This is a genomic window from Affinirhizobium lemnae (assembly GCF_022968395.1).
GTDB lineage: Bacteria > Pseudomonadota > Alphaproteobacteria > Rhizobiales > Rhizobiaceae > Neorhizobium > Neorhizobium lemnae.
This window is the reverse complement of record NZ_JALJQZ010000028.1, coordinates 1-54100: the sequence shown is the minus strand read 5'-3', so window position 1 is coordinate 54100 and position 54100 is coordinate 1. Positions and strand designations below refer to the sequence as shown.

The window sequence follows — 54100 nt, the reverse complement described above, 5'->3', positions numbered from 1 at the left end:
GAGAAGACTGATCCCGACCAATTTGACCTGGCGCTGGAAGACCTGGAGACGGCTATGGCCGTGATCCATGCCGAGGACGGCGTCAAACGCATTCGCGAACTCTATCGGATCGAGGCCGAGCTACGGGGCCTTGATCTGGAGACTCGTCTTAACGGGCGACAGGAGCGGTCAACACCACTGGTCGCCGACATGCAGACCTGGCTCGTCCATCACCGTGCCCGTGTCGCAACAAAGTCGCCGCTCGGCGAGGCACTGGCCTACATCGCCAAATACTGGGATGGACGGAAGCTCTTCCTGACCGACAGCCGCATCGAGATCGACACGGATGTTGTTGAACAGCCCCTTTCTCAGCTTTTTTGTGGTTTAGCTGGCCTATCTCTCCAGGCTACGACCTTGGCCGCGTAGGCTGCCTCCGCCTGTGCAACGAGCTCCATCTCTCGATGTCGGATTTTCTTGATCCAAAAATCGCGGGCGGGCCCAACCGCCCCATGTGCTTTGGCAGCGCCGGCACGCAATTCAAGCTTGCGCATCTTCATGGCAACAAAGGCGGGCCGAGCCCATCTGTAGGGAGCCTCCTTGGTCAGCAACTGCCAGATCAGATTTGCGATCTTGCGCGCCGTGGCGACCGCCGCGACGTTGAGGCCTTTGCGGTCCTTGATCCGGAGAAAGAAGGCACGCAGCGGCCCCGGAACCGACGCCACCGACCAGGCAGCTTCAATCAGCATCGTTCTGGCAATCGCGTTTCCCTGTTTCGAGATGCAGCCATGGATTGCGCCGCGATCGCCGGACTGGCGCACCCGTGGGGTCAAGCCGAAGTAGCTCGCAAGCCGGTCAGGCGTCGGGAACCGAGAGATGTCACCAATGGCGGCTATCACCGCCGTGGCAACCACGGAATTTATTCCGGCGATTGTCATCAGTTTACGCGTGCGACTGTCGTCAAGCGCAATTCGAGCCATGGAACCATCCAGCTTTTCAAGCTTGCCCTTCAGCCAGTCCAGTTCATCGAGATGGCGGGCGAGGAGGTCGCGCTCTGCCTTGGGCAACGGGGCCGTCGAAGCTTCTGCCCAAAGGCCACCACAGCGTCGTAATCCAGTTCCACCCGAATTCTTCGCTGACCTTGCCCTGGTCAAGAACCGCGACCTGCGCAAAACTTCGATGCACATCCATTCCGATCGACCGCATTCCAAATCCTCCATGTTGTTGATGGGGGAGTGCGCGGGCTGTGCGACATCTACCGATACGCGCTCACAGCGCAGACGGGATAGTCGCAGGGGCGGCCAGATAACAACGCGAGCTCGCAGCTCAAAGTCAATTCGGCCTGCCCGCTTCTTCGCACTCCGACGCCCCTGTCCCGACAAGACAATTCTAACATGACAGGATAGAATCTGCCGAGCGTTCCTGGGACGCCGATGGCAACATGCCCGTAATAGTGTCGAGCGGACAATCCGGCCGATTGCGCTGAACCGGAAGAACGCGCTCTTTGCGGGCCACGATGCTGGAGCGGAGAACTGGGCCACCATCGCCTCGCTCATTGAGATTTGCTTATGCCGCGCGCGGCATAAGCAGGTTTATGCCGACCGGCGAACTATACCGATTAATTACTTTTGCCAACGTTTCCGGCACCATAGCGGCCGTCTAATCGGCATAGCTTAGGGTCTCTCCGTCGTAATTGACGCGAAGGAGAGGACATATGAATGCAACTGACTATTAGAATCGCAGCACCCTATACCGGAAGCTGGTCTACGGCCCGTATCGGGAGTTTGCACGCGTTTACGCCGCCAAAATGTCGAACGAAGGTTCGGGTCGGCACTGCACGTGGCGCTCGCTAAGCCTGTTTCGGGATCTGATGGACTGGCATGTTGGTAATGGACCTGCTCCGCAGGATTTAAGCGAGATTCACGTCGACAGCTTTCTTGAGGATCGTTTCAAACACTGGAAGCCCGACTCGGGCGATGGATCGGTGCTCCGCCGCTTGCTTTCGGCGTTACGGGAGAAAGGTTTAATAACAGCCGCACTTCCGATTCTGCGCAGTGAACACGAGAAGATCGTCGAAGTATTCGGGCAATATCTCTCGACGGAGAGAGGATTCGCTGCTGCGACAGTGGGGCACCACAAGCTTCGGTTCCTGCGATTTCTCCGGGAAGTATGTCCTGCCGGCGCAGACGGGTTTGCAACGCTCACCCCGGAGATCGTCATCGGTTATGTCGAGCGACATGCGCTTGACGGTTCGGCCGACAGTGGCAAAGCCATGTGCGGGGTTGTGCGCGCCTTTCTGCGTTACTTGCATCTGAAGGGCTTCATTTCGACGGCGTTGGCCGATTGCGTGCCGTCCATCCGCCGCTGGCGACTTACCGGCCTTCCAACATTCCTGCCGCCAGAGAAGGTCCAGAAGGTTCTCGATGCCTGTGATCGGACGACGGCAATTGCCAATCGGAACTATGCGGTTCTGATGATCCTGGCCAAGCTCGGTTTGCGCGCCAGCGAAGTTGCCACCCTCAATCTTGACGACATCGACTGGCACTCGGGTACGATCCTCGTACACGGAAAGGGGCGGCGGCAAGCGACTATGCCGCTACGTCACGATGTCGGAACAGCTATCGTGGCCTATATCCGGCATGGGCGACCCGCTTCGTCGTGTCGGCGGGTCTTCTTGCGAACTCTTGCGCCGCACGTCGGTTTTGCCTCCGGCTGCGCCAGCTCGCGGATTGCAAAGCAAGCACTCGAACGGGCAGGCATTGACGGCTATGCGCATCACGGTGCCCATCTTTTCCACCACAGCCTCGCGACGATCTTTTGCGGTCAGGCGCCAGCTTTGCGGAGATCGGCCAATTTCTCCGCCATCGAAGCATCGACAGTACAAGAATCTATGCCAAGCTCGATATCGAGAAGCTGCGTGAACTGAGCCTGCCCTGGCCGGGAGGTGTCCAATGAGCCAGCTTCGCACCGCGCTTGAGCGCTACATCGGCATACGCCAAGGGCTGGGATACAAATATGAAGGTCCGGCAAAACGATTGTCAGAGTTCGTCGCTTTCATGGAAGCCCGCAGCGCCGAGACCGTCACGACGGACCTTGCAATGGAGTGGGTCACCTCAATGGGCCGGCAGCCGAGTTGGTCCATCCGCCTGGTTGACGTGCGCTGCTTTGCCCAGCACTTGGCTCATTTCGATCCTCTGACAGAAGTACTACCAAGTGACGTTGTACCGTCGGCACGGCGCTCTAGCTTTGGAGGCTCAACACGTTGTCCCTGCTTAGCCCGATGCGACTGATTGGTGTTTTTGATTTTAGGCTGCCGTGTGGACGATACCAATTGTACATGTGTGTCCATTCTGGGAGGTGGGCTTTGCGGTGTTCTGACGAAGGATAGGCACAGGCATAGGCCCATTCGCCTCGGTCAGGCAGGCGTCGACAAAGCAAGCCATAGCGGTTTTCCATCCCCCCGAATCCTGTCGAACCAAGTGGATCATCAGCAGACAAATCTGGCGAGAGGCTTTTTCATCAGCCTGCTAAAAACGGCTTGATCAAATCGGATATTCTAACGGACGGTCTCACCCGCTCAAAGGAGCAGCAACATCATATAGGGGATGTGAGCGTCTGGATCTCTATCCTGAGCGCAGACCCTGAGCCGCTTACAGACAGAAGTGTGCTCTCCAGCGGAATTGCGGCGCCGTCGAAGGTGTCCAATTCATAACGCCCTGTTTCAGTTTCGACGGTCACTTGACCGGAAACGCAAAAGATGAACTCAGTGGCCTCGTTGCGCCGCCCGGTGAAGGGAAGCCTCAGGCGCTCGACTCGGTGCGTCCACCTAGTACGTCTGGTCATGACGTTGAGATCGATAACTGTTCCGCCTAGCAATTTTGCCGATGTTGCGACATCCGCCGGAAAGTGGTGGGGCTTGGAAGCATGAGTGAGAGCTAGCCTTTCCCCGGCAATCTCAAGCTCCATGCCCTCGCCGGATAGAATGGTCAGCGTCCGGTCGATATCGGCGAATGACGAAAAGGGGCCATCGCTGGCAACCGTTGCCATACTGATACGCCATTTGAAATCGGCCAGACTTGCATCTTTGGGAAAGACGGCGATTTCCGCCGTCTCCCCGCCACCATTCTTCCAGGGCATGCGCTTGTAGTCGGCAGCCTTGAAGATCTTCATCTCAGTTGCCCAGAATGCCGGGCAGGCGCAAACCCTTCTCAGTCGCGCAGTCGAGCGCGATGTCGTAGCCTGCATCCGCATGACGCATGACGCCGGTTGCCGGATCGTTCCACAGCACGCGCTTCAGCCGGCGGGCGGCATCATCCGTGCCGTCAGCGCAGATTACCATGCCGGAATGCTGGCTGAAGCCCATGCCTACGCCGCCGCCATGGTGCAGCGATACCCAGGTCGCACCGGATGCGCAGTTCAGCAGAGCGTTCAGCAGCGGCCAGTCCGAGACAGCGTCAGACCCGTCCTTCATCGCTTCGGTCTCACGGTTTGGCGAAGAGACCGAACCTGAATCGAGATGGTCGCGACCGATGACGACCGGCGCCTTCAACTCGCCATTGCGCACCATTTCGTTGAAGGCAAGGCCCAGCTTGTGGCGGTCGCCAAGGCCGACCCAGCATATGCGAGCCGGCAGGCCCTGGAAGGCAATGCGCTCGCGCGCCATGTCCAGCCAGTTGTGCAGGTGCTTGTTGTCGGGAAGCAACTCCTTCACCTTGGCATCGGTCTTGTAGATATCTTCCGGATTGCCGGAAAGGGCGGCCCAACGGAACGGGCCAATGCCGCGGCAGAACAGCGGGCGGATATAGGCAGGAACGAAGCCGGGGAAGGCAAAGGCGTTCTCGAAACCTTCTTCCTTCGCAACCTGACGGATGTTGTTGCCATAATCCAGTGTCGGGATGCCCATGTTCCAGAAGTCGACCATGGCCTGTACATGCACCTTCATCGAAGCGCGGGCGGCTGCCTCGACAGCCTTCGGATCACTCTCCTGTTTGGCGCGCCATTCGGCAACCGTCCAGCCAGCTGGGAGATAGCCGTGGATCGGGTCATGCGCTGATGTCTGGTCGGTCACGATGTCCGGCTTAACACCACGACGCACCAGTTCCGGGAAAATGTCCGCGGCGTTGCCGAGGAGACCGACGGACTTTGCCTCGCCTGCCTTTGTCCACTGATCGATCAGGGCCAGCGCTTCATCCAGCGTGCGCGCCTTGGCGTCGACATAGCGGGTGCGCAGGCGAAAATCGATGCGGGTTTCATCGCACTCCACCGCAAGGCAGCAGGCACCGGCCATGACGGCTGCGAGAGGCTGTGCGCCCCCCATTCCGCCGAGGCCGCCGGTGAGGATCCACTTGCCCTTCAGGTTGCCGTTGTAGTGCTGGCGACCGGCCTCCACAAAGGTCTCGTATGTGCCCTGCACGATCCCCTGCGTGCCGATGTAGATCCACGAGCCAGCGGTCATCTGGCCGTACATGGCAAGACCTCGTCTATCCAGCTCGTTGAAATGGTCCCAGGTGGCCCAGTGTGGTACGAGGTTGGAGTTCGCAATGAGAACCCGGGGCGCATCCTTATGGGTGCGGAATACACCGACCGGCTTGCCGGACTGAACAATCAGTGTTTCTTCTTCCGTCAGCGTCTTCAATGTCTCGACGATCTTGTCGAAATCGTTCCAGGTGCGGGCCGCACGGCCAATGCCGCCGTAGACGACCAGATCATGCGGGCGCTCCGCGACATCCGGATCCAGGTTGTTCATGAGCATGCGAAGCGGCGCCTCTGTCATCCAGCTCTTGGCGGACAGTTCAGTTCCGGTGGCGGCGCGCACGTCGCGAATGTTATGACGCGGATTTGTCATGATCGTGTTCCCTCAGTTCTTGAGATCGAGCGCGATGGCTTCGATTGTGGTGAGAATAGTCTTCAGATGCACACGTAACCGTTCGGCCTTCTGCTGGTCATAGGCAAAGGGTGGCGCTTCCCTTTGCAGATGCGTGATCTGCGCCAGTTCCATCTGGATGGCGTGCACGCCGTGCTCCGGTTTTCCGTAATGCCGCGTCGTCCAGCCGCCCTTGAAACGGCCGTTCAAGACATGGGTGTAGCCTTCTGCGCCTGCCGAAACATCCTTGGCGGCCGCTTCAATGCGTGCATCGCAGGTACGACCTGAATCCGTGCCGATATTGAAGTCAGGTAGATTGCCATCGAACAGGAAGGGAATGAGCGAGCGTATGGAGTGGCAATCATAAAGCACTGCAACGCCGTGGATTGCCTTCACGCGCTCGATCTCTGCCGCAAGGGCAGCGTGGTAGGGCGCGTGAAAATCTGCCAGAGCAAGACGGATATCTGCCTCGGTAGGCTCTTCGCCTTGCCTCCAGATCGCCTTGCCGTCAAAATCCGTGCTGGGCACCAGATCCGTCGTGTTCTGGCCCGGATAAAGGCTGTGGCCCGATGGGTCACGGTTCGCATCGATCACGTATCGATGGAAGGTGGTCCGCACCGTGGTCGCATCGGGCAACAGTCCGGCATAGAGCTCATGAATGTGCCAGTCGGTGTCCGCCAACAGCTTTCCGTTGTCATTCAATCTGTCCCAAATGTTCGAGGGAACATCCGTGCCCGTATGAGGAAAGGCCAGAACGACGGGCGATGTGCCTTGCCTGACTTCGAAGACTTCGCTCATCTCAACCCTCCAGACCAGGGAGCAGCCCGTTCGAAACGCTGGCAGTCAAAGCACCGCTGGCGACAAGCCGTCCGGCAGCGTCCAGATCCGGCGCCATGTAACGGTCTTCCTCCAGCGTCGGAACGACAGCGCGCAGGGCGAAAATTGCCTTTGTGAGTTCTGGGCTCGTGATGAGCGGAGCGCGGAACTCGACCCCTTGGGCTGCCGTCAATGCCTCAATGCCGATGATGGAGAAAAGATTGTCCGTCATCTGCAGCAGTCGGCGCGCACCATGGCAGGCCATGGAGACGTGATCTTCCTGATTGGCAGAGGTTGGTGTGGAATCGACCGATGCCGGATGAGACATCTGCTTGTTTTCGCTCATCAGGGCGGCAGAGGTGACTTCCGCAATCATGAGACCCGAATTCAGGCCGGGCTTCTTTGCCAGGAATGCCGGAAGACCGTAAGACAGAGCAGGATCGACCAGCAGAGCGATACGGCGCTGGGCAATCGCGCCGATTTCGCAGATGGCAATTGCGATCTGATCGGCTGCGAAGGCAACCGGCTCCGCATGAAAATTACCGCCCGAAACAACACTGTCGTCAGACAGGACAAGTGGGTTGTCGGTTACGGCGTTGGCCTCGATTTCCAGAGTGCGGCCAGCCATGCGCAGAAGATCCAGGCAAGCGCCATCGACCTGAGGCTGGCACCGAATGCAATAGGGGTCCTGAACGCGCTCATCGCCCTCGAGGTGGCTCTGGCGAATAACCGAGCCGTCGAGCAGACCGCGAAGGGCCGCCGCCGTGTCGATCTGCCCCTTGTGGCCCCGCAGCGTATGAATATCTTCCGTGAAGGGTGCGGAGGAGCCCATGGCCGCATCGGTCGAGAGGGCGCCTGTGATCAGCGCCGCCTGTGCCGCGCGGTGCGCACGGAACAGGCCGGTAAGCGCCAGCGCCGTCGAAGCCTGCGTACCGTTGATCAGCGCCAGACCTTCCTTGGCAGCAAGCACCACCGGCGTCAGACCGGCGCGTTTCAGGGCTTCCGCGCCGGAAAGGCGCTCACCCTGGAAGAAGGCTTCCGCTTCCCCCATCATCACCGCTGCCATATGGGCAAGCGGAGCGAGATCACCGGAGGCGCCGACGGAGCCCTTTTCCGGAATCAATGGCGTAACGCCTTTCTCCAGCATGCCTTCGATCAGGCGTACCAGTTCCAGCCGCACGCCGGACGCGCCGCGCCCCAACGAAATCAGCTTCAGCGCCATGATCAGGCGGACGATGTTTTCCGGCAGGGCAGCGCCAACGCCGCAGCAATGCGAGAGGATGAGGTTGCGCTGAAGCGTGGCCGTATCGGCTGCGTCAATCTTGATAGATGCCAGTTTGCCGAAACCGGTATTGATGCCGTAGACTGGCTCATTGCCGGCCGCGATTGCCGCAATGCGTGCGGCAGCCTTCGCAATACGAGCATCGAAACTACGATCCAGCACAGCGCTCTCGCCATTCCAGTAAATGCGTGAAAGATCCGCAAGGCTAACATTGCCAGGGTGAAGAGTAATCGTCATCAGAATGCTCCTGTCGGCGATGAAGCGAATGTCTCGCCTTTGAAAATGCGTGCGTGAATTGGATTGAAGCCCATGCGATAGACCAGCTCGGCCGGTCGCTCGACGGACCAGATCGTAAAGTCAGCCGACTTCCCGACAGCGAGCGTGCCGGTTTTATCGGTAAGGCCAAGCGCCTTTGCTGCCTCGCGCGTGACACCGGCCAAGCATTCCTCGACGGTCATGCCGAAAAGCGTCGCGCCCATATTCATGGTCATCAGCAATGAGGTGAGGGGGGAAGTTCCGGGGTTGCTGTCGGTTGCGAGCGCTATAGAGGCACCTGCGCGTCTCAGAGCATCAACCGGCGGCAACTGCTTTTCTCGCAATGTGTAGAAGGCTCCGGGCAACAGGACGGCAACAGTGCCAGCTCGGGCGAGAGCCGCAGCATCCTCATCCGCGAGATATTCCAGATGATCTGCCGACAGCGCCCCGTATGAAGCGGCCAGCCTCGCACCCTTCAGATCGGAAAGTTGCTCGGCATGCAGCTTGACGGCTAAGCCCAGACGCTTTGCCTCATCAAACACAAGCGCAATTTCATCCGGCGAGAAGGCAATGCCTTCGCAGAAGCCATCCACCGCATCCACCAGACCTTCCGCATGGGCAGCACGAAGTCCTGGGATAACGACGTCCTTAATGTAATCTGCCTTGCGGTCCTTGTATTCCGGCGGCGTTGCGTGCGCAGCAAGCCATGTTGTGAGAATGCGGACGGGACGAAGCTCTGCCAGCCGCCGCGCCGCGCGCAACATGTTCAACTCACCCTCGATCGTGAGAGCGTAGCCGGACTTGATCTCAACAGTCGAAACGCCTTCTGCGATCAGCGTATCTAGCCTCGGCAGAGCCTGATCAGCCAGCTGTTCTACGCTCAGGGCGCGGGTAGCCTTGACGGATGAAATGATCCCACCGCCAGCCTTGGCAATGTCCTCGTAGCTTGCGCCCGCCAGTCGCATTTCGAATTCCATGGCGCGGTTGCCGCCATAGATGAGGTGGGTATGGCAATCGATGAAAGAGGGGAGGATCCAGCGACCGCCGCAGTCTACGGCATTGGTCCTGTCAAATGCAGGGGCGTTTTCGCGTGAGCCGACATAGTCGATGACGCCATTTCGAACGATGATGACACCGTCATCGATCGTGTCGGCCTGCGGGACCATGCTGGAGAGCCGGGCATTCACCCAGATTTTATTATCCGTCGCCGACCCTGATGTCTCGTTTCTCGTCATGGCTCCACCTTCCCGATTGCCTATAATGTATATACATGATAATTCTCTTCGCAAGAGACAAAATTGAAAAACCTGATCCGGAGGAATTGAAGATGCGCACTGCCATTCACGCGAAAAGGGCGCTCTTGCCGCAGGGCTGGGCCAGCGATGTGCGCATCGAAGTGGCGTATGGCCAGATACATTCAGTCGCGTCCGGCGTGACTGCCCAGACGGATGATGAGACATGCAATCTGCTTTTGCCTGCGGTTCCAAACCTGCACAGTCATGCGTTTCAGCGCGCCATGGCCGGGCTTGCAGAGGTGAGGGGCCCAGGAGACGATTCGTTCTGGAGCTGGCGCACCCTGATGTACCGGTTCGCGCTCTCGATGAGCCCGGATCAGGTCGAGGCGGTGGCTGCGCAGCTCTACATGGAAATGCTTGAAGCGGGCTTCAGTCGTGTCGGTGAATTTCACTATCTGCATCACGACAAAGACGGCCAGCACTATGCGAATATCGCCGAAATGGCCGAGCGGGTTGCCGCTGCAAGCGCGGATGCTGGGATATCACTAACCTTGCTGCCCGTATTTTATGCGCATTCCGGTTTCGGTGGCGCAGCGCCGAGCGAAGGTCAGCGCCGTTTCATTCATGATCTGGAGGCATTCAACCGGCAGATGGAGGCGTGCCGGACGCTTATCGAAAGCCTGCCGAACGGACAACTCGGCATAGCGCCCCATAGTCTGCGCGCTGCAACTCCAGATGAACTCACAGCTCTTGTGCCCCTTGCAAAGCAGGGTCCAATCCACATTCATGTGTCGGAGCAGGTGAAGGAAGTCGAAGACTGCAAGGAGTCACTCGGTGCCCGGCCGGTGGAATGGCTGCTGCATAATATGCCGGTTGACGAGCGCTGGTGCCTCATTCACGCAACACATATGCTGGAGGCGGAAACCGTCGAGATGGCGAAGCGAGGCGCGATTGCCGGTCTCTGCCCGATCACCGAGGCAAATCTGGGTGACGGCATTTTCGATGGCGTCCGGTTCCGCTCTGCTGGAGGCAGATGGGGGGTAGGCTCGGATTCAAACGTTCTCATCTCGGTCGCTCAGGAACTTCGCCAGCTTGAATATTCTCAGCGCCTTGGGCTTCGCTCCCGCAACGCGCTGACGGATCCTGGTCGTTCCACCGGCAGGGCGCTCTTTGAAGAAGCGGCGCGCGGCGGTGCACGCGCATTGAACGCAGCGGCCTCGATACAGGCTGGCTCAGACGCTGACTTTATCTCTTTGGATGTATCTTCTGTTCCTCATTTGTCAGATGACCAAATTCTCGATAGTTGGATATTTGCTGAAACTGTTACCGTGGATTGTGTCTGGTCCGCCGGTCGAAAAATGGTCGAGCAGGGGCGCCATATTCATCGCGACCGGATCGATAATCGCTTCCGTCGGGCAATGCAGGAACTGATGAGCCAATGAAGACCGAAAAGGACGGAACGCTCCACAATCGTATCCTTGGCGATATCGAACGTCGCATTCTGTCCGGAGAGTGGCCGCCGGGCCACCGTCTGCCATTCGAGGTGGATCTGGCGGAGCAGTACGGCTGCTCGCGTATGACCGCGAACAAGGTGCTGACGCAGCTTGCGCGTGCCGGAATGATCGAGCGTCGAAAGAAGTCCGGCAGCTTCGTGTCGCAGCCTGTGGCTCAGGCGGCTGTCTTGCAGATTCACGACATCGAGGCCGAAGTTAAATCGCTGCGACAACACTACAGCTATCGTCTGCTCGCTCGCAGCAGAAGAGCGGCGACGGAGGCGGATCGTCAACGTATCGACGTCGAACCTGGGACAGAGCTTCTGGATCTTACCTGCCTTCATGAGGCGGATGGCAAGCCCTTCTGTCTTGAGCAGCGGTTGATCAACCTCAATTGCGTTCCGGAAGCCGCCGATGAAGATTTCTCCCGATCGGCAGCAGGCCCCTGGCTGGTCAGCCGAGTTCCGTGGAATGCGGCGGAGCATCGAATTGAAGCCGTCTCCGCCAATGCGGAACTGGCCAAGATGTTGCAAATTGCGAGACAGACAGCATGCCTTGTCATTTGCCGACGTACCTGGGGCTCTGATGGTCCGGTCACGGCCGTCAGGCTGACCTATCCGGGCGAGCGTCACACGCTGGTCGCCCGATTTGAACCGGGCGAAGCCGAGCGAGGTTAAATCGCCGGTATGGAAAACGTTTTCTCAAGTCGGTCCTGATTTCCCTATGATTTTGACAGTATTATTTCTCGGCTGACGATGCGCTCGCAATTGGCGCGAAAATCGTCGTCTAGCATCTTCCCGAGTAGACCGCAGCCTGCGACAGAACAGTTACAGTGCGCGCTCCCAGGAATCCGAGGAGGCCGTCTTGCCCCCGCGTCGGCAAACACCGTTACTCATCATGGCTGAAACGCTTTCGACGATCACAAGCCGCCACAAATGTGTCATAAGAACGTGGCCAGGGCTTGTTTCCGCATGTTTGCAACGATCTGAAGTGATGAGATCCACCAAAAAGACCCCAAAACTGCGGGAAAGCAAAGCACCATCATTGCTGAGGCAGCTTGCAGGCGTGCCGGACAAATTGTTCTCCGGCTCTTTTCGCCAGCAATATGCCGCTCTCTGTTTTCGCCGCACCGCTGATGGGAAGAGCGTCGAGATCGTCGTTGTGACGACACGTGACAGCGGTCGCTGGGTCATCCCCAAGGGCTGGCCGATGAAGAAAAAGAAGCCGCATGAGGCTGCAGCCATCGAAGCATGGGAAGAGGCGGGCGTTCGGGGCGATGTCAGGAAGAAGCCGATAGGGCGCTATACCTATCTGAAGCTTCTCGATGACGGAAATGTCGTACCCTGTGTCGTGGATGTCTTCCAGATAGAAGTGACGGAGATGCGCGAGCAATTCAAGGAAAAGGGCGAGCGCCACATTGCCTGGGTTAGCCCGGATGAAGCGGCGCGGCGCATTCGCGAGATCGAGTTGAAATCGCTTCTGGTCGAGTTTCAGCCCAAGCGATCAAAGCCCAGGAAGCCCGTTTCTGATTGATCGGCTCAGATCTTTGCCGTCTTTCTGAATTCTTCCACGCTCGTACGTGCCGCCGCAGCGAGAAGCCGCACGTCGTTGCTGACGGTCAGCAGATCGAACTTCCAACCGGTCGCCTGGGCGGCATAGGATGCTGAGCCGCAATGCAAGGCGGCGCGAATTCCGGCCGCATGTGCGGCCTCCCGGATTTTCACGATGGCGTCGATCAATTGCGGCTCGGTTCTATCGAAACCGGTGCGATAGGTCCGCCCCGTCAGAGCGAGCGCAAGGTCGGCCGGACCGATGTACAGCCCATCCAGTCCCGGCGTTGATGCGATTTCTTCCATATTGTCAAAACCCTTGCGGGTTTCGATCATGGCGAAGCACAATACTTCCTCGTCTGCCCGCTCGCCATAATCGGCGCCTGCCGAAAAGACTGCGCGTGAAGGGCCGAAGCTGCGCACGCCTGTCGGGGGATAGCGAACGTAGGAAACCAATCTCTCGGCATCCTCTCGCGTTTCGATCATGGGGCAGATGATGCCATAGGCGCCAGCATCGAGAATACGCATGATTTCGACAGGATCGAGCCAGGCTACTCTGGCCATGGGCACGACGCCAGAGGCACTCATAGCCTGCATCATTCCAAGGCTGGTCATGAAGTCTACCATGCCGTGTTGCATATCTATCGTCAGGCTGTCATAGCCCTGCGCCGCCATGACTTCGGCCGTGAACGGACACGCGAACGAAAGCCACCCGTTGAGCACCGGTTGACCTGCCGCCCACAATTGCCTGATCCGGTTCGCGCGCATGTTACGCCTTCCTAACTCTCATGAATCCGCATTTTTAGATGGAACGTGCCTGTCCTGTTCGGCCTCGTCCACAATATAATCTGGAAATCGCGTGCGTATTTCGTGCACGATTGATAGCGTCCCAGACAGATGTTCACGCAAGGCACTGACCGCTCCCTCGACGTCGGAACGCCTGACAGCCTGAGCAATTGCTTTGTGATCGCCGATCAGAGACTGCAGTTTTCCAGGCATAGGAAGGTTCAAACGCCGCAGACGATCGAGGTGGACCGATTGCGCCCTCACAACATCCCACAGGCGGTCGATCCCGGTTTGCAGGTAAAGTACGCGGTGAAAAGCACGATCCAGGTCTTCGAACCGGCCATAGGTCTCAGGTTCGGCAAATCGCTCCTGAAGCGCAATGAGTTCATCCAGTTGATCGGCGGTTGCCGTTGAGTTTTTGACTGTCAAACGCCGCAATGCTTCGGCTTCGATCGATAGTCTCAGAAACTGGGCCTGCCGCGCGTGGCCGATATCGATTCGCGAAACACGCGTCGCATATTGCGGGAAGATGTCGATCAATCCCTCTTCCTTCAGGTGCAGCAACGCGTCTCGAACAGGTGTCTGGCTGACCGCGAACTCGTTCTGGAGAGTATGTCTGGACACAGGCTGTCCCGGTTCCAGTTCCAGAGACAGAATGCGTTCCCGCAAGATATCGAGGATCTGCACCGCCACTTGGCGGGATCTGTCCAGCACCGGTTCTCGCGTTTTTGCCATACACCCTCCTGCCGCCCACCGGACTATAGATCGAAACAGAATTTGATGCACTGATGTTTTAGTGTATTAGTGTAGAGACGGGCGAGGTGGAGGATCCTTCCCGTGCGCAATCAGGAGAATTTGCCATGCGGGAACGGAAGAAGCCGGAAGATTTGAGGTCTGCACGCTGGTTTACGCCAGATGATTTACGCAGCTTCGGCCACCGCTCGCGCATGATGCAGCTTGGCTACGGGGAAGAAGACTTCGCCAATCGACCTATCATTGGCGTTCTGAACACCTGGTCTGAACTCAACACCTGCCACGCACACTTTCGCGAGCGTGTTCAGGATGTGAAGCGCGGTGTCCTCCAAGCTGGTGCATTTGCCGTCGAACTGCCATCGCTTTCGGTCGATGAAAGCTTCATCAAGCCGACTTCCATGCTCTATCGTAATCTGCTCGCCATAGAGACCGAGGAGATGATCCGCTGTCATCCGCTGGATGGCGTCGTGCTGATGGGTGGTTGCGACAAGACCACGCCGGGTCTGGTCATGGGCGCGATTTCTGCTGGCGTTCCAATGATCTATCTTCCGGCGGGCCCAATGCTGCGTGGCAACTATGCGGGTAAACCGCTTGGGTCCGGTTCCGATGCGTGGAAATATTGGGACGAGCGCCGTGCAGGCAATATTTCTGATGCGGAATGGCTCGGTATTCAGGGCGGTATCGCTCGCTCCGCCGGAACCTGCATGACGATGGGGACCGCTTCCACGATGACGGCCATAGCCGATGCCATGGGGCTTACACTGCCCGGCGCCTCCTCGATTCCAGCGGTCGATTCTGAGCATCAGCGCATGTCGGCAGCCTGTGGGCGCCGGATCGTGGAAATGGTATGGGAGGATCTGACGCCGGATCAAATCATAACCGAGGCCGCTTGCCGCAACGCCGCCGTCGTCGCCATGGCAACCGGCTGTTCCACCAATGCCGTCGTCCATCTCATCGCTATGGCGAGACGTGCAGGCATCAATCTGACGCTGGATGATCTGGACGCTCTGGGACGCATAACCCCGCTCATCGCCAATGTGAGGCCATCCGGCAAGGATTACCTGATGGAGGATTTCTACTATGCGGGCGGGCTGAGGGCGCTCATGAAGCAGATGGAAGATCGCCTCGATTTATCGGCACTCACCGTTACCGGCAAGACGATGGGGGAGAACCTGCAAGGTGCGAAGGTCTATAATGCGGATGTGATCCGGCCGCTCTCCAATCCTGTCTACGAGGAAGGGTCGCTCGCCGTGCTGCGGGGCAATTTGTGCCCGGATGGCGCAGTCATCAAGCCTGCTGCATGTGATCCCAAATTCCATGTGCACCAGGGTCCGGCCCTGGTTTTCGATAGCTATCCTGAGATGAAGAAGGCGGTGGACAACGAGAACCTGGAGATAACGCCGGACCATGTAATGGTGCTGCGAAATGCCGGTCCGCATGGTGGTCCCGGCTTCCCGGAATGGGGCATGCTGCCGATACCAAAGGCCCTAATCAAACAGGGCCATCGCGACATGCTTAGAATTTCGGATGCCAGAATGTCTGGCACATCCTATGGCGCTTGTGTGCTCCATGTTGCCCCGGAAAGCTATATCGGCGGCCCGCTCGCGCTGTTGAAGACAGGAGATATTGTCCGGCTCGATCTCCCCAATCGCCGTCTTGATATGCTGGTCGACGAGGGTGAACTTGCGAAAAGAAAGGCGGCCTGGGTCGCGCCTGCGCCCCGGTTCGAGAGAGGCTACGGCCATATCTTTCTCCAGCATGTCACTCAGGCCGATAAAGGCTGCGATTTCGATTTTCTGGAAACCGATTTTGGACGTTCGGCAGGCGAACCTGAGATTTACTGAAAAGGGTCTGGCCGTTGTGGTTCCCGTCAGCATGTTGAGCAATGGATTAAGCTTGTTGGTCATTGGTCTGCGGTGATTATGTCGGGCGGGGCAATGGGTTGGCCTATCGCATTGAAGCGATAGGAACCTTCGGTCTGCGGCAAAGGATGTTCGCGATGGAAAGCCTCAAGATACGGCATCAGTTGAGCGACCATTGTCCGCGCCGTCAACTCTTTATCACTTTCGGATGCAGCCAGCCTCTCGCAGATTTCGGCAAGGACCGCCTCTCTATCGATCAATGTGACTTTGCCGCCATCCACCACACGTCTGCCATCAATGAACACCTGATCGACTGCATCCTTCGTGGCACGATGCAGCACTGCTTCGCTGATTGGCGTTTGCGCATCAATGAAGGGGCGCGCCACCCGGCTGCGGCGTAAGAGCACAATGTCTGCCCGTTGGCCGGGTTCCAGCCGCCCGACACTGCCGCCGTAACCAGCCGTTTTTGCACCATGTTCACTGGCCATTTGCAGCACCGCTGCTGCATCGGGCCGGTCGTTCCAAAGACTTGTGTCGCGGTGCAAGGCCCAGACCAGTTTCATCTCCAGCAGCATGTCGCGATCATCGGTTATGTTGGATTGATCGATGCCGAGAGCTACGGCAATCTTGCGTTGGCGCATGGCATTGACGGGTGCAATGCCGCTTCCTAGCCGCAAGCCCGAGCTGGCATTGTGGCAAATGCAGCAGCCGTGGTCTGCTATCAGGTCCAGGTCCCGCGGCGTGGTCCAGTTACCATGGCCAATGGTGAGTTCCGGCCCCAGACAACCAATATCGTGCAGGTGTTCTACGGCTGAGCAGCCATATTGCGAGCGGGCAAAAGCCGCCTGCCGCTCTGTTTCCAAAAGATGCATGTGAATGTTGCAGCCAGCCTCGCGGGCGGTGGCAAAAATCGTTTGCAGGCTTTCATCGCTGCACCAGTGTAGGTTGGCCGGTGCCAGATGATGGCGCACGAAGGCCCCGTTGCGACCTTGCCATTTACTGCGGCTGGCCTTGAAGAAATCCATATAGTCCGCGGTCGGCACATTTGCGGCCGCCAACTGCGGCTCTAGCCAGTAGCGGATGTCGGCGGGCAATGTTGCCAGCACCTCGGCATCCGAACGGTAGGTCAGGATATTGCGGTCGCGCATCATGAAGGAATAACCAACCCGCATGCCGATCTCTTGATAGGCACCTAGCACGGCGTCCGTCGCACGATCCCAATCGTCTGGCATGCCGCTCAACCCACTGGCAATGTGATGCACGGTGGTAGTGCCGCTTTCCAGCATTTCAATGGCGGAGTAAAGCGTATCGAGGCGCGCACCAACGGATCGCATCGCCCGAAAACGCGGCAGCCATAGCTCCAGCGGCGCAAAGCCCACGCCCATCATCAGCGGTGTCACACCAAAATGATGATGGCTATTGACCAGACCGGGCATTGCAATCATCTCAGACGAGCCAAACCTCGGCAGGCTGTCACGGCCATACCCCACAGCGGCCAATGGGCCAATCTGGGCAATCATGCCGTTTTCAACACGAATACCCACATCATGGCGCAGATGCATGTTCCCGTTGCCATCCAGCCCGCACAAGACGGTGCCTGCTTCAACAATGCAATCTGTTTGCGCAAGATCTGCCGTCATGCCGTGTAATCTCCAATCAATCCCAGCCTGCGTGCGCAAGCGACGCGGTAGAGCGGATCGCCATAGAGCGCCATTTCCTGATGGGCAGAAAAGGCAATACTGATATCATGCTCATCAAAGCTTTGGCGCGCCGCCGCGTGGATATCCACCCATTCGGGCGCGGCAATTGCGCGCCAGCGCTCAACTACCTCGTCTCTTGGCAAAGTGGGAAAACCCAATTCCGGCAGAAGTGCTGCAATTGCCTGCCAGAATACCCGAAGCATCGTGTTCAGCACCGTCTGGTCGCAATAAGGGGCAATCAGCCGGATCCAGTGCAGGCCGGTGACCACATGGAGAGCGGCGAAATGCTGGGTTGCGGCAAACAGTCGAATGGCCACGTCGGCCATCCTCCCCATGGTGTCTGGCCCTATCTCCAGCCAATCCACAACCGGTGCGAATTCCGCAAGCGCGGTAGAGTCACGAATATTTTGCCAGAGAAGTTCATGCAGCTGCAAATCGTGCAATGGCGCTATGGCTGCCGTTAACGCCAGCACCTGGGCCGGGTCATCTGTCACTGGCTTTGCGCCGCGGCTGGGCGGAAGCGGCAGATAGGTGGCGGCCCAATAGGCCAGAGCAATGCCCACATCCTGCTTGTTGTCTCTCAACACACCATAGGCAGTGCGCATCAACGCATGAAAGGCGCTGGCGGCTATTCCCGGAGCCAACACCGGCAGAGTGATGCGCAAGGCTTGCGCTATGCCAAGGGCTTCCACCTCAGCCATGAAAAACGCGCGCAAGTCTGGTTCGCGGGCGCGAATGCCAAGGGCAGTTTGCCATGTCTGCGCATTCAGCGGGACCTGCGTAGAACCTGCGGGCAAGAGCTTTTTGGACCGGCGATAATGATCGAAGAAGCGACGCATCTCTCGGGGTGTACCACCAATGCGCTGAAGCGCTGCCAGTACCATGGGCGCGTGATTGGCAAAGGTGTGCTCAAACTCCGAGCCCCAAAGCGGCATTTCGGCCAGCAGCGTATCAGCCTCTGATGAGGGAATAGCAATCGCCATTAATGAATCTCCTGCGCCGTTCGACCCTGTGGTGAGGGCGTGTCTTGAGTCAGTTGAAGCTGTGCCGCATCCAGCAGAGGCAACCTGATCCGGCAATGACCTGCCTGGCTTGTGCGTATAGAGAGTGTTGTGACCAGCGCATCGGAAATCCCGGCCTGCTGAGGCGGCAGTCCGGTGCCGGGATTGATCGGAAAGGCCGGAAAGGCGGACGCCTGCAAAGACAGCCGTAGTCTGAAGCCTGCGGGTATCGTCATTGTGGTGAACCGAAGCGCCACCTTGATATTCGCCTCTGCTCCATCTGGCTGATGCCAGTGGCCGCTTGCGAGTGCAATGACCTCGAAGTCCGGCGTCACCATGGACAGCACGAGATGAAGATCAAAACTTAGCTGGTCGCAACTGAGATCAAGGCTGATCTCAGTTGCGCCGCACAGCATCACTGTAGAGATCAGCGGCGGTGACGTGTAGACGGCGACATCGCCGCGATCATCCACCGCGCTACGCTTGGCATAGCCGTAAGGTGCACCGAGGTGCAGGCCACAGGCTGGAGCTGGCCGCCATGGATCATGGACGATGTAATCCACAGCCGCATGTCCGGGCCTATCTGCCAGAATACCGTCTTCACTGGTGGGGCAAGCCCTGCCCCCAGAGCCAAGATACAGTGTGGCGAACTGGGCCTCTGGCAGAGCGGAAAAGTTGCGCCAGTCCCTGATGCCGCAATCATACAGGCGTACGGGCGCAAGCGGGTTTTCATGACCCTTCAAAACCGAATCGAAGAAACCGACAATCTCTTGATCCACACCCTGCGCGGCTTTGGCACCACAATCCAGAGCGCCAGACCTGCGGCCCCAGGGGATATGCGCCCATGGTCCGATCATCAGCCGTTGCTGCGTGCTGTTCTCTGAAAAAGCCCGATAGGCCGCCAGCGTTCCTTCCAGCATGATGTCATGCCAGCCTCCAATATGGAGCACCGGCAAGTCGGGGATGATGCCGTCCAACGCAGCGTTGGGAGAGAGACGCAGCCAGTAGGCCGGATCATCGGCAACCCAGTCACGATAGTGGCTGTACGCGGCGCCGCGTTCCAGCAGTGGCGGTGTCACAAGCCGTTCTTCCTTTGGCGCAAAGCCCGCCAGCAATGCGGCGGCCATATCGTACGCGCCATCTCGCGTCGCATTCTCAACCGCCATCTGCCGCGCCCATTCACGCGCGTCAGCAAGACGAAATGCATTGCCCTCATAGGCCCAATGATTGCGGACATTCCAGGCCGCCATTACTGTTACCATGGCATCCGGGCGGCGGGTGCCAGCGCGAATGGCACCTGCCAGGCCGAGAAACTGGTTCATCGCGTGGTAGCTGAAGCCATAGGTTGCTACCTGCCCATTGCCACAATCAAGATCAGCGGCAAACGTCAGCGTGGCCGCGCCATCGGCTGCCTCATCTTCGAGTACACGAAAACGCCCGCCAGACGTACCGCGCCCGCGAACATCCTGTACCACCACAATGTAACCTTGTGCGGCATACCAAGCCGGATGCGCCAGCACCACGGTGGAGGCAACCCTACGACCATAGGGCAGGCGCAGCACCAGCACCGGAAAGCGACCTGGACCAACCGGGCGATAGACATCCGCGACGAGACCAACGCCATCCGCCATGGTCATCGTGATCGTTTGGGGCGCTTGTACTGACAGCATCAGCTTTTCCTTTGAGAAAAAGCCGAGTGTGGCACCAATCTGCCTAGATCGAAGGCGGCAGTTGCCTCGATAAGCTCCAGAAGCCCTTTGGCTGCCCGCTCCAGCACTGCCTCGCCTTTGGCAGCGGTGGCAGCGCTCGCATTGCCGCAGACACCTGCCGCGTGCAGATCCTGCGCCTGCCAGCCAAAGCCAACCGCACCTTCCGCGGTCAGGGGGCTTCCGGCCTGCTCTATTTCTACCGTCAGCGGTGAGAAATCCTCGGCCTTGCTCATGTCAACCAGTTGCGGGGCAATGGCGAGCATCATGCTGGTTTCAATATCGCCGCCATGAATGCCGTGCTGCATTTCAGCAGCGTTAAACAGATCGTCAACGGGGGTGACCCGAAACCAGCTACAGGCAACCGCGAGTATGCCAAGTTCGATGCGGATATCGCGACAGACAATATCCATCAACGCCATTTGCCCGCCGTGGGAATTGAAAAGCAGGATGCGCTTTGCCCCCGCCCGGGCAACGCTACGGGCCATGTCCAGCCAGACTTGACGCAGCGTTTCCAAGCCTATTGTCAGTGTTCCGGCAAAGGCCAGATGCTCATCCGACTTACCCATGCAAATGGCTGGCAAAATCAGCACATCGGCGTCACGCGGCAATCGGGCGACAAGCCTGTCAAGAATGGCACGATTGATGAAGGAATCGACGCCCACCGGCAAATGAGGCCCGTGCTGTTCCACCGCAGCGACCGGCAAAATGATGACGGTACGAGCAAAGTCCCGCTCCGCGATGGTAGGCGATGAGTAATCTGCCCAATAAAAGGAATGGCTCATGACATCCTCAGCCTACGTTTTGGAGTCTCAAGGTTGGTTTTCAAAAAGCCATCCTCAAAATCATCTGCCACCGGCAGGTCTTGCGATTTGTAGCCAAGAAGAGCAGGCAGCAGCGTCATTTCCGTATCCAGCAGCAAGCGCCGCTCCACACCGCGCACAAGGCGCGGCAAAGCATGACGATGGCCGCTTATGGAGGTGGAATGCGGTCCGTGACTGACGGCACTTGCACTGTTGAAGGCAAAAATGCGCTGCACCCAGTCATCGGCCTGATCCTTGGGCAGGAAGGCATAGTGCCGATCCAGATAGGGCATTTGCGCCAGACGCGCATCGTCCTCACCGTCTGGCGGTGTGAAGCAATCACCCCACAGCCTGACACGATCCGCTATCCTTGAAAGCTCGCGGCGTTTGCTCAAATTCACGGTAAGGCCTGTGGCCAGAAGCAGATGGTCGAACTCCAGGGACCCGTGCGGCGTTTCAACCAGCACGCTTTCAGGCTTCTCGGCGACAGATAACCAAGGCGTAGCCGGTCTGAGGGTGAAGCCGGGCATGACGAGCGCAGTTTGAAAACTGCGCACTGGCGGCGGCTGATCGTTCTTGACGAAATAGCGCGCGATTTGCCAGCGGGTTAGGTCCGACAGATCTGGAAAATGCGTCATCAGTGCCGGGTTTTCCAGAGCCCGGTGCGGGTTTGTACGAGGCAATCTGGACCGGCGGAAACAAAGATCGACGGATGCCGCTCCTGCCTCAAGTGCTTTAATGGCATTGTCAAAAGCAGAGGCACCATGGCCGAGAATGCCAATACGTTTGCCGTTCAGGGCCGCAAAATCCACCGGACCATTGGTGTGGTTATAGCGCGAGGGCGAAAGATGATCCGAAATGAAGGATGGTACATGCCAGCCGCCTGCGCCATCCATGCCGGTTGCCAAAACCACTGTTCTCGCTAACTTTTTCGAAACCTTGTCCTTTTCTAGCAGCGTCAAGGCAATGAAATCGCCGTCTGGTGCGATATCTACCACTTCAATGCCGTTCGAAATCCTGATCTCGAAGACCTGGGCATACCAGTCGAGATAATCTTTCCAATCGGTACGAGGGATCCGTGCCGTTGTCTCCCATGCTTGCGCCCCGTAGCGTGTTTCAAACCAGCGACGTACGGACAGGTTGGGAACGTTAAATTCGGTTCCAATCGTTGTTTTTGGTGTGCGCAATTCTTCCATACGGGCGAAGGTTTTCCACGGACCTTCTTGCCCGGGTGCAGCGGCATCGAGAACTGATACCCTGTCCACCCCGTCCCATTTCAATTGGGCAGCAATGGTTACACCGGATTGGCCGCCGCCAATGATGGCCACATCATCCAGGGTTGGGTCGTCGTGGCCTATTGGAGTAAGCCACCGTGCCGCAGGATAGCCCAGCTGTGATAAATCTTGACGTGCTTTTTCCGTCAATATATCAATCTCTGATTGTGTTTGTACGCAAGATTGGGGCATGACATTTCTCCTCGGGGAATCCTTACTATTGCTCGCGCTGAAAATGTCCGCGCAGCAACCGCTTTCGGCGGTAAAGTTCACTCAGCAGCAAGATGATTGCCGTTAGGCAAAGCACGACCACTTGCATTGCGTTCAGATCGGGCTTCAACTCGCGGCGAAATTGCGAGGCGACAACCAGAGACAGGGGTTGGGTGCGACCGGCCAGAAACATCGAAATGGTAAGATCGGCCAGCGACAGAATTACGCCAATCGAGTAAGCCGCCCCAATTGCACCCTTGATTTGCGGGAGCGTGACCTTGCGAAAACTCTGCCATGGTGTGGCGCCCAGATCGCGTGCGGCCTCTTCTAGCCGACGATCAAGTCTGATGACGACAGCGGCAATAATGGTGGTGGTAAAAGGAATGGCCACAAGTGTTTGTGCGACAATCAAAGTCACGGCATTCCGCCCAAGCCCCGTCCAACTCAGCAACATGGCTTGCGCAATCGACAAAACGGTTTTTGGTACCAGAAAAGGCAGGACAATCAGCACAATGAAGCCGGTACGCCAGCGCAAGGCCGGTGATGCCAACGCAAGTGCCGCCGCAAGCCCAATAAGCGCCGATAGAATACCAACCGGTTGTGAAACGAGAAAGCTGGTGATGAAGGCATCGTGAAAAGCCCCGTTATCCGCCAGCGCTTGATACCATTCGAGAGTGAAGCCACTCAAAGGAAAAGCCATCAGGCTCGATGCATTGAACGAGAATATCGCCAGAACTACAATTGGTAGATAGAAGAAGCTGACGGCCAGTAGCAACGTCGAGCGGGAGAAACTGTTCATTGCAACCCTCTTTGTAACACAGCGCGTGCACCCTTCAGACGCAGTAAAAGCCAAGCCATAGCGCTTGCGCAGCCAAAGAGGACCATTAGGAGACTAAGCGCGAGGGCCGAGGCCAGCGGCCAGTCAAAAGCGGTGCCAAACAGATTGTCGATCAGAGCCATCGGCGTTGAACCTGATGTACCGCCCAGCATGGAGGGCGTGAGCATATCGCCAGCCGCCAGCGCAAATACCGCAAACAGGCCCACCGCAAGCCCAGGCGTGGTGAGCGGCAGAGTCACCTTGAAGAAGGCCTCGATCGGACGGGCACCTAGATCACGCGCTGCTTCAATCAGCCTCCTGTCAACCAGTTCGGCAGAAATCCAGATGGGCAAAACCATGAAGGGTAGAGTATTGTAGACGAGCACCAGATACGTGGTGAACGGCGTAAACAGCAGGAATTTCAAAGGCTCGTCAATCAGGCCAATACCTTTCAGCAGTGCATTGACCAGCCCCTCGGAGCCGAGCAAAACACGCCATGCATAGATGCGTACAATTTCGCCAGTATAAAGCGGTGTCAGCAGAACGACGCCGGCCAGACTTTTTGCGTTTCGTGACAGCGAGGCAATGGCCAGCGCCACCGGATAACCAAGACATGCCGTCAGCACAGCCGTCACCGAACCGTAAAGCACGGCTTTGCCAATCAGTAGGCCAAAAATCGGCTTTGTAGCCATCTGCAGCCAATTGCCGCCGGAAAAATCCGGCACCATCACAAATGCATCCATATCCACAGTGAAAAAACTGAACACCAGTAGCAAGGCAAGCGGAAGCACACAGCCGATAATCAGGAGTAGTGCTACAGGCACAGCAAGCGTTGCGCGGCTCAATACAGGGTTCATGTGTCAACCCTCGTGATGAAGCATGAAGGCTGATTGATCTGCAGCATCACCGCATCACCTGGATTAAGCAGTAGTTTGTCTTCAAAGACCAACAGAATGCCTTCTGCTTCAGCCTCTATGAGATAATGATCGCCTTTGAACACGATGTGGCGCACCGTGGCTTTAAAACTAGGTTGATTATTCCACAGAGATGGTTCCACCACCTGAACATGATCGGGCCGTAGCACGAAAATGGCAGTTTGCCCCACACTCAGCCCCTCGACGCAAGGGGCCTCTAAGATACCCAGCGATGTGCGCAAACTGGCGCTAGTCGCACCTTCCGCCAGCCCAATGACTTCACCAGAAATCAGAGTGGCAGACCCAATGAAATCTGCAACAAAGGCATTGGCCGGGCGGGCGTAGAGAGTGGCAGGATCATCCCTTTGCACAATTCGCCCTCGGTTCATTACCACAATCAGGTCCGAAAGGGCGAAGGCCTCCTCTTGGTCGTGCGTGACACAGACAAACGCAATGCCCAGCCGCCGCTGCAGATCTTTCAGCTCGATTTGCAGATGGCTGCGCATTTTGCGATCAAGGGCAGACAGAGGCTCATCCAGCAACAGCAGGTGTGGCTCAGCAATAATGGCACGGGCCACGGCAACCCGCTGTTGCTGACCGCCGGAAAGCTGATGGGGGTAGCGATCGGCAAAATCAGCCATATGCACGGTTTCAAGAGCGCGTCTCACACGCGGTCCTGGATCTGGCGATCTGCGGCGTAGTGTCAATGAGAAAGCGACATTTTCAAATACAGTGAGATGCGGAAACAGGGCGTAGCTTTGAAACACCGTGTTTACGGGCCGCCTCTCTGGCGGCACATCCAGAAGCGGCTTGCCATCGAGGATGATTGAGCCTGCATCCGGCCTTTCAAAGCCCGCAATTATCCGCAGCATAGTTGTCTTGCCGCATCCAGATGGACCCAGAAAGGTCGTAAACGCCCTTTCTGGAATATCGAGGTCAACCCCATCCACCGCCCGGCTTCGGCCATAATCTTTGACCAGCCCCCTTGCCGATAGCAGCAGCGGCGTGGTTATCTGCGACCGTGCGGATACTCTGCTGTCCATCGGTCAGCTCGCCTTGACTTCGTTCCAGATTTTCAGCCAATCGGAATAATTGTCAGGTGCTACCGGCCACATGAAATTCTTCATCACATCCATATCGTCGATGAAGATTGTTGCCTGCTCTTCCTTTGTTAGCTTGTTGCGAATTACGGATGATGTGGTGGCATAGTGACCAACACGGGCGACCTGGGTGGAGTACTCAGGGCCGAGCAGATAATTCACGAATTTATAGGCAATCTCAGCCTTCTCGGCGGGCAGGTTGGCAGGCATGGCAAAACAATCGCACCAGCCCATGACCCCGGCTTTCGGCTTCGCCATACCGACCGGAAGCTTGCCCTTCAACTCGTCATAGGGCACGCGCCAGGAGAAGGCGCAGGTGACTTCGCCTGTCGCAAACAGATTTGTGAGGTCGCCAATCGTCTGCCAATAGGTCCGAAGATGGGGCTTTTGCGCAACCAGAAGCTTTTTCGCTTCACCCAGCTCCTTGGCGTCCATGGTGAACACTTTGTCACGCGGGACGCCGGCCACAAGACCCGCAATTGCAATGGATTCCAGAGCATAGTCGCGCATAGCTAACTGACCGGAATATTTTGCATCGAACAGCGTATTGTAATCAGGCTCTTTATCAAACTTGTCGGTGCGGTAGATGATCGGGTTGAGACCCCAAAGGTAGGGGATGGCAAAGGTCTTCCCGGCTTCGTTCTGAGCCTTTTTCGTTGTCTTGAATACATCATACATTAGCGATGCATTTGGAATTTTCGAAAGGTCTAGCTCTTTCAAGAGCCCAGCCTTGATGTAGCGCCAGCTGCCATTCAGCGAAGGGTTGATCATGTCCCAGTCCGCAGCAGAGCCGGTCTTGAGGGCGGCGAATTGAGCATCTTCGCTCGACAGGTAGGAGAGCTTGATTTTGGTGCCTGTTTGCTTCTCAAAGTCCACAACATACTCGGGATGTCCATTGGAATCCCATGTCGCCCAAACCAGCTCAGATACAGCGGCCCATGCAGAGGAGGTGCGTGCAACTGTACCTGCTGCCCCAGCTGCAGCCATTACTGCAAGCAATTCCCGTCGTGTCATTCCTGCGCGCATGATCGGAACCCCCGTTTTTGTTGGTATGCGAGCAGTTTAGGATGCAAGCCAGGCAATGCCTATAACGCAGGAGCAATAGGCTATATTGCCCTTCGCGGAGCAAGTGCATCATTCACCTGCAAAGAAGGCACAGTGTACGTTCCAGGCAGGGGCGGAAGTGTTATCCCATCGAGAGACCGCATGCTGGCCGCCACCTTCTTGATCATGTCACGCAACCAGATCTGATCGGAGGAATGGTGATTTCGCTCATGCCACAGCAGATAAAAATGCATTTTTCCCAGCTCTTCCGGCGCATCCAGTACGGCGAATGGAAAGGATTGTGCTACCTGCTCTGCAAAGTGGCGGCCGGTGGTGAACAATAAATTGGACTGTGCGAGGATATAGGGTGCTATGGCATATTCCGGGACCGTGGCGCTGATCTGACGGGTAAGGCCAAGTTCTATCAAGCGACCGTCGATGGGGCTTAGATGCGCATGACGCCGTGATGTGGGCGACAGATGTTTTTCAAGAAGATATTCATCCATCCGGATGCGATCCGTACGTCGCGTAAAGGGATGACTTGGCCGCACAAGACACACAATGTCGGTCGTTAATATCGAGACCATACGCAAATGCTCGGGCGGGCGAGGCCAGTTGCCAATCACTGCATCAATTGAGCCATCTGACAGGCCAGATAGCAAATCCTCATGCTCCGGTATGGGAGAGACATCAAGACTGACCTTTGGCGCCACGCTGCTGATTTGGCCGATCAGTGGCGGCAAAAATACGGTTCCGAGGCAGTTGGTTGTTACAATGTGGAACTCGCGTGTGGAGCTGGCGGGGTTGAAGTTGGTGCGACGTGCCAGATGGGTATCAATGCGCCCCAAAATTTCCTCCATCGCCACGCGAAGATCCATGCCACGTTCCGTTGGTACAAGACTATTGCCGGACCGCACCAGCAACGGATCATCAAAGATTTCGCGCAGGCGCTTTAACGTCAGGCTGATCGTCGGCTGCGCTTGTCCCAGAATATCTGCGGTTTTGGATACACTGCATTCCGTCAACAGGATCAACAATGTGCGCATCAAGCGAACATCAAGATTACCAATAGGATGTGCTGTCATATTCCTACCTCTATTCAGGGCTGTACTTGAATAAAAGCAATTTTCATGCCAACGGCCAGAGCGGAATCCGATCATGTTGCATCGTATCCTGCTTCGGCGAAATAGTTCTGGCATTCGTTTGGCGTGAAGAGTTTGAGCACGCGCCCGATCCTGTACTAAAGGCCGCTGATGGAGCGCTCGGCAGCCTTGCGCCAACGCTTTCGATCATCTCCCGGACCTTTGGCCCTTTGTGGCTCGATAGATTGTCCATCACTACGATGTCGCCAGGTCGAAGTTCGGGCAGCAACACCTTCTCGACATATGTCTCGAAGCTGATTCGGTTGATCGTTCTATCGATGACGAAGGGTGCAATGAAGCCGCGCAGCGTCAGCGCGCCGATGAAGGTCGTGGTTTTCCAATGGCCATGCGGAGCGCTGACCCGCAGGCGTTCGCCTCTTGCACACCGGCCATGGCGGCGGGCCATGTTTGTCGAGGCCTAGGTCTCGTCGATGAAGACGAGGTGTGGATCCGAAAGAAACTTCCCGGAAAAGTTGCTTAGTGCTTGTGGGGGTTCACGCGGCTGACTTGATATGATTCAAGCTTTGTATGGAACGATTAGTATTGACTGATGCCCAATGGGCGAAGATGGATTCTTATTGCCTGGGCAAGTCGAAGGACCCCGGACGCAGCGGAAGGGATAAGCGCCTTTTCTGGAGGCGGCGCTGTGGATCGTGCGGACAGGCAGTCCGCGGCGCGACTTACCTGCGATGTTCGGAAACTGGAGTACTGCCTATCGCAGATTTCGCGATTGGTGCGAAGCCGATGTTTTCAAAGAGATTTTCGATGCATTATCGGACGACCATGACATGGTAGATACTACGACTGCCAAGGCTCATCGATCCGCAGCCGAGGGAACGTATGGCCCGCCCCGTTGCAAGCGACAATTGGATGATGGTTTGAGCAGTCTGCACAAATGTATCCGGCATGTTGGCGCTCTGGCCACTGCCAAGATGGAGATCCGCGCGTCCTGATCCTCATAAGGGGTCGGTCTCGAAGGCCATTTTGCGCCGGAGGTTTTCGGGACGCCGATTGACTGTCAGGCCATCTGCCTTTCACTACTCGCAGTTCATCGCACCCGGCGGCGTTTTCACCACGTGCGCATTCCCATATGTCTTATGCTGTTGTCACCGGGACCGTCTTGTAGCTTCGCTCATGGTGGAGCAAGGCCCACACGGTTCGCTCCATCTTCGCGGCCAATGCGACGACAGCGACATTGGAATGGCTGCGTGCAAGAAGGCCTCGCAGCCACGCCCAGATTGCGGTGTCGCTCTTTGCCAACGAGGGCATGGCGGATCGTGCACCCTGAATCAGCATATTGCGCAGGTATCTGCCACCGCCGCCGATACCCAAGAGCTTGGGTCTTCCGCCGGTGGTAGCTTGACGAGGCACGAGGCCCAACCATGCTGCAAGGTCGCGTTCCTTGGCGAACGTCGCTGCGTCGCCGACCGCAGCAACCAATGCCGTGGCGTTCAGCGCCCCGATGCCGGGAACTCCGTCAAACGCCGACCCCGCACGTCGGCTCGGGCCATGGCCGCGAACTCGGCATCAAAGGAGGCGATGCGCCGATCGAGTTCTTCCCAGCGTGTGCGCATGTCACCCAGTAGGAATGCCATTGCGCGGGCTCAGTGCGATCGCATCGGTATCCAGCAACTCGCCGAGCAAGAATCGTAGTCGAGCATGCCCTTGTGCTACGACATGCCCGCGCTCCAAAAGCAAGCTTCTGATCTGGTTGGTCAGCGAAGTGCGTTCACCGACCAGGCGGTCGCGCACTCGGTGGAGCGTCTGAGCGTCGAGTTGTTCCTCGCTTTTGAGTTCGACAAAACGCATGGTGGGGCGGGTTGCGGCTTCGGCGATCGCTTTTGCATCACAGTCATCGTTTTTCTGGGCCTTTACGTAAGGCCGCACATATTCCGGCGACATGAGTCTAACCTGATGCCCCAGCGCCGCCAGTGACCGCCCCATATGATGGGTACCACAGCAAGCTTCCATCGCCATGATACATGGCGGCAGCTTGGCGGCAAAACCGATAACTCCATCACGCCGCAGCCGCTTTCGAACAACGACCATTCCACTTTAGTCCAGCCCAACAAGGCTGCAGCTATTCTTGCCCAGATCACTGCCAAGAATCATTATAGGCATGGTTCGCTCCTTCCTCCTGAACACTGGCATCATACACTGGTGCCGGCGGGAGGGGCGGGCCATCCATAAATGGGGGCGGACGCGCAGGCGATTGGCAGGTCTCGCGGCGGTCGCACCACCAAATTCCACGTGGTTGCCGATGCCAAGGGGCGACCGCTGGCTTTTGAGATCACGCCCGGTCAACTGTGTGATGTAAGAGCTGCTCTGGCATTGATTGCCCCATTGCCACCAACAGGGAAGATGGCGGCAGATACGGCTTATGACAGCAACGGATCGCCAGTTCCTCACCCAAAGCGGAACCTTGCCGCTTCTGCTTTCGATGTACTGGGATAATGCCTTGCGCTGGTATCCGTCCATTCGTTCGGCATGGTCTCAGACATGGGGACTGGAACGATGACTGGTATGGACGTTTCCTTACGCCTTCGCCTTGAAAACCAGCTGTCCCGGCCAGCAGATCAAGCCAAGCGCGATCTGAACGAGGTACGCCAAACGGCGGAACGGCTTGGACGTACCAAAGCCGGTGAACAGCTTGGCCAAGGTTTGAGGCAGGTTGGAAGCGATGCCGACAAGGCGCGTGAACGCCTTGGACAACTGAAAAAGTCAGCCCACGCCGTTGATAAGGCCACCGGCCAGATTTACGGCGGCTCACTTGCCAAGCTGAAAGTTGATGCTGGTCAGGCCGAATGGGCAATCCGGTCCATAAAGTCGGAAGCAACCGAACTAAAGGCCGCATTGGGCAATGTGGACAATAACGCATTCGCTGGCCTGAAAAGCGATGCAGCGCAAGCAGAAACGGCGATTGGCCGTGTTGCGCAAGCCGTCGCAAACCTGAAGCAGAAACTGACAGGCGTGAATGCCGGTGGACAAGTCGCCCCGCATACCGGTGCTCCCTATCGTCAAGGTGCAAGCGTTGCGCCACGCGCTGGCATCATGTCCGCCATTGAAGGTGCCGCTGATCAGATCGCCGTCCCTTTGGCTGTGACGGCAGGTGGTGCTTACCTTATGGGGGCAGTTCCGGCAGGCGTGGCCGTTGCCGGTGTCGCGACGGTCAAAGCCGCCGCCAACGATGAACAGCGAAGCGATGCCTTGCGCGTGACTGGTGAGTATGACGACAAGGAACAGAAGCGGATTGACGAGATCTTGGGTCGGGCCGGTGCGAAATACGGCGTTGGCACAGCAAGAGCGCAGGAAACATTCGGCACGCTGATTAGCAATGGCGTGGATGCCAAAGATGCCGCGACGATGACGGAAGGCGTGATCAAGGTCGGTAAGGCCACAAACGCCGATCCGGTGGACGTTGCCGGAACAACCGTTTCCATGCGGGAGATCATGGGGCTCAAACCGTCTGACATGCCTGCCGGTTACGAAAGCATCGCGGTCGGCGGCAAAATGGGCAAGTTCGAAGTGAAGGACATGGCACAGCATGGCCCTTCGCTCTTTGCTGCTATGGCCGGACAAGGCTCAACCGGCCTCAGAGGCGTTCGTCTTACATCTGCCATGGGTGCAGTCTATTGCCCGTGAAGCCGGGAGCAACGATCAGGCCAAGACGTCCTATGAAGCCATGTTGACCGATATGGTTTCACCTGATGTGGCTGGCCGCTTCGAAGAGGAGTACGGCCAGAACATTTACCAAATCCGCAAGGATGCTATCGCGGCTGGGAAAGACCCCGTTCTGGAATCCTTGCGCGCCTATCAAAAAGCCGTCCAGGGCGACGAAGAGAAGACGCGCAGCCTCTTCCGGAACTCCGAGGCTTACAGAGGTTACAATGCAGTCTTCAAGGATTTGGACCTCATCGTCAAACGCATGGAGCAGATGGAAAATGCTGGCGGCGTTATCGACGGTGATTATGGGACCAATACCGACAACCTGAACTCTCAGGCAGACAGAGCGACGTCTGCCGCCGCATACAGGCTGAAGAAGATCGCGGAACCGGCTCTTCCTGTACTAACCGAAGGCATGCGCGGATTTGCAGACAATCTGATGCGTGAAGGTGAGCGGCCTAGCGATAAACAGCTCTTCATGGATGAATGGCGCAGGCGCTACCCGAACGGCTCTGATCAAAGCCAGCCAAGCCTTCGGCAACGTTTCCTTTACGGCAAAGGTGCCGAGCAGATTTCAGTCTCCGCGAGCACATGGACCTAAGAACGGGCGGCGGCCCTACCGGGGATGCTTCCGGCGTGGCATTAGGTGCCGCATCCGATGTAAAGCAAAAGCTTGGCATCGACATGAAGCCCGCTGCCGAACAGTCTATGCAGGCTTATCGGGACGGATTGATTGAACAGGGTAAGATTGCGGAAGGCGATGCTCGCGGCATTGTCGTGCGTCTTATGGGCATTTTGAACTTCCACGTTAGCCCGACGATTGTCGATCCCGGCCAGCCGCGACAGGCGCAACCCGCCGCCGATCCGCAGAAGCACACCTCGCTTCAACAGTCATCGAACATCAGGCTTACACAGAACATCACCACGCCGAACCCGAAGCTTGCGGCGCTCAAAGCGCGGCGCGATGAGGCCCGCGCAATTCAAAAGGCGAAAGCGCGGTCTCTGCACGATGTGGGAAGGGGCCTCGCGTGATTAATAAGCCGCTCATATCTTTCGTTGGAGACGAGACAATCAGCCATCAGGCACGCTATCCTTCAAGTCATCCAGTGGACCCTCCAAGGCTGTACGAGGAAGTACAAGCTGCGGTTCGATCAATACAATTCTGGCCGTATCATTCTCGATGTCGAGAAGTTCGAAACCTTTTTCTAACATTTCCGAGATGTTTGGTCGGATCATGTAAACAGGAAATGGCAAGAATGAACCAAAGGGATCATAGTCGAAACATCCCACGACAATATCCTCAAAAGCTTCGCCGTCATGTTTGCCCATGAAGCGTAGTAATCCCTCAAAGTTGATCGAGGAGTTTATAAAGAAGCAGCGCGGTAACGTGCCATGGCGCTTATAAAAACGTTCGAAAGCCATGGCCGTCATGCTTGGGGAGTAACCCGTACTTTCGCTATCGCTTCCTCGGGAGCATCCAACGAGTTCGCTCTTGGCGGAATGAAAGCCAATAATGCGTTCCCGGCTGGCATGGTCATCGCGACCACCGAACATGTAGACATCATCGGGGCTCAGTCGTCCCATCTGTTGCGCGTGACGGATTATGGCGGCTGTCAGAGCACGCGCGCCCTGCCGGTTATCGGAAATTACCGAACTCGCCAGGTTACCTGGCAGATCGATGTTGACATGAGGGATCCTCGCACGCGAACAAATTCCATGAACGCCGTCGGGATCTGTCGCGCCAGCAATGAAAAGCGAATCGATCGAATAAGCCACAAGTGATTCTACAACACGACGTTCTTCCTCAGGACACCGTCGCCCAGAAACTACGACAGGGAGAAGGCCACGATTGCGTGCCTGCACCTCAAAGGTTTGAGCCAAGGAAGAAAAATAGCGTGTATCGTAGACCGGCAGGATAAGGCCAGCAAGACCGGAGCGCGAGCTTCGTAAAGCCCTGGCTTGCTGGTTGGCGGTATATCTGAGTTCCTCGGCCAGAGACGTGATCCGCTTTGCGGTTTTCTCGGAGATCCGACGCTTACGCCAGGAACCGTTTAGCACGGCGCTAACAGTCGATGCCGACGCTCCCGATCTGATCGAGAGATCGTAAATCGTTGCTTTCTTTTGTTCTTTTTCGTTCATGCCGGAATCTCCCTGCGTCTGGCATTTGTAGATCACTCGCCCTATTGACGAAAGGGTGCTTAGTGATAATGTAAATGCACCATCGATTGAGCATGAGAGAAATATCGATTGTGCTGGTGGTTCGCTAGAGGAGCGACGAGGGGAGGAGCCTGCGTCAGGCTCGAGGTATTCAACCGCAGGGCAGTGCTCTCGCGGTAACGCCTTTCCGCGTCAGGGGATAACAAGAGGAGGAGGCCCCATGAAGAAAGTTTTTGCAGTCGCGCTTGGCATTTCGCTGGCGCTTTTCACATCTACTGCAGCATTTGCCGCCGAGACGAAAATCGGCGTCGTCGTGAAGATTGGAGGCATTCCCTGGTTCAACGCCATGGAGGCCGGTATCAAGGAACGTAGTGCAAAGTTGGGCGTCAATGGTTTCATGGTCGGGCCTACCAGCGCCGATCCTGCACTACAGGTTCGCGCGATCGAAGACCTGATCGCCCAAAAAGTTGATTTCATTGGCGTTGTCCCGAATGATGCCAAAGTGCTGGAGCCCGTTTTGAAGAAAGCGCAGGCAGCTGGCATCAAAGTCATCACACACGAATCGCCGAAGCAGGTTGGTGCGGATTGGGATTTCGAACTGGCATCTGCAAAGGGTTTCGGTGAGGCCCATGCCAAGCTCCTCGGTGAGAAGATGGGTGGCAAGGGCTCCTACGCGGTATTCGTAGGTTCTTTGACCGTGCCTCTGCATAATGCTTGGGCAGATGCTGCGATCGCCTATATCAAGGCTAATTATCCGAACATGAAGCTTGTCGGGGACCGTTATGGCGTTGCCGAAGACCTCGACAAGAGCCGCTCCACCGCGCTTGATTTGATGTCCGCCAATCCTGATCTCGCCGGTTTCCTGGCATTTGGTTCCCAGGGGCCGATTGGCGCCGGTCGCGCCGTGGAAGAGCGCCGAAAGGACGGCAAGGTCTTCGTAACTGGTCCATTTTCTCCAGGGCAGGGAGCTAAGCTTATCAAGAGCGGCGCCTTGACCGGAGGCTTCATGTGGAATCCGAAGCAGGCAGGCGAGGTCTTCGTGACGCTTGCTGACCGCATTGCCAAAGGCCAGACACCGAAAGCCGGGGACAACATTGAAGGTCTTGGCACAATCACGCCCGATGGCAATACTATTGTTGTCGATCAGCTTTTGAAGATCGACAAGGAAAGTATCGATAAGCTCGTCTCCATGGGTCTCTGAACCTCTAGGAGACCTGGGGCTGCGTCAACGTTAGGAATGCGCGGCCCCTTCGACTTCCAAGGCATGCGAATGACCACGGGATGCGTGGCCAGACGGAGTATACGCGATGGCTGGCGTCAGTCCGCTTCTTTCCCTGAAAAACATCAACGTTACGTTTGGCGGCGTCCGTGCTCTCAAAGGGGTATCGTTCGAGGTCAACCCCGGCGAGGTTCATTGCCTGGCTGGCGAAAACGGTTGCGGCAAAAGTACGCTGATCAAGGTGATCACTGGTGTTTATAGACCACAACTTGGAGCCCAATTTACTTTCGACGGTAAGCTGATTGCGACGATGACGCCAAACCTTGCGCAATCGCTCGGGATACAGGTCATCTGGCAGGATCTTGCGCTTTTCGGCGAAATGTCAGTGGCGGAGAACATCAGCTTCCAGCTTGCGGTCAAAGGCAAGTATGGTCTAGTCGATAAGCGTGCCATTGAGGAGGCGGCTAGGAAGGCCTTGGCGCGCCTTGGTGTAAGTCTGGACCTCCACCTTCCACTGAAGGAGTTGCCGATTGCGCAGCGACAGATTGTAGCAATCGCCCGCGCCCTTGTTGGCGAAGCGCGGCTGGTGTTCATGGATGAACCAACGGCTTCGTTGACGCAATCGGAAGCGGATTACCTGATTGGGATTGTCCGTAATCTTTCGGATTCGGGGGTGGCGGTCGTTTTCGTCTCCCATCGATTGGCAGAGGTTCTAGAGATCTCCCATCGCATAACCGTGCTGCGGGATGGTTCTATGGTGGGTGTCTATCCAGTCGAGGGCATGACTCAGTCGCGGGTGACCGAATTGATGACCGGTCGCAATTTCGATAGCGCTGTGATCGCCGCCGATCATGTGGATGCGCCGGTGGTTCTTTCTGTTCGAAACCTCACGCGCGACGGCGAATTCTCAAATGTGTCTTTCGATATTCGGCAAGGCGAAACACTAGGCATCACAGGCCTTTTGGGGGCTGGACGTACGGAGTTGGCCCTGACCCTGTTCGGAATGCGCCGCCCTCACTCGGGGGAGATCATTGTGGAAGGGCAGAGGGTGAGTTTTGCCTCCAATCGAGACGCGATCCGGGCTGGCATTGCCTATCTTTCCGAAGACCGACTTTCGCTTGGTCTCAACCAGCCTCAGTCCATCGCTGATAATCTCGTTATGGCTTCACTTGATCGAATTCTTGTCGGCGGTCTCATCTCGTCGAGGCGTAAGGCAGAGGTCGTTTCCCGCTGGATCTCAGAGTTGGCCGTAAAGATCGGCAAACCTCATGATCCGATCCGTACCTTGTCAGGCGGCAATCAGCAACGGGTGGCCATCGCCAAATGGCTGGCCATCGGTCCGAAAATATTGATCCTGGATGCGCCAACCGTCGGTGTGGATGTCGGAGCAAGAGCAGGCATTTTCGAAATTGTTCGCAAACTTGCAGCAGAGGGTCTGTCCATCGTCATCATCTCCGACGAACCTCCGGAGGTCTATTTCAACGCCGACCGTGTAGTGCACATGGCGGATGGCTGTTTTAAGTCAGTCTACGATCCGCGTCAGATATCACTTACAGAACTGGAGTCCGCCGTCTATGCGTAGACTCATCCAAAGTAAACCAACCGAGCTGACGCTGCTTGCCGTGACAGTCCTGCTTTGTCTTGGGCTATCCGTCGGTACGGATCGGTTTTTGACCATCGCCAACGCCTTCGACGTGCTAAATGTTTCAGCCGTGAACATCATCTTCGCGGTCGGCCTGCTGGTAGTTTTGATCTCAGGGGGCATCGATATATCATTCGCAGTCGCGGCTTCCGTTGTTCAGTATGTCACCGTACTGGCTCTGCTGACTCTGGGAGGCGGCAACTGGGCCGTAGGTTTCATCATTGCGGGCTGTGTCGGAATGGGACTTGGCCTGATCAACGCCTTTCTCATTTATCGGCTTCAGATTATCTCGATTGTCGCAACCATCTCGACATTCAATGTATTCTTCGGTCTTCTGATGTTCGTCACCAAGGGCGTTTCTATTTACAATCTGCCTGATTGGCTTGCAACGCGCTTTGTTTTCTTCGAGCACGAGATGGCGGACGGTTCCTGGATAGAGTTAACCTTGCCGGTCGTGGTGATGATACTTTGCTGCATAGCAACATCCTTCATGATCTCGCGCACGACAACGGGGCGTAAGCTTTATGCCTTTGGCGATAATCCCGAAGGTGCGCGCCGCTTCGGTATCAATATCGCGGCCATGCATTACGTCTCCTTTGGCTGGCTAGGTCTGATGGCGGGTATCGCAGGTCTCATGCAGGCGCACTATGCCCAGGAGGTCGTGCCCAATGCCCTTTACGGACGCGAACTGGATGTTCTCGCCGCGACGGTTCTGGGCGGTGCCCGCCTAGGTGGTGGCAAGGGTTCGGTACTGGGCTGCGTGCTCGGCGTCCTGCTCGTTTCCATTACGCAGAACGGCCTGAATCTGATGGGTGTCTCACCGTTCGCCTTCAAGATGATTGTAGGTGCCATCATCCTTGCCGCTATCACACTGTCTTCCACTCGCTTCGACAAGCTCCTGCCGAAAGCGCTGCAAAACTCCGTACGAAAAGGGAACCACCGGTCATGAAGGCATTTGTCCGGAACTTCAGGGCCAGTTTCGGCCCAGATATGGGCGGGCCGATGGTGGCTCTTGTGGCCGTTCTGCTGATTTTCGGCCTCGCGGCAGACAACTTTCTCTCCATGGCGACATTCGGCTCGGTTGCCTTCCAGCTTCCGGAACTGGGTTTGTTGACGCTTGCCATGCTTTTGCCGCTGCTGACTGGTGGCATCAACCTGTCCATCACCTTTGCGGCGAACCTTTCAGGCCTCGCCGCAGCCTGGGTGTGGCAGACTCATGGCGGCGTGGACGCACCCACCAGCGCTTTTCTCTTCGCCTGCCTGGCCGCCCTTGGGACTGGAGCTGCTACCGGTGCGCTGACGGGCGTTGCCATTGCCTACACCCGCGCTCATCCTATTCTCGTAACCCTGTCGATGATGATCTTTCTGCGCGGTCTTGGAGAGTTTTTGACGCGCGGCGGTGATATCTCAGGCTTTCCAAGCTATGTGGGCCTCATCGGTCATGGATCGATCTTTGGCCTCCCGGTCCCCTTGTTGATCTTCCTCGTTTGTGTAGCGACTTGGCATGTTCTTCTGACCCGCAGCAAGCTTGGTTTTGGTCTGCTGATGATCGGCTCCAATTTGGAGGCGGCGCATTATTCGGGCCTGAACACGCGCAAGATCGTTGTTTTGGTCTACACCCTATCAGGCATCATGTGCGCCATTGCCGGTATTATCATGCTGGCCCGGTTCAACTCCGTGCGCGTAGGCCATGGCGAATCCTATCTGCTGATCACTGTGCTGGCGGCTTTCCTCGGCGGTATCAATCCGTTTGGCGGGTTCGGTCGCGTGCTTCCGGTCTTCGTGGCACTGATCGTTCTGCAATTGCTTTCCTCCGGCCTCAATCTCATGGGCGCAAACCAGCATCTCGCAACCGCTCTGTGGGGCGTGTTGATGATTGTTGTGATGGCGGCACGCACACTGGCTTCGAACTCTCACATTTTTAGAAGAAAGAAGGCCTGACGTGCAGCCAGATGGGATTCATGCAACGGTGTGGGCCACGATTTGGCACCACGCTGGAGTAAAACGGGATATCGAAGGAGCTGCAAGCTATCGTCAGGATTTCATTGAAATCCCTTGGATTGAACTTCTAACCTGCAACGCAAAACATAGCCGCCTACTATTGGGAAAGTATGGGCTTGGCGCCGGTATATACGGACTGCGAGACATGTTGCGGCGCCTCAAAACGAATAAGAATAATGGTGCCGCAGTTCCCGTCTTCGACAGCTCGCTCGAGGTCGCCCGAGCAGGGGAATGGCCCATACTTCGATCGAAGGAGGTAATCGTATGTGAAGGCAACTGTCTTCTGGCACGGCAAACGCCGTGGGACAGGCAAAAGTCAATGTTCGATCTGATCGTTTTCGTCGAGGAACTGCGCCGCCGCATTGTCGGCCGGTGGCGCAGTTTCGGCTTGTTCTCTGAGGATAGCCAAAAGACAGTGGAGCGAGGCTTGTCGAACGGCTTCTTCATCGCTTCAACAGCACAGATCCCTATCTGCGCGTGAACAACAGCAAGTGAGGCAGTCCAACAGGACGGTTCTTTCTTGTCTATCTCAAAGGAAAAATACCAATGAAACATGGAATTTACTATTCTTACTGGGAGCACGAGTGGAGCGCAAAATTCGGCCCTTACATTGAAAAGGTCGCCAAGCTGGGCTTCGATGTCATTGAAGTCGCGGCACACCATATCAACGAGTACAGTGATGCAGAACTGGCTGCTATCAAGCAAAGTGCGATTGACAATAACATTATCCTGACCGCTGGCATCGGCCCGTCCAAGAACAGTTATCTTTCCTCTCCGGATGCGGCAGTTCGCGCCGCTGGAAAAGCCTTTTTCGAACAAACGCTCACCAATGTCGCAAAGCTTGATATCAAGACTATTGGTGGCGCTTTGCATTCCTATTGGCCGGTCGATTATTCGCAGACGGTGGACAAGGAAGGCGATTGGGCCCGGGGTGTGGAAGGCATCCATGGTATCGCGGATTTTGCGAACAACCTTGGGATCAACCTTTGCATCGAGGTTCTGAACCGCTTCGAGAACCATGTGCTCAATACAGCCGCCGAAGGGGTTGCCTTCGTGAAGCAAGTCGACAAGCCGAACGTCAAGGTCATGCTCGATACCTTTCACATGAATATCGAGGAAGATAGTTTCGGAGACGCGATTCGTACTGCAGGCACGCTTCTCGGACACTTCCATACAGGGGAAAGTAATCGCCGGGTTCCGGGCAAGGGACGGATGCCTTGGCATGAAATCGGCACGGCGCTGCGGGAGATCAATTATACAGGTTCAGTCGTTATGGAGCCCTTCGTAAAGACAGGTGGAACAATCGGATCTGACATCCGTGTGTGGCGGGATCTGACAAATGGTGCCGACGAAGCAAAGCTCGATGAGGATGCACGCCATTCGCTGGCATTTTCCAGATTTGTCCTGGGTGGTTGATAATCACACCGCAGCTGGATTTCTGGAAGATCGCCTCACATCACCGCAATTTGAGTCTCGATCTTTCAGATTCGCTTCTGACGCTTTAACCCTCTGATTTGTCGTAGGTCCTTATCGCAAAACCGCAGCACATTTTGCGTGGGCCATGCGATAGTCTTTCATTCGTTGTATGGATCATCTGCTCGGAGGCCCGCAGCGATAGGCGGTTCACTCCTTTACGGAAGACTCACCATCAGGATCAGGGCAAGATCGTGCTGGAGAAAGTGCTTTCGTCAGAGGCGGATTGAGGATTGGCCACCTTTCGTAATCTGAGCGAACTGTGCAATAAGAACGGAAGTTTCCTCAGTAGCGTTGCCTCCATGACCTCAATGCAGCAACAGCCGGTTGATCAGCGTCGTGCGATCATATGGACCGGTGAATTTCGTGACCGTGATGTCGAGGCTCGGTATACAGAAACTGCTCGGGCCGAGACGCTGAATATTGCCCGCCTCTGTGTTTTGGCGACGACCTTGGCGAGTGTTTCCTTCGCGCCGATGGACCTGATGATGATCAAGACGCCGATGCTCTATGAGTTTCTCGGCATCCGTTTCGGTCTCGTAGTCCTTTGCGTGGTAACGCTGTTTGCCCTGGCCAGGGCAAATTCGCAGCGGGAGATTGTGTTTGCAAGTTATACGCAAACCATAGTCTTCTTCTTTTTCAACGCGTTGATCTTCAATCATCCGGCTTTGACAAGACACGGCGGAGCGCTCATTCCGTTGATCGCGATCGCGCTGCCAATGTATCTGCCTGGGCGCGCTCTACCTGTCGCGCTGGCCAGCGTCTACGCCTGGACCATCAGTCTGGTGTTCTGGGGTATCCTAAGACCCGATCCCGAAAGCCTCTTGGATCTTTCCTCCATATTTCTCGTGGCGACAGTAGCTTATGTCGTCGGCAATATGGCACGCATACAGTTGAACCGCATGCGACGCGTCGAATTCCTGCATATGGAGGAGATGCGACGCATCAACCGCGAACTGATCGCTGCCAAGGAGCGGGCCGAAGCCGGGGAACGGATTAAAAGCGAGTTTCTGGCGGTGATGAGCCATGAAATCCGCACGCCGATGAATGGCATCCTTGGGATGATTAAGCTCTTGTTGGGCGAGAAACTCAGCACTTCCGTTCGTGAGCGGTTGAGCGTCGTGCGCCGTTCCGCTGAGGCTTTGCGCGCCATTCTGGATGACGTACTGGATCTCTCCAGCCTTGAACGTGGTGCTGATGTCGTTCTGCATGAACCGGTGGATCTTGGTCGCCTGACGCAGGACGTTGTGGACCTTATGACGCCGCGCGCCCGGGAGAAAAGGATCGAACTTAGGCTTGAGCAAGAAGCCCCGAGCATTGGCTGGTTCCTGGGGGATGCCGCGCGTCTGCGGCAGATTTTGTTCAATCTTGTGGGAAATGCGGTCAAGTTCACCGAAGTTGGCTATGTCATGATCAATATCCGACAAGACAAGGCAGAGCATCGAGTGCGCATTGAGGTCAGGGATAGCGGCATTGGCATTCCGCCCGAGCAAATTCCCGGCCTGTTTGAGCCGTTTGTGCAGGTCGATGCTACGATCAAGCGACGCTTTGGCGGATCGGGTTTGGGTCTTGCCATTGTGCGCCGTCTCGTCGAAACGATGCAGGGGTCTATCGCTGTGAAGAGCGAACCGGGCGTCGGTAGTTCTTTCTGCGTCAGCTTGCCGCTTCCTCCCGTTGCGCCCAGTGATATTGCGGAAAAGCCAGCGAAATTCGACGAGAAGACAAGTCCGCGATCACTGGATATTCTGATCGTTGAGGATAATCCAGTGAACCAGGCCGTTGCGTCCGGCCTTTTGACGGCCGCGGGGCATCGTTGCGAGGTTGTTGACGGCGGCCTGGCTGCTCTCGAACGCATCCAGCATCGTTCCTTCGATGTCGTCCTGATGGATCTGCAGATGCCAGGAATGGACGGCTTTGAAGCCACGCGACGAATTCGGGCGCTTGGCGGCGAAATCGGTGCACTGCCGATCATCGCGTTGACGGCCAATGCGATGCGCGAAGACATCGAGCGGTCACTCGCCGCAGGGATCGACGGGCATCTTTCCAAACCGATCGACATCGACGCTCTTTTGCGTCTTCTGGCGTCTTTACCGGAGAGAAGGAAATCGATTAGTCCTCTACGAAGAGGCGACGATGTATTGGTAGTCGGGGATCTTCCGAAGACGCTCCAATTGCGATTGCGTAGACTGGATTTGCGTTTATTCCCTGCGCGGGACTTTTTGGCTGCTCAAGCCATGCTGAAAGCCAGGTACTTCGCAGGCGTGGTTGTATTCGACGGGTCAGACGATCTGCGAGATCTCAGCCCACTTTTGCCCGCATCGGCCTCCCTCGTCGTGTTCAAGAACGAAATGCCCTTGTCAGGTGCCAAAGATCCTGAGCAAAGTCGTGTAATTTCGCTCAGCTTGAATATGTCTGATGAGGAACTTACTGCGTGCCTGCTGGGTGTCGCAGTCGACGAAAGTTCCGTCATTCTGCCCGGCGAACAAACATATTCGAACGTGAACGACCTGTTCCTGAAGCATCTCGCAGATGAGCATGACATTCTTCAGAAAGTCGACATAACTGACGTCGGATTGAGGGAGATTGCCCATCGGCTGAAGGGAAGTGCCGCGAACATGGGCGATCAGATACTTGCCGAAGCCGCAGCGCAGGCGTTGACAGCAGAACCACAGCATCACATAGAAACGTGCTCGAAATTGCGGAACGCCGTTTATTTCAGCATATCCCAAATAAACGCAGTCAGTGCCGCAGGTCAGCGGCGGAGTATCGAGTAACGTCATGAGTACAACGGTTCTTGTGGTTGAAGATGCACCAGAGAGCCTGGAGCTGATCTGCTCATTTCTCAAACAGAACGGCATGACAACCTTCGCAGCCCGCTCCCTGGCGGAGATGCGTCAACGGCTGCAGAGCCATCAGCCTGATATCATTCTTCTCGACGTGAACCTGCCGGATGGTGACGGCATTGAAGCTGCTCGCAAGCTCAGGCTCGGCTCTCTTTATGGGCTAATTTTTGTCACCGCGCGCGATTCCGATGACGATGTTCTGGCAGGTCTGGACGCTGGAGGTGATGATTATGTTACGAAGCCTATCAATCTGAAAACGCTTCATGCGCGGATTCGAAGTGTGCTCCGGCGCTCACGGGAACCAGTAATCACGTTCGACGGGTGGATCCTCGATGTCGTTCGCCGTGAGCTTTTTCGCCCAAATGGACAATTGCTGGAATTGACTGCCGGTGAGATGAACATCCTGGTCGCCCTGGCATCTAAGCCTGGTGAGGCACTTTCGCGCGACTTTCTACTTGACGTCATAGCCAATCGTGATCCGACCTCGATCAGTGGACATACCGTCGATAATCTCATCGCACGTTTGCGCAAAAAGATGCAATTGGACGGGAGAGACGCGCCAATCGCCACCATCCGCGGTGTGGGTTATGCCCTCGTCATAGGGACCAACTAGGGCAGGTCCAGTAAAAGAGAATCAGCGATTATACGTCTGGACTGTGTAAAAACAATGAGATAGAGCATAGCATGTGATTCCGTTTTCACTGGAAACTCTAAAGTATCGTTCGAATAACGAGACTCGGAGAGTTCCATCTTTTGAGGAACTGTGATTCCCCTGAGATGCAGATGAATCATGGGCAGGTTTTATTCTTTGGATACCTTTCGCCTTACAGTCCAGACTTCAACCCCATCGAGAAAGCCTTCGCCAAGCTCAAAACTGTCTTGCGCGCCAAAGCCGAGCGGACCATCGAGGGCTATGAAATACGGTCGGCCACATCGTCACCCTGTTCGAGCCGCAAGAATGCGCCAACTGCTTCAAATCCTGCGGATATGACCCCGAGTAAAGTGGACGCGCTCTAACTTCGCGGCTGTGCTGACGCGCGAGGTCTGCTGCCGTCATTTCGGAAATCGAAAACGGTTGGCGAGGTAAAAGAGAAAAAACATAACGCCGTAGTTCAGTATGCTCCCTTTCGATCGGGTCCTGATTATCTATTTCCCACTGCGTGGGCTTGTGCCACATGCTTTCTTGAAGGCGCGATGAAACGCACTCGGTTCAGAGTATCCCATATGGAATGCAAGGTCCGAAATCGTCATCTCGCATGTTTCCAGTATCTCCCGAGAAAGCTTCAATCTCATGCGACCCTTGATTGTCGAGTAATTGGTTCCCTCACTTTTAAGCTTTCGTCTCAGGATTGACGGCGATATGCCGATAATGGAAGCCAATTTATCGAACTTCGGCCAGTCTGTGGGTGAGGAGGCCTCAAGCGTGGTACGAACAAGCTCTGTAAATGTCTGATCGTGACGATACCGAATCAGAATATTCGCCGGGGCCTTCTGGAGAAATTTGGGCACATCCGTCGATCGACGTATGTTCGGCAGCGTCAAAAAAGCTTTGTCCATGTATAAGGCAGTCTTATCAGAACTATACTCTACCTTGCATCCAAAGAAAATAGAGTAATCCGCTATATCCTTGGGTGCTTCGCAGGCAAACTCGACTTTGAGGAGTGGAATCCGTTTACCGATAAGCCAGCAACAGACACCTAGAATGATCAGCCAAAATGTCCTGTAAGTGAAGGCGGATCCATTCGGTACCTCTTTAACTACCTGGAGTATGGCTTGCCCTTTTGCTACCTGAAGCCTTGCGCTGGGCTGATACAGGACAATGGATAGAAACTTCAGGCCACGCGCAAGCGCCTCTTCTAGCGTCCTGCTGGTGATCACGCAGTGACATAACAGCTCAAAGCTGCCCCGTGGCATTTGTTGGGTGCCAAGACTGAAAAACTCGTCATCGAGAACATCGGCTACCCGACGCCAAAGCTTGCCGTAACTGCTGATTGTAACGGGTTCCTGCAAACCTGCATTGATGCCGCACGACTTCAGGAGCGAGGCGGGATCTATCCCGCGATTGAGCAGGGGCTTCAGTGCCTCATCCACGAAACATGGAGCTATGAGCGAATTGCTATGTCTAGGCATGGTAAAATTTGACATCATTGTTGTTTTGTTCGGTCATTGATTGCCACAGTCGGCTCATCATTTCATCATCCTGTTTCTTTTGGAGGAGCAAATGACTGTTGATCGAACTTATGTAATCTCTGGAGCAGGTTCCGGCTTGGGTTTGGCGACTGCTAGACATCTGGCCGTGCAGGGCGCCAATCTTGTCTTGTTGGATCTTGATGGCCAGAAGTTGAGTCGCGCCGCGCAAGAGATCGGAACTCGTACAGCAACATTTGAGGCGGATGTGACATCCGAAAGTCAGGTCAAAGATGCGATTGCTGCTGCTGTGACGCAATTCGGCACCATCGACGGTCTGGTGAATTGCGCTGGAGTGGCACCAGGGGAGAAGATCATTGGTCGGTCAGGTCCTCATGATCTGGAAAGATTTACACGCACCCTGATGATCAACCTCGTTGGTAGTTTTAATCTACTCAGGCTTTGTGCGGAGGCTATGATGGGAAATGCGCCTGGTACGGATGGACAGCGAGGCGTGATCATCAATACGGCTTCGATTGCTGCATATGACGGTCAGATCGGTCAGGCAGCCTACGCCGCTTCTAAAGGTGGCGTCGCTGCGTTGACACTGCCGGCAGCGAGAGAGTTGGCGCAACACGGCATCAGGGTTGTGACTATAGCACCTGGCATTTTCGAAACGCCAATGATGGCGGGGATGCCCCAGGAGGTTCAGGATGCGCTCGGTGCATCCGTGCCATTTCCGAAGCGTCTCGGCAAGCCGGATGAATACGCGATGTTGGTCGGTCATATAATCGAAAATCCTATGCTGAATGGCGAGGTCATCCGATTGGACGGTGCTCTTCGCATGGCGCCACGGTGAGGAGGTAGATATGACGCGTGATGACTCTGTTGTAATTGCGGCTGCGGCACGAACGCCGATGGGTGCCTTCCAAGGCGGTTTGTCGACTCTTTCAGCCAGCGACCTGGGAGCGGCGGCAATTCGCGCCGCAGTAGAACGCTCAAGACTCGATCCTGAATTGGTGGATGAGGTGCTTATAGGGTGCGTCCTTTCGGCCGGGCAGGGGCAAGCACCCGCGCGGCAGGCGGCCATCAAGGCTGGGCTCCCCTTATCGGCAGGCGCCACGACAATTAATAAGATGTGTGGTTCCGGCATGAAAGCAGTCATGCTGGGTAGCGATCTGATCCGGTCGGGCAGCGCCGCGGTCGTTATCGCCGGCGGCATGGAAAGTATGAGCAATGCACCCTACCTCCTGAAGAAGGCTCGGACCGGTCTGCGCATGGGACATGGTAGTGTTCTGGACCATATGTTTTTGGATGGTCTTGAAGACGCCTACGAACACGGCCGCCTGATGGGTACTTTCGCGGAAGACTGCGCGCAGGCTCACAGCTTTTCGCGGCAGGCGCAGGACGAGTTTGCGTTATCTTCGCTAAGTCGGGCTCAGGCCGCGATCGTCAATGGATCTTTTATCGCTGAGGTCTGCCCGGTTGAGGTCGAGGTTAACCGGGCAACACGATCCGTTTCCTTTGATGAACAGCCTTCATTGGCACGACCTGATAAGATTCCGTCTCTCCGGCCTGCTTTTCGCGAGGGAGGAACGATAACGGCTGCGAATGCGTCATCGATATCGGATGGTGCGGCTGCGATTGTGCTCACGAGCAGGCGTGAAGCAGAGCGTCAGCAACTTACGCCTCTTGCGAGAATTGTGGGTCACGCCACCTATGCCGGTGCGCCTGCTGACTTTCCAACAGCCCCAATTGGCGCGATCCGCAAACTGTGTGATGCGCTCGATTGGCAACCAGGGGAAGTCGACCTGTATGAAATCAATGAAGCCTTCGCGGTGGTGACGATGGCAACAATGAGAGCCTTGGATCTTCCTCATGACAAGGTGAATATCCATGGAGGAGCGTGCGCGCTTGGTCATCCGATAGGGGCCTCCGGTGCCCGCGTTCTAGTCACACTCTTGAACGCCCTAAGGTCAAAGGGCTTGTGCAGGGGAATTGCATCGCTATGTATCGGTGGCGGCGAGGCAACGGCCATGGCGATCGAACTGATTGGTTAACGTATCATTAGAGAGCATTTCCGGTGAAAAATTTGGTCACCTGAAATGCTCTATCTCTTTGTTTTACTATGCCCCAGGTAAACTGCTGACACGCTTTTAACGCATACATCATAAGTCAAACCGCAGAGAGATCGGGATCGATCACTCAATCCATGCGCATCCTTCGCCGCGTGGATCATGGGCGGCACTCGGTGTTCGATCTGTATCGAAGAGAAGGGCACCGGCCTGTCCAAAGATCGGCGAGAATGCCGCGAGCCGCGCCAGATCATGTCCACGACCGGCAAGTTGCTCCACACATTCATCGCTCATCATGCCTTCAACTTTGAGGCTATCCCGGGCGTCAGAGAAGGTTTTGCCCAAAAGGAACCGCGGCTGCTCTAGTGCTTCCGCTGGCGTGAGCTTATCATCGAGCAAGGCGGTCAGGAGAACGGCAAGTGTTTGTGGTTGCCCATCTGCGCCTTGCGTTCCGTAGGTTAGAAAAGGTCGTCCTTGCCGCAGTGCGAGACCCGGATTGAGCGTGTAGAAAGGAAGTTTGCCGGGCGCAATACAGTTGGGATGGCCAGGTTGTGTCGAGAACGCGGCACCCCTGTTTTGCCAGAGAATACCGGTATCACCGACGACAATACCACTTCCCCAATCGAAGTAGGTGCTCTGCAGGACACTTGCGCACCGGCCCTGTTTATCTACTGCCGAGAAAAATACTGTGTCACCGTGTTGATGTTGATGCGGCCAAACCAGGGCCTGATCGAGATCGATTGTGTCGGCAGCCGCCCTCAGCCGTTCGGTCGCCAAAAGATCCTTCGGATTCCAGCTCATGCTCGCGGGATCTGAAACATGCGCTCGGTCCATGAATGCGCGTTTCACGGCCTCGACAAGAAGATGATACCGCTCTGCAGATCCCTTCGGAGCAGATGCCATACGCATATGGTTGAGAATTCCCATGATCGCCAGCGTCGTCATCCCCTGTGTCGGTGGAGGAGGGGCAACAAGGATCGTGCCTCGATAATCCAGCGTCAGAGGGGAGACGTCACGGGTACGGGTCCGAGCAAGGTCCGCTGCGGTAAGGCATGATCCGGCGGCCTTCAAACCTTCGACGATCCTTTTTGAGAGTTTGCCTTCGTAGAAACTGCGCGCACCTTCCGCCATAAGTGCGGCAAAGCTATCTGCGAGCCCTGGCTGTTTAAAAAGGCCCGTTGTGTTGCGGTGATCGAAATACTGCGAAAATCCGTGCCAGTTCGTCGTTTCCCCAGACCGGAAATCGAGCCAGAAATCCTGTGATTTGCTGGGCTCATATCCGTTGGCTGCCAAGTCCATCGCACGCTCGAGAAGAGCGGGAAGAGATCTAGTGCCAAACCAGTTTTCGCGCGAGAACGTCAGGGCATGATCCCAGCAATCGACAACGCAAGCTGTTGTCAGCATCGAGGCAGGACCACGAAGCGGGATCGGTTGATTTCGGATCGCTGATGTAGCCTCCCCTGCTTGCCCGATACCAAGAAAACAATGACTTTTCCCATGCTGATCTGCCACAAGCCAGACAGCATCACCGCCCAGTCCGCAGAAGTGGGGAGTGACCACTGTGAGAACAGATCCGATTGCGATCGCAGCCTCGATTGCGGTTCCGCCAGACTTAATGACCTCCGCTCCAGCCTCCGTGGCGAGAGGATTTGGAGAGGTTACCATCCCCGGCTGCGACTTCTCACGCGTGACGGCTACAGTCATCGCTGCCCTCAAGGTTTGCGACTGCATGACGGATCGAGGAGCCATTCGGCGCTGTCGTTCCATACATCCGTTTCGACAATCAGCCCGTCTCGCACGACAAAACGGTCCACATACCGATTGTGGTCGAAAGGTGTGCCGTCAGGCCATTCGCCATAGAGATAGCCGAGGCTGTATATGATCGTCTCACCATCAGCTGTCATGACGTCGGTCCGCAGAATTTTCTTTTTTACCCATTTATAGCGTGCTGCATTGAAATCTGTCGGCCCTGAAGTCGTTCGGAATTCGCGGTTGCCCGTGAATCTGCAGATGAACCCCGGCGCCGTGTAGGAAGCTGCTTTTTTTGGATCGGCCGCCATGGATGCAGCAAGATAGTTCTCAACACATTGAAGAGCGAGCAAAGCCTGATCGTTCATGGTTCACCTATTGTATAACGAAATCTATTATGATTGCATACATTAGATGTATGCATCGTAACAAGAGTGATAAGACTGATGAGCCAGTTCTCCTGTGATTTGATTTTGCGTGGCGCGCTCCTTGGCAAAGAGACGCCGGAAGATATTGCAATTTCGGATGGGTTCATCACAAGGATTGGCGTGGCCCTACCAGCATCAGGTGCCGTGGAGAGAAATCTTGGTGGGCGAGTGGTTCTGCCAGGATTTGTCGATTCTCATATCCATCTAGACAAGGCTTGCCTGCTCTGCAGGTGCCAGAATACCTCGGGTGCATTGAAAGGCGCCATCGCTGCCGTTTCTCAACTGAAGGCGGAATTCACGATGGATGACGTTTATGAAAGAGGACGGCGCGTCGTGGAGCAGGCAATCCTACAAGGCACAATGCATATGCGCGCCCACACCGAGGTTGATCCACGCGCCGGTCTGCGAAGCTTCAATGCGATAAAGCAACTAAAAAGCGATTATAAATCATGTTTAAATCTTCAGATCTGTGTGTTTCCGCAGGAAGGTTTGACCAACGATCCTGGAACTTCAGAGTTTCTACTTGAGGCATTGTCGAATGGTGCCGATCTTCTGGGCGGCTGCCCCTACACCGACACCGCCCCCTATGAGCAACTGCGCTGGTTGTTCAAAACTGCGCGCGACTTCGACGTTGATCTGGATCTTCATCTTGATTTCGATCTGGATCCGTCTGGCAGCTTGTTGAGTGAGGTTTGCCGGTTGACAGATAAAACTGGGTGGCACAACAGGGTTGCAGTGGGTCACGCGACAAAGTTGGCGGCGATGACCGGGCCGTCCTTCACATCATCTGTGGAGCGACTGAAGGCCAGCGGCGTGGCGGTGACGGCTTTGCCGTCGACAGATCTGTACCTCAATGGACGCGACACTGGCATTCTTCCACCACGGGGCATTGCGCCCGTCCATCTTTTGGCGGCGCAGGGCATAACGTGCTCAATCGGAACGAACAATGTGCTGAATCCATTTACACCGTTTGGGGATTGCTCCTTGTTGCGTATGGCCAACCTCTATGCAAATTGTATGCATCTCTCGCCCGATGACTTTGACGCCTGTCTGTCTCTCATCACGCATAGCGCTGCGCGGTTAATGGGTTTGTCGGATTACGGTCTGATGGTCGGCAATGCCGCAGATCTGGTTGTTCTGGATGCGACCAACCGACTGGAGGCCTTTGGCGGGATCGCGCAGCCTGTCCTGGGCTTCAAGTCAGGCCAGCAAACGTTTGAGCGACCACCAGCAAGGCTATTTCGCGAAACTGCGAAATGAACGCGCCGGGCATGCTTCAGCCCGTCGTCTGATCAAGCAGGATCATGTTCTGAATGAGGGCTGAAAGGGCCCGTAAGTCTCGAACCCGCCTGTTCCCACGCAGAAGCGGACGCATCAACCAGTCCAAAGCTCGACCACGGCGTATCCACCGTATGGCACCGCGCCAGATTCCACGCTGATCGCCAGCTTTGTAATTTGCCAAGGCTTTATTGATATCGGCAACATTCATTCTGGATGTTGCATAGCAGCTTAAAGCGAAAATCAGGAGATCTGAAACCTGCGCCATCCGCATGTTGCGGATGACTCCGAAGAGCTCAAAATCAATGAAGCAGATATTGCTTCCATCCCAGAGAATGTCTTTGAGGTTTGGACGACCGTGTGCCATCCCCGCCGCATGGAGTTGATGCAGCGCTGTTGCCGCCGCGCAAAGTGCTTGAGAGCGCTCTTCGTCAGACGTTTTAGGATCATGCAGGAGTGCAACGAGAGAGGTTCCTCCATTGCGGGTGATGAAATATCCGGTATCCGCCGCAACCAGTTGCGGCGCTGCCAAACCGCGTTCGTTGAGTGCCCGGTAGCCATCGACTTCGCGAGCAAGCGCCTGCAGTGGATCCCCTTTACGCAATCGCCAGACCAGCGATAGTTTCTCCGGACGCTTTACCCAGAAGATGTCGTCACCCAACTGAATGCTTTCGACCCGCTGAGACGGATTGCCCGCAGCGGCGAGTGCCTTCAGGCGTTCAACTGTTTCCGCTGGTATTCGCGGCATTTCTAGACCTTCTGACGCTTGTGGACGGTCGCCGACTATTTGGTACCGTGCAACATGCATGAACGGATGGGTAGCCAAATCGGGCGAGGTTAACTGTTTAGCGATCAACTGGTTACAATTCAGGCACGAATGCACCATGCGCAACAGGAATGCAAGTTGGGTCGATTTTACGCTGATGATCTGCACCAACGCGCATTGAGCAATTTGATGCAATTCATTTTAAATTTTGGTGCGATAGCAGCTTGCTCACGAAATATCAGGGATTATGCTCAATAGTCGGTCTTGCAGAAAATTTAAGCCGGGGAGGGACGAGGCGATTTTCAAGAAATATGGTTGGTCAGTGTTAGGCGTTTGCGTGGTGGCCGTTTCTGCCTGGCTGCTTTATCGAGAGGTCAGTGGCCTTTCGCTTGAAGATGTCGGAGATAGTCTTGCCGCGATCTCACCAATGCATTGGACGCTGGCAGTTCTAGGGGCCCTCGTTGCATATGCTGCACTTGCGGGTTACGATTCTCTCGCTCTCCGCTATTTGGGGCGACGTGTCAGCAGGATATTCATAACCCTAACCTCCTTTACGACATATGCATTATCGCACAATTTGGGTGCGTCGGTTCTATCTGGCTCGCTAATCAGATATCGTGCGTATTCTTCGAAAGGGCTTACTGGGCTAGAAATTGGCCAGCTGGTCGCTTTCTGCTCGTTCACCTTTGCGCTTGGAACAGTGATACTGACGGGGATCGTGCTGATCATCGATCCGACGATTGCAATTCGTTTTTTTGATCAAATGTCGCTGCAATTGGTCAGAGCCGCTGGAGTATTTCTGCTACTTCTTGTGGCTGCCTATGTGTGTGGTAGTTGGCGGCAGCTGAAGCCGTTCAAGATCGGACCGTTGAAGATCGAATATCCGAATCTGCGGATCGTGATACTTCAATTAATCATCGGTCCGCTTGAATTGCTCGGCGCTGCCGCAATCATATATTTCGCGCTCCCGCACATCGGGAACCCGGGCTATCTTACGATTCTTGGTCTGTTTCTTCTGTCTTTTTCGGCAGCGCTGATATCGAGTGCGCCGGGAGGATTGGGCGTTCTTGAATTGCTTTTTGTCAATAGCCTGCCGGAAGTCCCGGCATCGGATGTTCTGGCCGCCCTTATCGTTTTCCGCCTTCTTTACCTACTCATTCCATTTGCTGCTTCGCTGGTGATTGTTCTGCTGTTCGAACGAAACTCGCTGAAAGCGCAAAAGAAAGTGGCCTGATTATTGGGCCTTCATTTGCTGACGACACCATTGCACGGTGGGTTCGATCCCGCCGAGCGGGAACATGTGGAAACGCTCTATCCTGCTGCTCGGGTTTGCGAATTTGTAGGCCTCTAATTTTTGCGCCATTTCGGTAGGTTCATAAGGCAACAGGAGTCTGCTTAAACTGAGAGCCCGTTTTTGAAGTACCTTTACCGAGGGGCCTACGCCGCAGGCGATAGCATATTTTATGAGGGTTTGTAGCTTTGCCGGTCCGGCCAGGCCTATGTGAATTGGCAGATCGATACCAAGGGTTTCGATGCGGCTTGCCCAATCCAGCAGTGTCTGGACCTCGAACAGAAACTGGCTCGTAATGACAACACGGGCATCGGTGCGTTTTGCAAATTCGCACTTTCGTAGAAGAGCAGCGTCGACATTTTGAGTAGACCCATCCGGATCGATATCGCGGCTGCCTTCTGGATGTCCAGCCACGTGAAGCTGTCTGTACCCCAACTTGTCAAAAAGTCCTGTGTCGATTAGGTCGAAGGAGCTCAGGAGATCGCCACGCGTGGATTGTGCGCCACCGGCGAGCAGAAGCGCGTGGGTTACATCGGCTTCATTTCTGTATTGGTGAAGAAGATCCTTCAGTTCCTGCCGTCCGGTGAATGACCTGGCAGGCAAATGAGGCGTGACGGAAAATCCCTCGTTGCGCAGGCGGCGTGCAGTCTCCACCAGGCTCGGGATCGGAGTTCCATCCACATGCGCCAGAAAGATCTGAGTTCCGTCCGGTAGGAGATCGCGGAACGATGGGACTTTGGCTGCTGTGCGCGGAAGAACTTCGATGGACCAATTGTCGATCAGGCGCGGTGGCAATAGGGCACTGTCCGTAGAGTCTTGTCTGAGGTCCATAAAGATGCGTTCTCTTGATCCTGGCGGCCTTTGCCCGACGGTTACCGTTCAATGAACATAGCGGCGTGTCTGGTTGCGACATTCGCGTGAATGTCCTGGAGCTAAGCTTTCCTAGCCTATGATTGCAAATGCATTTCGCACCGTGCCATTGCCTGCCGACATTGGCCGTTGCCCGATCCACTGCACATGGCGACTGAGAATCGAGCAGGCAGTCTCGACGTTTCCCTGGCGAAGGGCGGCAAGGATCGCAGTATGGTCGTGGTCGGTCTGGGTTTCCCAATTGGACTGCCAGGCCGCGAACAGAAAGCGGGCGCTTGCGGCATGAAGATCATCGATTGTTGCAAGCAACCGCGGCATACCGCATGGTGATAAAATAGTTCTGTGGAAGAGACGGTTCGCCTCCTCCCAGCTTCGAACGTCTTTGGACAAATCGCCCGCGCGAATAGCCTCTTCCGCCGCATTCAAAAGTGTGGGCGTCAGGTGGGGCGCCGAGTGCCTCAATGCCAACACTTCAAGAGCCGCGCGCATCTCTGCTACTTCCTTGACCTGCGATAGCTGGAAGGAAGCCACCCGAACACCACGGCGCGGCTCACTTGCAGCAAGACCCTGCGCCTCGAGACGACGGAACGCTTCGCGGACAGGCACATGGCTTGCCCCGAACTCCGCTGCAATATGGTCTTGCCGCAGTTTGGCGCCAGCTGGAATCTCGCCGGCAATGATGCGTTCGGCCAGTACCTTGCTGATCCTTACCGCCAGCGTGTCTTCGATCTTCGTGCTCATGCTTGTGTGATAAGACTCTGTGATCATCTTGTCGATCTTATAAAGGGCATGTTGGGCTTTGCCTCCCCCCGCTTTCAGAATGATGACGATGAGGCCCTTTAGGCATTCTGCGAATAAATTCTAGGCGGTAGTGACGATTTAGCTATTTGAGCCAGATGGCGATGGCTGCGAGTTTGACGAATCCCATGAAGTTGG

At 56.0% G+C, this 54100-nt stretch carries 45 protein-coding genes and 7 pseudogenes; 24 read left to right on the top strand and 28 right to left on the bottom strand.

Translation table 11 applies throughout. From position 1 onward, the window contains the following. Positions 1-69 precede the first annotated feature (69 nt). Positions 70-345 (top strand): annotated as a pseudogene (locus MUU53_RS16300) (IS66 family transposase); the annotation flags it as partial. Positions 346-347: 2 nt separating this feature from the next. Here MUU53_RS16300 and MUU53_RS16295 read toward each other — a convergent pair. Next, a pseudogene (locus tag MUU53_RS16295) lies at positions 348-1055 on the bottom strand (transposase); the annotation flags it as partial. A gap of 322 nt (positions 1056-1377) precedes the next feature. On the opposite strand from MUU53_RS16295, the pseudogene MUU53_RS16290 reads away from it, so the two are divergent. Then, a pseudogene (locus MUU53_RS16290) lies at positions 1378-1653 on the top strand (IS66 family transposase); the annotation flags it as partial. Between the two features lie 193 nt (positions 1654-1846). Further along, complete coding sequence (locus tag MUU53_RS16285) at positions 1847-2902, top strand: tyrosine-type recombinase/integrase (protein WP_247261837.1); 1056 nt, start codon at positions 1847-1849, stop codon at positions 2900-2902. Between the two features lie 314 nt (positions 2903-3216). On the opposite strand, the pseudogene MUU53_RS16280 reads toward MUU53_RS16285, so the two are convergent. The 6 genes and pseudogenes from MUU53_RS16280 to hutI form a co-directional block, all read right to left on the bottom strand. Then, a pseudogene (locus MUU53_RS16280) lies at positions 3217-3384 on the bottom strand (integrase core domain-containing protein); the annotation flags it as partial. Positions 3385-3570: 186 nt separating this feature from the next. Next, positions 3571-4146: a HutD/Ves family protein gene (locus MUU53_RS16275; RefSeq protein WP_247261836.1), complete on the bottom strand. Its 576-nt coding sequence runs from the start codon at positions 4144-4146 to the stop codon at positions 3571-3573. A 1-nt stretch (position 4147) separates the two neighbouring features. After that, positions 4148-5821: a urocanate hydratase gene (gene hutU / locus MUU53_RS16270; protein ID WP_247261835.1), complete on the bottom strand. Its 1674-nt coding sequence runs from the start codon at positions 5819-5821 to the stop codon at positions 4148-4150. Positions 5822-5833: 12 nt separating this feature from the next. After that, entirely contained in the window at positions 5834-6637 is an 804-nt protein-coding gene (hutG, locus tag MUU53_RS16265) for an N-formylglutamate deformylase (protein ID WP_247261834.1), read from the bottom strand. A gap of 1 nt (position 6638) precedes the next feature. Next, positions 6639-8174 (bottom strand): histidine ammonia-lyase, encoded by a 1536-nt coding sequence (gene hutH / locus MUU53_RS16260; RefSeq protein ID WP_247261833.1) that lies wholly within the window; start codon positions 8172-8174, stop codon positions 6639-6641. Further along, positions 8174-9427, bottom strand: a complete 1254-nt coding sequence (gene hutI / locus MUU53_RS16255; protein ID WP_247261832.1) for an imidazolonepropionase — start codon at positions 9425-9427, stop codon at positions 8174-8176. Before hutI ends, hutH begins: the two co-directional genes overlap by 1 nt. 92 nt (positions 9428-9519) lie before the next feature. On the opposite strand from hutI, the gene MUU53_RS16250 reads away from it, so the two are divergent. From MUU53_RS16250 to MUU53_RS16240, 3 genes are all read left to right on the top strand, one after another. Beyond that, positions 9520-10869, top strand: a complete 1350-nt coding sequence (locus MUU53_RS16250; protein WP_247261831.1) for a formimidoylglutamate deiminase — start codon at positions 9520-9522, stop codon at positions 10867-10869. Continuing rightward, on the top strand, positions 10866-11597 hold the full coding sequence (gene hutC / locus MUU53_RS16245; protein ID WP_247261830.1) for a histidine utilization repressor: 732 nt from the start codon (positions 10866-10868) through the stop codon (positions 11595-11597). The genes MUU53_RS16250 and hutC overlap by 4 nt, the downstream gene beginning before the upstream one ends. Before the next feature lie 316 nt (positions 11598-11913). Then, positions 11914-12453, top strand: a complete 540-nt coding sequence (locus MUU53_RS16240; protein ID WP_247261829.1) for an NUDIX hydrolase — start codon at positions 11914-11916, stop codon at positions 12451-12453. Between the two features lie 5 nt (positions 12454-12458). On the opposite strand, the gene MUU53_RS16235 is transcribed toward MUU53_RS16240, so the two are convergent. Next, positions 12459-13238, bottom strand: a complete 780-nt coding sequence (locus MUU53_RS16235; protein WP_247261828.1) for an HpcH/HpaI aldolase family protein — start codon at positions 13236-13238, stop codon at positions 12459-12461. Between the two features lie 18 nt (positions 13239-13256). Then, on the bottom strand, positions 13257-13991 hold the full coding sequence (locus MUU53_RS16230; protein ID WP_247261827.1) for a GntR family transcriptional regulator: 735 nt from the start codon (positions 13989-13991) through the stop codon (positions 13257-13259). A 125-nt stretch (positions 13992-14116) separates the two neighbouring features. On the opposite strand from MUU53_RS16230, the gene araD reads away from it, so the two are divergent. Beyond that, on the top strand, positions 14117-15853 hold the full coding sequence (gene araD / locus MUU53_RS16225) for an L-arabinonate dehydratase (protein ID WP_247261826.1): 1737 nt from the start codon (positions 14117-14119) through the stop codon (positions 15851-15853). Positions 15854-15912: 59 nt separating this feature from the next. Here araD and MUU53_RS16220 read toward each other — a convergent pair whose 3' ends face one another. From MUU53_RS16220 to MUU53_RS16170, 11 genes and pseudogenes are all read right to left on the bottom strand, one after another. After that, on the bottom strand, positions 15913-17511 hold the full coding sequence (locus MUU53_RS16220; RefSeq protein WP_247261825.1) for an amidohydrolase family protein: 1599 nt from the start codon (positions 17509-17511) through the stop codon (positions 15913-15915). Further along, entirely contained in the window at positions 17508-18554 is a 1047-nt protein-coding gene (locus MUU53_RS16215) for a questin oxidase family protein (RefSeq protein ID WP_247261824.1), read from the bottom strand. Before MUU53_RS16215 ends, MUU53_RS16220 begins: the two co-directional genes overlap by 4 nt. Continuing rightward, a complete protein-coding gene (locus MUU53_RS16210) occupies positions 18554-20242 on the bottom strand; it encodes a CocE/NonD family hydrolase (protein WP_247261823.1) in 1689 nt (562 codons plus the stop codon). The genes MUU53_RS16215 and MUU53_RS16210 overlap by 1 nt, the downstream gene beginning before the upstream one ends. After that, on the bottom strand, positions 20242-21063 hold the full coding sequence (locus MUU53_RS16205; RefSeq protein ID WP_247261822.1) for a creatininase family protein: 822 nt from the start codon (positions 21061-21063) through the stop codon (positions 20242-20244). The genes MUU53_RS16210 and MUU53_RS16205 overlap by 1 nt, the downstream gene beginning before the upstream one ends. Next, complete coding sequence (locus MUU53_RS16200; RefSeq protein WP_247261821.1) at positions 21060-22628, bottom strand: FAD/NAD(P)-binding protein; 1569 nt, start codon at positions 22626-22628, stop codon at positions 21060-21062. The genes MUU53_RS16205 and MUU53_RS16200 overlap by 4 nt, the downstream gene beginning before the upstream one ends. Continuing rightward, positions 22573-23364 (bottom strand): ABC transporter permease, encoded by a 792-nt coding sequence (locus tag MUU53_RS16195; RefSeq protein ID WP_247261820.1) that lies wholly within the window; start codon positions 23362-23364, stop codon positions 22573-22575. The genes MUU53_RS16200 and MUU53_RS16195 overlap by 56 nt, the downstream gene beginning before the upstream one ends. Then, positions 23361-24239: an ABC transporter permease gene (locus tag MUU53_RS16190; protein ID WP_247261819.1), complete on the bottom strand. Its 879-nt coding sequence runs from the start codon at positions 24237-24239 to the stop codon at positions 23361-23363. Before MUU53_RS16190 ends, MUU53_RS16195 begins: the two co-directional genes overlap by 4 nt. Continuing rightward, on the bottom strand, positions 24236-25339 hold the full coding sequence (locus MUU53_RS16185; protein ID WP_247261818.1) for an ABC transporter ATP-binding protein: 1104 nt from the start codon (positions 25337-25339) through the stop codon (positions 24236-24238). Before MUU53_RS16185 ends, MUU53_RS16190 begins: the two co-directional genes overlap by 4 nt. A 3-nt stretch (positions 25340-25342) precedes the next feature. Then, entirely contained in the window at positions 25343-26383 is a 1041-nt protein-coding gene (locus MUU53_RS16180) for an ABC transporter substrate-binding protein (RefSeq protein WP_247261817.1), read from the bottom strand. A 119-nt stretch (positions 26384-26502) separates the two neighbouring features. Beyond that, positions 26503-27525 (bottom strand): LysR family transcriptional regulator, encoded by a 1023-nt coding sequence (locus MUU53_RS16175; RefSeq protein WP_247261841.1) that lies wholly within the window; start codon positions 27523-27525, stop codon positions 26503-26505. Between the two features lie 71 nt (positions 27526-27596). After that, a pseudogene (locus tag MUU53_RS16170) lies at positions 27597-28033 on the bottom strand (transposase); the annotation flags it as partial. Between the two features lie 181 nt (positions 28034-28214). On the opposite strand from MUU53_RS16170, the gene MUU53_RS23390 reads away from it, so the two are divergent. Next, the gene (locus MUU53_RS23390; protein ID WP_377307159.1) at positions 28215-28535 is read left to right on the top strand and encodes a transposase; all 321 of its coding nucleotides are present in this window, start codon (positions 28215-28217) and stop codon (positions 28533-28535) included. Between the two features lie 142 nt (positions 28536-28677). Here MUU53_RS23390 and MUU53_RS16165 read toward each other — a convergent pair. Continuing rightward, positions 28678-29631: pseudogene (locus MUU53_RS16165) on the bottom strand (IS110 family RNA-guided transposase). A gap of 465 nt (positions 29632-30096) precedes the next feature. Here MUU53_RS16165 and MUU53_RS16155 point away from each other — a divergent pair. Genes MUU53_RS16155 through MUU53_RS16145 form a run of 3 tightly spaced genes read left to right on the top strand, consistent with a single transcriptional unit; the run spans position 30097 to position 32277 of the window. Then, entirely contained in the window at positions 30097-31224 is a 1128-nt protein-coding gene (locus MUU53_RS16155; RefSeq protein WP_247261816.1) for a phage tail tape measure protein, read from the top strand. Further along, positions 31205-31846 carry a hypothetical protein gene (locus MUU53_RS16150; RefSeq protein WP_247261815.1) on the top strand — a complete coding sequence of 214 codons (642 nt, stop codon included), beginning with the start codon at positions 31205-31207 and terminating at the stop codon, positions 31844-31846. Before MUU53_RS16155 ends, MUU53_RS16150 begins: the two co-directional genes overlap by 20 nt. Before the next feature lie 35 nt (positions 31847-31881). Next, positions 31882-32277, top strand: coding sequence for a hypothetical protein (locus tag MUU53_RS16145; RefSeq protein ID WP_247261814.1), 396 nt, complete (start codon positions 31882-31884; stop codon positions 32275-32277). A gap of 39 nt (positions 32278-32316) precedes the next feature. Here MUU53_RS16145 and MUU53_RS16140 read toward each other — a convergent pair whose 3' ends face one another. After that, positions 32317-33384 (bottom strand): LacI family DNA-binding transcriptional regulator, encoded by a 1068-nt coding sequence (locus MUU53_RS16140; protein ID WP_247261813.1) that lies wholly within the window; start codon positions 33382-33384, stop codon positions 32317-32319. 238 nt (positions 33385-33622) lie between these two features. Between MUU53_RS16140 and MUU53_RS16135 the strand changes: the two genes are divergently transcribed. The 9 genes and pseudogenes from MUU53_RS16135 to MUU53_RS16095 all read left to right on the top strand — a co-directional run. Continuing rightward, complete coding sequence (locus tag MUU53_RS16135; protein WP_247261812.1) at positions 33623-34603, top strand: autoinducer 2 ABC transporter substrate-binding protein; 981 nt, start codon at positions 33623-33625, stop codon at positions 34601-34603. Between the two features lie 106 nt (positions 34604-34709). Continuing rightward, a complete protein-coding gene (locus tag MUU53_RS16130) occupies positions 34710-36203 on the top strand; it encodes a sugar ABC transporter ATP-binding protein (protein ID WP_247261811.1) in 1494 nt (497 codons plus the stop codon). Further along, on the top strand, positions 36196-37212 hold the full coding sequence (locus MUU53_RS16125) for an ABC transporter permease (RefSeq protein ID WP_247261810.1): 1017 nt from the start codon (positions 36196-36198) through the stop codon (positions 37210-37212). Before MUU53_RS16130 ends, MUU53_RS16125 begins: the two co-directional genes overlap by 8 nt. Further along, positions 37209-38204 carry an ABC transporter permease gene (locus MUU53_RS16120; RefSeq protein WP_247261809.1) on the top strand — a complete coding sequence of 332 codons (996 nt, stop codon included), beginning with the start codon at positions 37209-37211 and terminating at the stop codon, positions 38202-38204. Before MUU53_RS16125 ends, MUU53_RS16120 begins: the two co-directional genes overlap by 4 nt. Before the next feature lie 379 nt (positions 38205-38583). Further along, positions 38584-38745, top strand: coding sequence for a nucleoside/nucleotide kinase family protein (locus tag MUU53_RS16115; RefSeq protein WP_247261808.1), 162 nt, complete (start codon positions 38584-38586; stop codon positions 38743-38745). A 65-nt stretch (positions 38746-38810) separates the two neighbouring features. Next, positions 38811-39680, top strand: coding sequence for a D-psicose 3-epimerase (locus tag MUU53_RS16110; RefSeq protein ID WP_247261807.1), 870 nt, complete (start codon positions 38811-38813; stop codon positions 39678-39680). Between the two features lie 290 nt (positions 39681-39970). After that, positions 39971-42511, top strand: coding sequence for an ATP-binding protein (locus MUU53_RS16105; RefSeq protein WP_247261806.1), 2541 nt, complete (start codon positions 39971-39973; stop codon positions 42509-42511). Further along, a complete protein-coding gene (locus tag MUU53_RS16100; RefSeq protein WP_247261805.1) occupies positions 42480-43193 on the top strand; it encodes a response regulator transcription factor in 714 nt (237 codons plus the stop codon). The genes MUU53_RS16105 and MUU53_RS16100 overlap by 32 nt, the downstream gene beginning before the upstream one ends. A gap of 200 nt (positions 43194-43393) precedes the next feature. Beyond that, positions 43394-43581 (top strand): annotated as a pseudogene (locus MUU53_RS16095) (IS630 family transposase); the annotation flags it as partial. A gap of 145 nt (positions 43582-43726) precedes the next feature. On the opposite strand, the gene MUU53_RS16090 reads toward MUU53_RS16095, so the two are convergent. After that, positions 43727-44671, bottom strand: a complete 945-nt coding sequence (locus MUU53_RS16090) for an AraC family transcriptional regulator (RefSeq protein WP_247261804.1) — start codon at positions 44669-44671, stop codon at positions 43727-43729. A 130-nt stretch (positions 44672-44801) separates the two neighbouring features. Here MUU53_RS16090 and MUU53_RS16085 point away from each other — a divergent pair, with 130 nt between their 5' ends. Together MUU53_RS16085 and MUU53_RS16080 are read left to right on the top strand one after the other, a co-directional pair. After that, on the top strand, positions 44802-45566 hold the full coding sequence (locus tag MUU53_RS16085) for a 3-hydroxyacyl-CoA dehydrogenase (protein ID WP_247261803.1): 765 nt from the start codon (positions 44802-44804) through the stop codon (positions 45564-45566). A 10-nt stretch (positions 45567-45576) separates the two neighbouring features. Then, complete coding sequence (locus tag MUU53_RS16080) at positions 45577-46767, top strand: acetyl-CoA C-acyltransferase (protein ID WP_247261802.1); 1191 nt, start codon at positions 45577-45579, stop codon at positions 46765-46767. A 141-nt stretch (positions 46768-46908) separates the two neighbouring features. On the opposite strand, the gene MUU53_RS16075 is transcribed toward MUU53_RS16080, so the two are convergent. Further along, positions 46909-48486, bottom strand: a complete 1578-nt coding sequence (locus MUU53_RS16075; RefSeq protein WP_247261801.1) for a gamma-glutamyltransferase family protein — start codon at positions 48484-48486, stop codon at positions 46909-46911. 8 nt (positions 48487-48494) lie between these two features. After that, on the bottom strand, positions 48495-48899 hold the full coding sequence (locus tag MUU53_RS16070; protein WP_247261800.1) for a nuclear transport factor 2 family protein: 405 nt from the start codon (positions 48897-48899) through the stop codon (positions 48495-48497). A 75-nt stretch (positions 48900-48974) separates the two neighbouring features. On the opposite strand from MUU53_RS16070, the gene MUU53_RS16065 reads away from it, so the two are divergent. Continuing rightward, a complete protein-coding gene (locus tag MUU53_RS16065) occupies positions 48975-50219 on the top strand; it encodes an amidohydrolase family protein (RefSeq protein ID WP_247261840.1) in 1245 nt (414 codons plus the stop codon). A gap of 16 nt (positions 50220-50235) precedes the next feature. Here MUU53_RS16065 and MUU53_RS16060 read toward each other — a convergent pair whose 3' ends face one another. Continuing rightward, the gene (locus MUU53_RS16060) at positions 50236-51171 is read right to left on the bottom strand and encodes a lipopolysaccharide kinase InaA family protein (protein ID WP_247261839.1); all 936 of its coding nucleotides are present in this window, start codon (positions 51169-51171) and stop codon (positions 50236-50238) included. Positions 51172-51343: 172 nt separating this feature from the next. Here MUU53_RS16060 and MUU53_RS16055 point away from each other — a divergent pair, with 172 nt between their 5' ends. After that, on the top strand, positions 51344-52237 hold the full coding sequence (locus MUU53_RS16055; RefSeq protein ID WP_343229116.1) for a lysylphosphatidylglycerol synthase transmembrane domain-containing protein: 894 nt from the start codon (positions 51344-51346) through the stop codon (positions 52235-52237). On the opposite strand, the gene MUU53_RS16050 is transcribed toward MUU53_RS16055, so the two are convergent. Continuing rightward, positions 52238-52948, bottom strand: coding sequence for a methylenetetrahydrofolate reductase (locus MUU53_RS16050; RefSeq protein ID WP_247261798.1), 711 nt, complete (start codon positions 52946-52948; stop codon positions 52238-52240). It abuts the gene before it with no gap. Positions 52949-53236: 288 nt separating this feature from the next. Then, positions 53237-53905, bottom strand: a complete 669-nt coding sequence (locus MUU53_RS16045) for a GntR family transcriptional regulator (protein WP_247261797.1) — start codon at positions 53903-53905, stop codon at positions 53237-53239. Between the last annotated feature and the right edge of the window lie 195 nt (positions 53906-54100).

Excerpts from the sequence above, each read along its gene's own strand:
- MUU53_RS16285 (WP_247261837.1), top strand. The coding sequence starts at position 1,847 with ATGGACTGGCATGTTGGTAATGGACCTGCTCCGCAGGATTTAAGCGAG.
- MUU53_RS16275 (WP_247261836.1), bottom strand. The coding sequence starts at position 4,146 with ATGAAGATCTTCAAGGCTGCCGACTACAAGCGCATGCCCTGGAAGAAT.
- hutU (WP_247261835.1), bottom strand. The coding sequence starts at position 5,821 with ATGACAAATCCGCGTCATAACATTCGCGACGTGCGCGCCGCCACCGGA.
- hutG (WP_247261834.1), bottom strand. The coding sequence starts at position 6,637 with ATGAGCGAAGTCTTCGAAGTCAGGCAAGGCACATCGCCCGTCGTTCTG.
- hutH (WP_247261833.1), bottom strand. The coding sequence starts at position 8,174 with ATGACGATTACTCTTCACCCTGGCAATGTTAGCCTTGCGGATCTTTCA.
- hutI (WP_247261832.1), bottom strand. The coding sequence starts at position 9,427 with ATGACGAGAAACGAGACATCAGGGTCGGCGACGGATAATAAAATCTGG.
- MUU53_RS16250 (WP_247261831.1), top strand. The coding sequence starts at position 9,520 with ATGCGCACTGCCATTCACGCGAAAAGGGCGCTCTTGCCGCAGGGCTGG.
- hutC (WP_247261830.1), top strand. The coding sequence starts at position 10,866 with ATGAAGACCGAAAAGGACGGAACGCTCCACAATCGTATCCTTGGCGAT.
- MUU53_RS16240 (WP_247261829.1), top strand. The coding sequence starts at position 11,914 with ATGAGATCCACCAAAAAGACCCCAAAACTGCGGGAAAGCAAAGCACCA.
- MUU53_RS16235 (WP_247261828.1), bottom strand. The coding sequence starts at position 13,238 with ATGCGCGCGAACCGGATCAGGCAATTGTGGGCGGCAGGTCAACCGGTG.
- MUU53_RS16230 (WP_247261827.1), bottom strand. The coding sequence starts at position 13,991 with ATGGCAAAAACGCGAGAACCGGTGCTGGACAGATCCCGCCAAGTGGCG.
- araD (WP_247261826.1), top strand. The coding sequence starts at position 14,117 with ATGCGGGAACGGAAGAAGCCGGAAGATTTGAGGTCTGCACGCTGGTTT.
- MUU53_RS16220 (WP_247261825.1), bottom strand. The coding sequence starts at position 17,511 with ATGACGGCAGATCTTGCGCAAACAGATTGCATTGTTGAAGCAGGCACC.
- MUU53_RS16215 (WP_247261824.1), bottom strand. The coding sequence starts at position 18,554 with ATGGCGATTGCTATTCCCTCATCAGAGGCTGATACGCTGCTGGCCGAA.
- MUU53_RS16210 (WP_247261823.1), bottom strand. The coding sequence starts at position 20,242 with ATGCTGTCAGTACAAGCGCCCCAAACGATCACGATGACCATGGCGGAT.
- MUU53_RS16205 (WP_247261822.1), bottom strand. The coding sequence starts at position 21,063 with ATGAGCCATTCCTTTTATTGGGCAGATTACTCATCGCCTACCATCGCG.
- MUU53_RS16195 (WP_247261820.1), bottom strand. The coding sequence starts at position 23,364 with ATGAACAGTTTCTCCCGCTCGACGTTGCTACTGGCCGTCAGCTTCTTC.
- MUU53_RS16190 (WP_247261819.1), bottom strand. The coding sequence starts at position 24,239 with ATGAACCCTGTATTGAGCCGCGCAACGCTTGCTGTGCCTGTAGCACTA.
- MUU53_RS16185 (WP_247261818.1), bottom strand. The coding sequence starts at position 25,339 with ATGGACAGCAGAGTATCCGCACGGTCGCAGATAACCACGCCGCTGCTG.
- MUU53_RS16180 (WP_247261817.1), bottom strand. The coding sequence starts at position 26,383 with ATGGCTGCAGCTGGGGCAGCAGGTACAGTTGCACGCACCTCCTCTGCA.
- MUU53_RS16175 (WP_247261841.1), bottom strand. The coding sequence starts at position 27,525 with ATGACAGCACATCCTATTGGTAATCTTGATGTTCGCTTGATGCGCACA.
- MUU53_RS16155 (WP_247261816.1), top strand. The coding sequence starts at position 30,097 with ATGACTGGTATGGACGTTTCCTTACGCCTTCGCCTTGAAAACCAGCTG.
- MUU53_RS16140 (WP_247261813.1), bottom strand. The coding sequence starts at position 33,384 with ATGAACGAAAAAGAACAAAAGAAAGCAACGATTTACGATCTCTCGATC.
- MUU53_RS16135 (WP_247261812.1), top strand. The coding sequence starts at position 33,623 with ATGAAGAAAGTTTTTGCAGTCGCGCTTGGCATTTCGCTGGCGCTTTTC.
- MUU53_RS16130 (WP_247261811.1), top strand. The coding sequence starts at position 34,710 with ATGGCTGGCGTCAGTCCGCTTCTTTCCCTGAAAAACATCAACGTTACG.
- MUU53_RS16125 (WP_247261810.1), top strand. The coding sequence starts at position 36,196 with ATGCGTAGACTCATCCAAAGTAAACCAACCGAGCTGACGCTGCTTGCC.
- MUU53_RS16120 (WP_247261809.1), top strand. The coding sequence starts at position 37,209 with ATGAAGGCATTTGTCCGGAACTTCAGGGCCAGTTTCGGCCCAGATATG.
- MUU53_RS16115 (WP_247261808.1), top strand. The coding sequence starts at position 38,584 with ATGTTCGATCTGATCGTTTTCGTCGAGGAACTGCGCCGCCGCATTGTC.
- MUU53_RS16110 (WP_247261807.1), top strand. The coding sequence starts at position 38,811 with ATGAAACATGGAATTTACTATTCTTACTGGGAGCACGAGTGGAGCGCA.
- MUU53_RS16085 (WP_247261803.1), top strand. The coding sequence starts at position 44,802 with ATGACTGTTGATCGAACTTATGTAATCTCTGGAGCAGGTTCCGGCTTG.
- MUU53_RS16080 (WP_247261802.1), top strand. The coding sequence starts at position 45,577 with ATGACGCGTGATGACTCTGTTGTAATTGCGGCTGCGGCACGAACGCCG.
- MUU53_RS16075 (WP_247261801.1), bottom strand. The coding sequence starts at position 48,486 with ATGACTGTAGCCGTCACGCGTGAGAAGTCGCAGCCGGGGATGGTAACC.
- MUU53_RS16070 (WP_247261800.1), bottom strand. The coding sequence starts at position 48,899 with ATGAACGATCAGGCTTTGCTCGCTCTTCAATGTGTTGAGAACTATCTT.
- MUU53_RS16045 (WP_247261797.1), bottom strand. The coding sequence starts at position 53,905 with ATGAGCACGAAGATCGAAGACACGCTGGCGGTAAGGATCAGCAAGGTA.